The 55,236-nt window shown below is 58.9% G+C and carries 55 protein-coding genes (1 of these 55 only partly in view); 30 read left to right on the forward strand and 25 right to left on the reverse strand.

Annotated elements, in window-relative coordinates; genetic code table 11:
* Positions 1-97 precede the first annotated feature (97 nt).
* A complete protein-coding gene (locus tag ACQRBT_RS01340; protein WP_244384011.1) occupies positions 98-1,600 on the reverse strand; it encodes a nucleobase:cation symporter-2 family protein in 1,503 nt (500 codons plus the stop codon).
* A gap of 158 nt (positions 1,601-1,758) precedes the next feature.
* On the opposite strand from ACQRBT_RS01340, the gene ACQRBT_RS01345 reads away from it, so the two are divergent.
* Complete coding sequence (locus ACQRBT_RS01345; RefSeq protein WP_161548800.1) at positions 1,759-2,592, forward strand: nucleoside-binding protein; 834 nt, start codon at positions 1,759-1,761, stop codon at positions 2,590-2,592.
* A gap of 15 nt (positions 2,593-2,607) precedes the next feature.
* On the opposite strand, the gene punC is transcribed toward ACQRBT_RS01345, so the two are convergent.
* Positions 2,608-3,792 carry a purine nucleoside transporter PunC gene (gene punC / locus ACQRBT_RS01350; protein WP_090366113.1) on the reverse strand — a complete coding sequence of 395 codons (1,185 nt, stop codon included), beginning with the start codon at positions 3,790-3,792 and terminating at the stop codon, positions 2,608-2,610.
* A 122-nt stretch (positions 3,793-3,914) separates the two neighbouring features.
* Here punC and punR point away from each other — a divergent pair, with 122 nt between their 5' ends.
* A complete protein-coding gene (gene punR, locus ACQRBT_RS01355; protein ID WP_060753190.1) occupies positions 3,915-4,829 on the forward strand; it encodes a DNA-binding transcriptional activator PunR in 915 nt (304 codons plus the stop codon).
* Between the two features lie 120 nt (positions 4,830-4,949).
* Here the strand turns inward: punR and ACQRBT_RS01360 are convergent, their stop codons facing one another.
* The gene (locus ACQRBT_RS01360; protein WP_412047194.1) at positions 4,950-6,119 is read right to left on the reverse strand and encodes an aspartate aminotransferase family protein; all 1,170 of its coding nucleotides are present in this window, start codon (positions 6,117-6,119) and stop codon (positions 4,950-4,952) included.
* Between the two features lie 103 nt (positions 6,120-6,222).
* On the opposite strand from ACQRBT_RS01360, the gene ACQRBT_RS01365 reads away from it, so the two are divergent.
* Positions 6,223-7,128, forward strand: coding sequence for a LysR family transcriptional regulator (locus tag ACQRBT_RS01365; RefSeq protein ID WP_198761435.1), 906 nt, complete (start codon positions 6,223-6,225; stop codon positions 7,126-7,128).
* Here the strand turns inward: ACQRBT_RS01365 and ACQRBT_RS01370 are convergent.
* Both ACQRBT_RS01370 and fabV read right to left on the reverse strand, forming a co-directional pair.
* Positions 7,125-7,748, reverse strand: coding sequence for an HAD family hydrolase (locus ACQRBT_RS01370; protein ID WP_412047195.1), 624 nt, complete (start codon positions 7,746-7,748; stop codon positions 7,125-7,127). The two genes, ACQRBT_RS01365 and ACQRBT_RS01370, sit on opposite strands and share 4 nt — an antisense overlap.
* A 146-nt stretch (positions 7,749-7,894) precedes the next feature.
* Entirely contained in the window at positions 7,895-9,088 is a 1,194-nt protein-coding gene (gene fabV, locus ACQRBT_RS01375; RefSeq protein WP_060753186.1) for an enoyl-ACP reductase FabV, read from the reverse strand.
* Positions 9,089-9,351: 263 nt separating this feature from the next.
* Here fabV and ACQRBT_RS01380 point away from each other — a divergent pair, with 263 nt between their 5' ends.
* The 5 genes from ACQRBT_RS01380 to ACQRBT_RS01400 all read left to right on the forward strand — a co-directional run bounded on the left by ACQRBT_RS01380 (position 9,352) and on the right by ACQRBT_RS01400 (position 13,083).
* Entirely contained in the window at positions 9,352-10,176 is an 825-nt protein-coding gene (locus tag ACQRBT_RS01380) for an aspartyl/asparaginyl beta-hydroxylase domain-containing protein (protein ID WP_060753185.1), read from the forward strand.
* 151 nt (positions 10,177-10,327) lie between these two features.
* Complete coding sequence (gene ppnN, locus ACQRBT_RS01385; protein WP_060753184.1) at positions 10,328-11,701, forward strand: nucleotide 5'-monophosphate nucleosidase PpnN; 1,374 nt, start codon at positions 10,328-10,330, stop codon at positions 11,699-11,701.
* 287 nt (positions 11,702-11,988) lie between these two features.
* On the forward strand, positions 11,989-12,246 hold the full coding sequence (locus ACQRBT_RS01390) for an AbrB/MazE/SpoVT family DNA-binding domain-containing protein (RefSeq protein ID WP_060753183.1): 258 nt from the start codon (positions 11,989-11,991) through the stop codon (positions 12,244-12,246).
* The gene (locus ACQRBT_RS01395) at positions 12,243-12,638 is read left to right on the forward strand and encodes a PIN domain-containing protein (protein WP_161548793.1); all 396 of its coding nucleotides are present in this window, start codon (positions 12,243-12,245) and stop codon (positions 12,636-12,638) included. The genes ACQRBT_RS01390 and ACQRBT_RS01395 overlap by 4 nt, the downstream gene beginning before the upstream one ends.
* 100 nt (positions 12,639-12,738) lie before the next feature.
* The gene (locus ACQRBT_RS01400; protein ID WP_161548877.1) at positions 12,739-13,083 is read left to right on the forward strand and encodes a hypothetical protein; all 345 of its coding nucleotides are present in this window, start codon (positions 12,739-12,741) and stop codon (positions 13,081-13,083) included.
* 7 nt (positions 13,084-13,090) lie between these two features.
* On the opposite strand, the gene ACQRBT_RS01405 is transcribed toward ACQRBT_RS01400, so the two are convergent.
* Both ACQRBT_RS01405 and ACQRBT_RS01410 read right to left on the reverse strand, forming a co-directional pair.
* Positions 13,091-13,420 (reverse strand): YXWGXW repeat-containing protein, encoded by a 330-nt coding sequence (locus tag ACQRBT_RS01405; protein ID WP_090366119.1) that lies wholly within the window; start codon positions 13,418-13,420, stop codon positions 13,091-13,093.
* A 128-nt stretch (positions 13,421-13,548) separates the two neighbouring features.
* Positions 13,549-14,445, reverse strand: coding sequence for a LysR family transcriptional regulator (locus tag ACQRBT_RS01410; RefSeq protein WP_412047196.1), 897 nt, complete (start codon positions 14,443-14,445; stop codon positions 13,549-13,551).
* 50 nt (positions 14,446-14,495) lie between these two features.
* Between ACQRBT_RS01410 and ACQRBT_RS01415 the strand changes: the two genes are divergently transcribed.
* A complete protein-coding gene (locus ACQRBT_RS01415) occupies positions 14,496-15,209 on the forward strand; it encodes an NADPH-dependent F420 reductase (RefSeq protein WP_280518027.1) in 714 nt (237 codons plus the stop codon).
* A gap of 66 nt (positions 15,210-15,275) precedes the next feature.
* Here ACQRBT_RS01415 and mqo read toward each other — a convergent pair whose 3' ends face one another.
* Positions 15,276-16,922, reverse strand: coding sequence for a malate dehydrogenase (quinone) (mqo, locus tag ACQRBT_RS01420; protein ID WP_090366123.1), 1,647 nt, complete (start codon positions 16,920-16,922; stop codon positions 15,276-15,278).
* Positions 16,923-17,406: 484 nt separating this feature from the next.
* Here mqo and ACQRBT_RS01425 point away from each other — a divergent pair, with 484 nt between their 5' ends.
* Positions 17,407-18,594 (forward strand): MFS transporter, encoded by a 1,188-nt coding sequence (locus tag ACQRBT_RS01425; RefSeq protein WP_090366124.1) that lies wholly within the window; start codon positions 17,407-17,409, stop codon positions 18,592-18,594.
* 76 nt (positions 18,595-18,670) lie between these two features.
* On the opposite strand, the gene ACQRBT_RS01430 is transcribed toward ACQRBT_RS01425, so the two are convergent.
* Entirely contained in the window at positions 18,671-18,892 is a 222-nt protein-coding gene (locus tag ACQRBT_RS01430) for a hypothetical protein (RefSeq protein ID WP_060753176.1), read from the reverse strand.
* Between the two features lie 128 nt (positions 18,893-19,020).
* Positions 19,021-19,425: a MerR family transcriptional regulator gene (locus tag ACQRBT_RS01435; RefSeq protein ID WP_104995846.1), complete on the reverse strand. Its 405-nt coding sequence runs from the start codon at positions 19,423-19,425 to the stop codon at positions 19,021-19,023.
* A gap of 74 nt (positions 19,426-19,499) precedes the next feature.
* Here ACQRBT_RS01435 and ACQRBT_RS01440 point away from each other — a divergent pair, with 74 nt between their 5' ends.
* Entirely contained in the window at positions 19,500-20,579 is a 1,080-nt protein-coding gene (locus tag ACQRBT_RS01440) for an SDR family oxidoreductase (protein ID WP_412047197.1), read from the forward strand.
* A gap of 149 nt (positions 20,580-20,728) precedes the next feature.
* On the opposite strand, the gene ACQRBT_RS01445 is transcribed toward ACQRBT_RS01440, so the two are convergent.
* Positions 20,729-21,094 carry a DUF6124 family protein gene (locus ACQRBT_RS01445; protein WP_412047198.1) on the reverse strand — a complete coding sequence of 122 codons (366 nt, stop codon included), beginning with the start codon at positions 21,092-21,094 and terminating at the stop codon, positions 20,729-20,731.
* Between the two features lie 596 nt (positions 21,095-21,690).
* On the opposite strand from ACQRBT_RS01445, the gene ACQRBT_RS01450 reads away from it, so the two are divergent.
* The 3 genes from ACQRBT_RS01450 (at position 21,691) to ACQRBT_RS01460 (ending at position 24,443) form a co-directional block, all read left to right on the forward strand.
* On the forward strand, positions 21,691-22,638 hold the full coding sequence (locus tag ACQRBT_RS01450) for a hypothetical protein (protein WP_412047199.1): 948 nt from the start codon (positions 21,691-21,693) through the stop codon (positions 22,636-22,638).
* Positions 22,639-22,998: 360 nt separating this feature from the next.
* On the forward strand, positions 22,999-23,292 hold the full coding sequence (locus ACQRBT_RS01455) for a plasmid mobilization protein (RefSeq protein ID WP_412047200.1): 294 nt from the start codon (positions 22,999-23,001) through the stop codon (positions 23,290-23,292).
* Complete coding sequence (locus ACQRBT_RS01460) at positions 23,289-24,443, forward strand: relaxase/mobilization nuclease domain-containing protein (RefSeq protein WP_412047201.1); 1,155 nt, start codon at positions 23,289-23,291, stop codon at positions 24,441-24,443. Before ACQRBT_RS01455 ends, ACQRBT_RS01460 begins: the two co-directional genes overlap by 4 nt.
* Here ACQRBT_RS01460 and ACQRBT_RS01465 read toward each other — a convergent pair.
* Positions 24,433-24,900, reverse strand: coding sequence for a hypothetical protein (locus ACQRBT_RS01465; protein WP_412047202.1), 468 nt, complete (start codon positions 24,898-24,900; stop codon positions 24,433-24,435). The genes ACQRBT_RS01460 and ACQRBT_RS01465 overlap by 11 nt on opposite strands.
* Positions 24,901-25,758, reverse strand: coding sequence for a hypothetical protein (locus ACQRBT_RS01470; protein ID WP_412047203.1), 858 nt, complete (start codon positions 25,756-25,758; stop codon positions 24,901-24,903).
* A gap of 97 nt (positions 25,759-25,855) precedes the next feature.
* On the opposite strand from ACQRBT_RS01470, the gene ACQRBT_RS01475 reads away from it, so the two are divergent.
* From ACQRBT_RS01475 to dusA, 4 genes are all read left to right on the forward strand, one after another.
* Positions 25,856-26,146, forward strand: coding sequence for a hypothetical protein (locus tag ACQRBT_RS01475; RefSeq protein ID WP_412047204.1), 291 nt, complete (start codon positions 25,856-25,858; stop codon positions 26,144-26,146).
* Between the two features lie 408 nt (positions 26,147-26,554).
* Positions 26,555-26,797, forward strand: a complete 243-nt coding sequence (locus ACQRBT_RS01480; RefSeq protein WP_090372231.1) for a CopG family ribbon-helix-helix protein — start codon at positions 26,555-26,557, stop codon at positions 26,795-26,797.
* On the forward strand, positions 26,787-27,071 hold the full coding sequence (locus tag ACQRBT_RS01485) for a type II toxin-antitoxin system RelE/ParE family toxin (RefSeq protein WP_412047205.1): 285 nt from the start codon (positions 26,787-26,789) through the stop codon (positions 27,069-27,071). The genes ACQRBT_RS01480 and ACQRBT_RS01485 overlap by 11 nt, the downstream gene beginning before the upstream one ends.
* An 82-nt stretch (positions 27,072-27,153) precedes the next feature.
* On the forward strand, positions 27,154-28,140 hold the full coding sequence (gene dusA / locus ACQRBT_RS01490; RefSeq protein ID WP_412047206.1) for a tRNA dihydrouridine(20/20a) synthase DusA: 987 nt from the start codon (positions 27,154-27,156) through the stop codon (positions 28,138-28,140).
* A gap of 109 nt (positions 28,141-28,249) precedes the next feature.
* Here the strand turns inward: dusA and ACQRBT_RS01495 are convergent, their stop codons facing one another.
* A complete protein-coding gene (locus ACQRBT_RS01495; RefSeq protein WP_205344863.1) occupies positions 28,250-28,990 on the reverse strand; it encodes a hypothetical protein in 741 nt (246 codons plus the stop codon).
* A 410-nt stretch (positions 28,991-29,400) separates the two neighbouring features.
* Here ACQRBT_RS01495 and tal point away from each other — a divergent pair, with 410 nt between their 5' ends.
* The gene (gene tal / locus ACQRBT_RS01500) at positions 29,401-30,327 is read left to right on the forward strand and encodes a transaldolase (RefSeq protein ID WP_411984509.1); all 927 of its coding nucleotides are present in this window, start codon (positions 29,401-29,403) and stop codon (positions 30,325-30,327) included.
* A gap of 197 nt (positions 30,328-30,524) precedes the next feature.
* On the opposite strand, the gene rssC is transcribed toward tal, so the two are convergent.
* Positions 30,525-31,007 carry an anti-sigma factor antagonist RssC gene (gene rssC, locus ACQRBT_RS01505; protein WP_010212025.1) on the reverse strand — a complete coding sequence of 161 codons (483 nt, stop codon included), beginning with the start codon at positions 31,005-31,007 and terminating at the stop codon, positions 30,525-30,527.
* Positions 31,007-32,188: a two-component system response regulator RssB gene (rssB, locus tag ACQRBT_RS01510; RefSeq protein ID WP_060753168.1), complete on the reverse strand. Its 1,182-nt coding sequence runs from the start codon at positions 32,186-32,188 to the stop codon at positions 31,007-31,009. Before rssB ends, rssC begins: the two co-directional genes overlap by 1 nt.
* A 276-nt stretch (positions 32,189-32,464) precedes the next feature.
* Between rssB and ACQRBT_RS01515 the strand changes: the two genes are divergently transcribed.
* Positions 32,465-32,761, forward strand: coding sequence for a PilZ domain-containing protein (locus tag ACQRBT_RS01515; RefSeq protein WP_060753167.1), 297 nt, complete (start codon positions 32,465-32,467; stop codon positions 32,759-32,761).
* A gap of 62 nt (positions 32,762-32,823) precedes the next feature.
* Here the strand turns inward: ACQRBT_RS01515 and ACQRBT_RS01520 are convergent, their stop codons facing one another.
* Entirely contained in the window at positions 32,824-33,462 is a 639-nt protein-coding gene (locus ACQRBT_RS01520) for an MlaA family lipoprotein (RefSeq protein ID WP_372241670.1), read from the reverse strand.
* Between the two features lie 247 nt (positions 33,463-33,709).
* On the opposite strand from ACQRBT_RS01520, the gene ACQRBT_RS01525 reads away from it, so the two are divergent.
* Entirely contained in the window at positions 33,710-34,318 is a 609-nt protein-coding gene (locus tag ACQRBT_RS01525) for an HAD family phosphatase (protein ID WP_412047207.1), read from the forward strand.
* A 110-nt stretch (positions 34,319-34,428) separates the two neighbouring features.
* Positions 34,429-34,695 carry a DUF4404 family protein gene (locus tag ACQRBT_RS01530; RefSeq protein ID WP_060753164.1) on the forward strand — a complete coding sequence of 89 codons (267 nt, stop codon included), beginning with the start codon at positions 34,429-34,431 and terminating at the stop codon, positions 34,693-34,695.
* Between the two features lie 76 nt (positions 34,696-34,771).
* Here the strand turns inward: ACQRBT_RS01530 and queF are convergent, their stop codons facing one another.
* Positions 34,772-35,602 (reverse strand): NADPH-dependent 7-cyano-7-deazaguanine reductase QueF, encoded by an 831-nt coding sequence (gene queF, locus ACQRBT_RS01535; protein ID WP_412047208.1) that lies wholly within the window; start codon positions 35,600-35,602, stop codon positions 34,772-34,774.
* Positions 35,603-35,671: 69 nt separating this feature from the next.
* Positions 35,672-36,193: a cupredoxin domain-containing protein gene (locus tag ACQRBT_RS01540; protein ID WP_412047209.1), complete on the reverse strand. Its 522-nt coding sequence runs from the start codon at positions 36,191-36,193 to the stop codon at positions 35,672-35,674.
* 156 nt (positions 36,194-36,349) lie between these two features.
* Here ACQRBT_RS01540 and ACQRBT_RS01545 point away from each other — a divergent pair, with 156 nt between their 5' ends.
* Together ACQRBT_RS01545 and ACQRBT_RS01550 are read left to right on the forward strand one after the other, a co-directional pair.
* Complete coding sequence (locus tag ACQRBT_RS01545; protein ID WP_090366148.1) at positions 36,350-37,030, forward strand: heavy metal response regulator transcription factor; 681 nt, start codon at positions 36,350-36,352, stop codon at positions 37,028-37,030.
* Positions 37,027-38,373 (forward strand): heavy metal sensor histidine kinase, encoded by a 1,347-nt coding sequence (locus ACQRBT_RS01550; RefSeq protein ID WP_060753160.1) that lies wholly within the window; start codon positions 37,027-37,029, stop codon positions 38,371-38,373. The genes ACQRBT_RS01545 and ACQRBT_RS01550 overlap by 4 nt, the downstream gene beginning before the upstream one ends.
* Before the next feature lie 105 nt (positions 38,374-38,478).
* Here ACQRBT_RS01550 and ACQRBT_RS01555 read toward each other — a convergent pair whose 3' ends face one another.
* From ACQRBT_RS01555 to ACQRBT_RS01565, 3 genes are read right to left on the reverse strand one after another with little or no spacing between them, the layout of a single operon-like run.
* Complete coding sequence (locus ACQRBT_RS01555) at positions 38,479-39,723, reverse strand: lipoprotein-releasing ABC transporter permease subunit (protein ID WP_060753159.1); 1,245 nt, start codon at positions 39,721-39,723, stop codon at positions 38,479-38,481.
* A 58-nt stretch (positions 39,724-39,781) separates the two neighbouring features.
* Positions 39,782-40,465 carry a lipoprotein-releasing ABC transporter ATP-binding protein LolD gene (lolD, locus tag ACQRBT_RS01560; RefSeq protein WP_162843511.1) on the reverse strand — a complete coding sequence of 228 codons (684 nt, stop codon included), beginning with the start codon at positions 40,463-40,465 and terminating at the stop codon, positions 39,782-39,784.
* 7 nt (positions 40,466-40,472) lie between these two features.
* Positions 40,473-41,723: a lipoprotein-releasing ABC transporter permease subunit gene (locus ACQRBT_RS01565; RefSeq protein WP_060753157.1), complete on the reverse strand. Its 1,251-nt coding sequence runs from the start codon at positions 41,721-41,723 to the stop codon at positions 40,473-40,475.
* A 94-nt stretch (positions 41,724-41,817) separates the two neighbouring features.
* Between ACQRBT_RS01565 and ACQRBT_RS01570 the strand changes: the two genes are divergently transcribed.
* Together ACQRBT_RS01570 and ACQRBT_RS01575 are read left to right on the forward strand one after the other, a co-directional pair.
* Positions 41,818-42,402 (forward strand): PilZ domain-containing protein, encoded by a 585-nt coding sequence (locus tag ACQRBT_RS01570; protein ID WP_060753156.1) that lies wholly within the window; start codon positions 41,818-41,820, stop codon positions 42,400-42,402.
* A 43-nt stretch (positions 42,403-42,445) separates the two neighbouring features.
* A complete protein-coding gene (locus tag ACQRBT_RS01575; protein ID WP_060753155.1) occupies positions 42,446-43,168 on the forward strand; it encodes a glycerophosphodiester phosphodiesterase in 723 nt (240 codons plus the stop codon).
* A gap of 42 nt (positions 43,169-43,210) precedes the next feature.
* Here ACQRBT_RS01575 and sthA read toward each other — a convergent pair whose 3' ends face one another.
* A complete protein-coding gene (sthA, locus tag ACQRBT_RS01580) occupies positions 43,211-44,605 on the reverse strand; it encodes a Si-specific NAD(P)(+) transhydrogenase (protein ID WP_060753154.1) in 1,395 nt (464 codons plus the stop codon).
* Positions 44,606-44,964: 359 nt separating this feature from the next.
* On the opposite strand from sthA, the gene ACQRBT_RS01585 reads away from it, so the two are divergent.
* Positions 44,965-46,257, forward strand: a complete 1,293-nt coding sequence (locus tag ACQRBT_RS01585; RefSeq protein WP_060753153.1) for an MFS transporter — start codon at positions 44,965-44,967, stop codon at positions 46,255-46,257.
* A 62-nt stretch (positions 46,258-46,319) separates the two neighbouring features.
* Here the strand turns inward: ACQRBT_RS01585 and ACQRBT_RS01590 are convergent, their stop codons facing one another.
* Entirely contained in the window at positions 46,320-47,783 is a 1,464-nt protein-coding gene (locus tag ACQRBT_RS01590) for a glyceraldehyde-3-phosphate dehydrogenase (protein ID WP_060753152.1), read from the reverse strand.
* A 340-nt stretch (positions 47,784-48,123) separates the two neighbouring features.
* Here ACQRBT_RS01590 and mfd point away from each other — a divergent pair, with 340 nt between their 5' ends.
* From mfd to ACQRBT_RS01605, 3 genes are read left to right on the forward strand one after another with little or no spacing between them, the layout of a single operon-like run.
* Positions 48,124-51,573, forward strand: a complete 3,450-nt coding sequence (gene mfd, locus ACQRBT_RS01595; RefSeq protein ID WP_060753151.1) for a transcription-repair coupling factor — start codon at positions 48,124-48,126, stop codon at positions 51,571-51,573.
* Positions 51,574-51,584: 11 nt separating this feature from the next.
* The gene (locus ACQRBT_RS01600) at positions 51,585-52,154 is read left to right on the forward strand and encodes a CsiV family protein (protein ID WP_060753150.1); all 570 of its coding nucleotides are present in this window, start codon (positions 51,585-51,587) and stop codon (positions 52,152-52,154) included.
* 9 nt (positions 52,155-52,163) lie between these two features.
* Positions 52,164-54,854, forward strand: a complete 2,691-nt coding sequence (locus ACQRBT_RS01605; RefSeq protein WP_244697968.1) for a DEAD/DEAH box helicase — start codon at positions 52,164-52,166, stop codon at positions 54,852-54,854.
* A 111-nt stretch (positions 54,855-54,965) separates the two neighbouring features.
* Here the strand turns inward: ACQRBT_RS01605 and nagZ are convergent, their stop codons facing one another.
* A protein-coding gene (gene nagZ / locus ACQRBT_RS01610) for a beta-N-acetylhexosaminidase (protein ID WP_104995827.1) crosses the window boundary here: on the reverse strand, positions 54,966-55,236 show its 3' portion. The gene runs 740 nt beyond the window's last position; 271 of the gene's 1,011 nt are visible here — the last part of the coding sequence; its start codon lies beyond the right edge, outside the window; the stop codon is at positions 54,966-54,968.

Genomic DNA, 55,236 nt, shown 5'->3' on the forward strand with positions numbered 1-55,236 from the left:
CGCCCCAAAACCAAACACCGCTGTCTTCCTGAAACACCGCAGCGGCAAGGTTTAGGGCGGCTTCGCCCCCCAGCGCGGGGCAAGCCCGCTCACTACATCAGACGTTGGTGGCTTCAGGTCTTACGGCCTTCCTGGGGGCATCGGCCACCAACGGAATCTCCTTCCCTTCAGCGTCAAACAACTTGCCGCCACTGAAGTAATCCCCATCGCGCAACGCCGCCACATCGTGGAAACACAGACTGCGCTCCGTCCCCGCCACGAACACCGATTGCTGGTCCGAGTTACCGGCGGTGAAGTGGTTGAACGCCAGGTTCAACAAAATCGCCATGATCGCTGACGAACTGATCCCCGAATGGAAAATCGTCGCGAACCAGGCAGGAAAGTGATCGTAGAAACTCGGCGCGGCGATGGGGATCATGCCGAAGCCGATCGAAGTGGCGACGATGATCAGGTTCATGTTGTTGCGATAGTCGACCTTGGACAAGGTGCGAATACCACTGGCCGCCACGGTACCGAAAAGCACAATACCAGCGCCTCCCAGTACCGAGGTCGGCACGGCTGCGATCACCCGCCCCATGAAGGGCAGCAAGCCGAGTACCACCAGGAATACCCCGCCCGTGGCCACCACAAAACGACTTTTCACACCGGTCACCGCCACCAGCCCGACATTCTGTGCGAACGCGCTCTGCGTGAAAGAACCGAAAATCGGCGCGAACATGCTCGACAGCATGTCAGCCCGCAGGCCATTACCGAGACGCTTGGAGTCGACTTTGGTATCGATGATCTCGCCCACGGCGAGGATATCCGCCGAGGTCTCCACCAACGTCACCATGACCACAATGCACATGGAGATGATCGCGGCCACATGGAAAGTCGGTACGCCGAAATGGAAAGGTGCCGGGAAACCGAACATCGGCCCCTGGGTCACCCCGGAAAAATCCGCCATGCCAAGCAATACCGCGATGACGGTGCCGATGACCATCGCCAGCAGGATCGACAGGCGGGAAATGGTCGCACTGCCGATCTTGCTCAGCAGCAACACCAGAACCAGGGTCAGCGCGGCCAGGCCGATGTTCGCCATGCTGCCGAAATCGGCTGCACGGCTATTGCCGCCCATGGCCCACCGCGCCGCAACGGGCATCAGGGTCAGGCCGATGGTGGTAATGACGATGCCCGTCACCAGCGGCGGGAAGAACTTGGTGATCCTTGAGAACACCGGGGTGATCAACAACCCGATAAACGATGCGGCCATCACCGCCCCGAGAATCGCCGGCACGCCACCGGCGCCATCACTGCCAACAATCGCCACCATCGTCGCCACACCGGCGAACGACACACCCTGCACCAGCGGCAGCTGACAACCGAAAAACGGCAGGCCAAGGGTTTGCAACAAGGTCGCCAGACCACCGGCAAACAAGGATGCCGCGATCAGCAGACCGATATCAGCCGGGGATAACCCGGCCGCCTGGCCAACGATCAACGGTACCGCGACAATGCCGCCGTACATGGTGAGCACATGCTGCAGGCCGTAAGCCATATTGGCGGCGACGCCAAGATTTTCATCTTCCGGCCGCTGCGATGACGCCTTCGGGATAGTCATGGTGAGGGGTTCTCTGTTTTTGTTGTGCGAGCACTGTATGCAATGTTAGGACTGGATGTCCATAGAGTTGTATACAATCAATCGAACAAGATACCCTCCAACGGCGTTACAAAAATAATCCGGCCGTCACGAGCCTGAACGCCACAGGACCTATAACAATGAAAAAAACACTGCAAGGCGCCACCGTTGCCCTCACCCTCCTCGGCGGCGGGGAGGCCGTGGCGTTGGAATGGATGAACAACAGCGTGGGATTTCGCTACGGTGAACACTTCACCAACCCGAACAACCCCGATGATTTCAGCAAGCGCATCTACAGCTTCACCCACGCCAGCGGCTACCAGTACGGCAGCAACTACCTGAATCTCGATGTGTTCCTTTCCGACAGCCGCGACCCACGCAAGGGTACCGACCAGGGTGGCAGTGAGGTGTATGCCGTCTACCGCCACCAGTTGTACGCTTCGCGGGTATTCGACGTGCCGCTCGGCACCGGGTTGGTCAAGGACTACGCATTGACCCTGGGCTTCGATGCCAACCGCAACAACAACTTCGCCTCGGCCAGGAAGCGCGCGCTGGTGATCGGCCCGACCTTGAAATTCAACACCGTCGGCGTGCTGGACCTGAGCCTGATGTACTACAAGGAAAGGAACCACACCGGCATCCCCGGCGCGAAAGAATCCAATCACACCTTCGACGATACCTACATGCTCAACCTTGCGTGGATGCGCCCATTTGAAGTCGCCAGCCACGCGGCCAAATTCCAGGGTTTCATCAATTACGTCGGGGAAAAAGGCGAGGACTACCACGGCCGCGACACCGCCCCGGAAGCCTTGATGCGCACGGCACTGATGGTGGCGGTGCGGCCGGGCAAAAGCGTCAAGCCAAACCTGTATCTCGGGGTAGGCTACGAGTATTGGTACAACAAATTCGGCGTAGACGGCGGCCGGGGTAGCCGCACATCCACGCCGACGCTGAATATGGAAGTGACGTTCTAACGGAAGGAACCCAGCTCAAGCACTGGCCAATTCCGAATCATCCGTCTTGCGCCGCGCCAGCCAGTAACCCAACACCGCCAGCGGTGCGGTCGCCAGCATCACGATCACGGTAATCAGCAGCGGCTGTTCAAGCATCGACGAGACCAGCAGGCTGCTGAGAAAGCACAGCCCCAATTGCAGGGTGTTTTGCAGGGCTGCCGCCTTGCCGGAATTTTCCGCAAACGGCATCAGCGCATTCGCCACCACGATGGGGTAACTGGCACCGTTGACCAGCGCCATCAGGCAGAACGGAATCAACAGCGTGGTGAGGGTCGGCACCGTCAACGTAGCGACCAGGTACAACGCCGCCATGCTGATGCAATAGGCCAGCAGCAACCAGGGCAGCAGGGTTTTGCCCTGGTAACGCTGCAGTGCACTGCGGCAGCTGTAGCCACCGATCAGAAACGCCAAGGTCGGCAGCACATAGCTCAGGCCAATGTCATTCGGGCTATAGCCCATGCCGCCAAGGATGAAGGGGGAAGCGGTCAGCCAGGCGAAGAAACTGGCGGAACACGCGGCGAAGATCATCACGTTGCCGGTGAACACACGGGAGGTCAGCAGGTGGCCGTAGCCAAGGCGTGAAGGCTCACCCTGCCCTGTCTGACGTGTCGGCATCTTGCGCAGGAACAGCGTCGGCAGCAGCAACAACAGCGACACCCCCAGCAAGACCCCGAAGATCGCCTGCCAGCCAAAGTGATTCAGCACCACTGCCCCCAACAAGGGCGCCAGGGCCGGCGACAGCGACATCAGCGGCATGATGCTGGCGAACACACGGTGAGCCTGGTCAGCCGGATAGCGGTCGATCACCAGGGCCTGCCAACTCACGGCGGCGGAACACACGCCAATCGCCTGGATAAAGCGTAATGCCAGCAACTGCGGCGCGGTCTCGACCCAGAACATGCCCAGGCAGCCCAACACAAACAGGCCAAGGCCCGTGAGCAGGATGGGCTTGCGCCCCAGGCGGTCAGACAACGGTCCCCACAGCAATTGCCCCACGGCAAAACCGGCGAGGAAAATACTCAAGCTGGCGCCCACGGCCCCCGCACCAATCTGCAACTGCTCGCCCATTGCGCCGAATGCCGGCAAGTACATGTCCATGGCGAGATAACCGAGCATGCTCAGCCCCGCCAGATACCCAGTAAAACCCAACGAATTTTTCATCGAAACCTTTAAGAACTTGCCATCAAACAATTTGTTGACCAGCGCCCATTATGAAGCTGACAGTTTTGCTGTGAAGCGATAATAATTGGACACTCATATCAATATTTTTGAAGGCAATTTCCATGTGGTCCGAATACTCCCTGGATGTCGTCGATGCCGTGGCACGCCATGGCAGCTTCAGCGCCGCTGCCCAGGAATTGCACCGCGTACCGTCGGCCATCAGCTATACGGTGCGGCAGATTGAAGAGTGGCTGGCGGTGCCGCTGTTTGTGCGACGCCATCGCGATGTCGAACTGACCCCGGCCGGTCGGCTGTTCATCGACGAAGCCCGTGGTGTGATGAAAAAAATGCTCGGTACCCGGCGCCTGTGCCAGCAAGTGGCGAATGGCTGGAGCGGCCAGTTGAAAGTCGCCGTGGACTCCATCGTCAAACCCCAGCGCTGCCGTCAGTTGGTGCTGGACTTCTACCGGCAGTTTCCCGAAGTGGAATTGCTGTTGGAGTACGAAGTGTATAACGGCGTGTGGGACGCCCTGGCCGATGAACGCACCGACATTGTGATCGGCGCCACCAGTGCGGTGCCGGTGGCCAGCCACTTCACCTTTCGCGACATGGGCTTGTTGAACTGGTTGTGCGTGGCCAGCGCCAGGCACCCGTTGGCGGCGGTTGAGGGCTTGCTCAGTGACGATCAATTGCGCCCATTCGCCTCACTGTGCATGACCGACACCTCACGCAACCTGCCCAAGCGCGACACTTGGACCCTGGACAACCAACGGCGCCTGGTGGTCCCCAACTGGGCCTCGGCGCTCGATTGCCTGCGTGACGGCCTGTGCGTCGGCATGGCGCCGGCGCATCAGGTATTGCCGTGGATCGAACGCGGCGAGCTGGTCGCGCTGCAACTGCACCGACCGTTCCCGGCCAGCCCATCGTGCGTGGCCTGGGCCCAGAACAAACTGTCGCCGGCCATGGCGTGGCTGCTGGAGTACCTGGGCGATACCGAGACCCTGAACCAGGAGTGGCTCAACGGGCACGACCTTTGAAGAGGGCGACGGTCCCCTGTGGGAGGGGGCTTGCTCCCGATAGCAGTGCTTCAGTCGACACACAAGCTGAATGACCCACCGCTATCGGGAGCAAGCCCCCTCCCACAGGCCGATGGTATTTCAAGCCAACAGGCGGCTGATCGCCCGCACGATCATATCGACCTCCTTGCCCTCCAGCGTCAATGGCGGCAACAGACGGATAATCTTGCCCCGCGTCACGTTGATCAACAGCCCATGTTCCTGGGCGGCGCGCTGGGCCAGGTCGCGATAAGGGCGGGCCAGTTCGATACCGATCATCAAGCCCTGCCCGCGAATGGCCAGCACCTGCGGGTGTTCGCTCAACTCCACCCGCAGCCGCGCCAACAAGCGTTCGCCCTGTTGCGCGGCGTTCTGCAGCAAGCCTTGCTCTTCAATAATATCCAGCACGGTGCAGCCCACACGGCAGGCCAACGGGTTACCCCCAAAGGTACTGCCATGGCTGCCCGGGGTGAACAACTGAGCCACGGCGGCACGCGCCAGGCAAGCACCGATGGGCACGCCGTTGCCCAGGCCTTTGGCCAGGGTCATCACGTCCGGGGTAATGCCTTCATGCTGGAAGGCAAACCAGGTGCCAGTACGGCCGATGCCGGTCTGAATTTCATCGAGCATCATCAGCCAGCCGTGGCGCGTGCAGTGCTCACGCAGGGCTTTCAGGTAGCCGCGCGGGGCAGGCATTACACCGCTTTCGCCCTGGATCGGCTCCAGCAACACGGCCGAGATACGTGGGCCGAACTGTTGAGTAAGCGCTTCCAGGGCCGCCATGTCGCCAAAGCCCACTTTGAGAAAATCCCCCGGCAAGCGCTGGAAACCCAAGCGCACCGATGGCCCATCGCTGGCCGCCATGGTGCCGAGGGTACGCCCATGAAAGGCGTTTTCCATCACCACCACCAACGGCTGCTCTATGCCCTTTTTCCAGCCATGCAGCCGCGCCAGCTTCAGCGCCGTCTCGTTGGCTTCAGCGCCGGAGTTGTTGAAGAATGCACGGTCCAGGCCGGACAACTGGGCCAGGCGCCGAGCCAGCTGTTGTTGCCAGTCGATGCTGTAGAGGTTGGAGGTGTGCAGCAACAAACCGGCTTGTTCACGGATGGCCGTCACCAGTTTCGGGTGGGAATGCCCGACATTGGTCACCGCCACACCGGCCACCGCATCCAGGTATTCACGGCCCTGCTGGTCCCACAGGCGCGTGCCCAGGCCACGAGTGAAACTCAGGGCCAAGGGTTGGTAAGTGTCCATCAGGCAGGCGGCGGTCATGGTGGCAGGCTCCAGTGCATCGTTGTGATGGATGCAGTATCGTTAGCCACTCATGCTGGATAAACTGTGCAATCGTGCAAGGACTTTAAATCAGGGCTTGATAATGGATCTGTTCCAGGCAATGACGGTGTACGTGAAGGTGGTGGAGGCCGGCAGCATGACCGCCGCCGCCCACGCCTGCGGCATGTCGACCACCATGGTCGGCAACCACTTGCGTGCCCTGGAACAAAGGCTGGGGGTCAGCCTGCTCAAACGCACCACGCGCAAACAGAGCCTTACGGAGTTCGGCGGGCAGTACTACCAGCGTTGCCTGGAAGTGCTCGGGCTGGTGGCTGACTCGGAGCAGTGGGCGGAACAAGCCCATAGCGACGTCCCCAAAGGCACCTTGCGCATCACCGCCCCCCCGGTGTTCGGCACCGAACGACTGTCGCCGGCCTTGAGCGAGTTTTCCCAACGCTACCCGCTGATCAACCTGTACGTGGTCTTGAACAATCAACGGATGGACTTGGTCGACAGCGGCTTCGACGTGGCGATTCGCCTGGGCGAGCTGGAACCCTCAAGCCTGATCGCCAGGCCCATGCGCGACTACACCCTGACCCTCTGTGCCTCACCCATTTACCTGGCGCGACGCGGTACGCCGCAGGTGCCCGAGGACCTGCGACAGCACGATTGCCTGGCATTCGCCTACCCCTCGACCGACGACTGGCGCAATGCCGACAAGCTATGGCGCATGACCGGCCAGGAAGGCGAAGTGGAAGTTGCCGTGTCCGGCTCGCTGACGATCAACAGCTCCCAAGGCCTGCACCAGGCGGCGGTCCAGGGCATGGGCATCGTGATGCTGCCTGATGCCCTCGTACAACCCGACCTGCAGGCCGGAAAACTGGTGGCACTGTTGACCGACTATCAACTGCCCTGCCGCCCCATGCACCTGCTTTACCGCCAAGATCGCTATCGTTTGCCCAAACTGCGCGCGTTCGTCGACTTCGTCATGGAAAAGTGGGCGCGCTAGAACGCCACACCCAACTCACGCAGACGCGCAGCCGTGCGCTCGGCCGACACGTGGTGAATACCCTGCCAGCCGAGTGCAACAGCCGCTTGGGCATTGCCGGCGACATCATCGATAAACACCACTTCGCCTGGCTGGATATCCGGCAGATGCGCACGCACCTGGTCCAGGCTGGCGTGATAGATCGCCGCATCCGGCTTGATCTGCTTCAACTCGCCTGACACCACGATGTCGCGAAAACGTTGCAGGAACGGGTAGTTGGCGCGCGCATACGGGAAGGTTTCGGCGGACCAGTTGGTAAGCCCGAACAACGGCATGCCGGCTGCATGCAGCGCTTCGAGAATCGCCACGCCTTCCGGCAGCGGGCCGCGCAACATCTCGTGCCAGCGATCGTAGTAGGCCTGGATCAGGGGTTCATGTTGAGGGTATTGGCTGATCAGGCTGCGGGTGCCCTCCGCCAGGGTACGACCGGCGTCTTGCTCGGTGTTCCAGGCTTGGGTGCAGATGTTGTCGAGAAACCATTGCCGTTCGTGATCGTCGGCAATCAGCTTGCGGTACAGATGCAGCGGGCTCCAGTCGAACAGGACACCGCCAAAATCAAAAACGACTGCACGAATCGTCATCAGATCCTCCGTTTGCGTGGCTTGATAGCCGTAGGAGTCTGGCAGATTGTGAGCAAGGGGGGGAGCGCGAGCGAAGGTAGGAAACTTCCAATTTCAGACAAGGAAAAGCGGGAGGGGTACGCCCCCTCCCACTTTCAGGCTGCGTCTCAGGCTTGAATCAGGCCATTGATTTTCACAGTCGGGTTCACGTCGGCTTCGTAATCCACGCCGTCGATTTCAAAGCCGAACAAGCGCAGGAATTCCGCCTTGTAGCCGGCAAAATCGCTGATCTCGTTGACGTTTTCATCAGTGACCTGGTTCCACAGGGCCGCCACGGCGTCCTGGACTTTCGGTTCCAGCTCGGCCAGGTCGGCGCGCAGGCGGCCGTCGGCGTCCAGCTTAGGCTCTTTGCCGTACAGGCTGTCCTTGAACAGGCCATAGACCTGCTCGATGCACCCTTCGTGAGTGCCCTGCTCTTTCATCACTTTGAACAGCAGCGACAGGTACAGCGGCATGATCGGGATGGCCGAGCTGGCCTGGGTGACCACGGCCTTGAGTACCGACACACGGGCGTCGCCCTTCAGCGCAGCGAGGTTGTCACGCAGGGTCAGGACTTTCTTGTCCAGGTCTTTCTTGGCTTCGCCGATAGAGCCGTTCCAGTAGATGTCCTGGGTCAGCTTCTCACCGAGGTAAGTGAAGGCCGTGGTCTTGGCGCCTTCGGCCAGCACATCGGCGTCACGCAGGGCGTCGATCCACAGCTGCCAGTCTTCGCCGCCCATGACTTTCACGGTGCCGTCGATTTCTTCCTGGGTGGCAGGCTCAAGGGTGGTGTCGACGACAACGCCTTTGTCGGTGTTGATCCCGCGCAGGGTCACTGCCTTGCCGATGGGCTTGAGGGTGGAATTGTGCACCACGCCTTGCGGGTCGGTACGGCGTGGTGCGGCCAGACTATAGACCACCAGGTCGATCTTGCCCAGGTCTTTCTTGATGGTTTCGATGGTCAGGCGCTTGATCTCGTCGGAGAATGCGTCGCCGTTGATGCTCTTGGCGTACAGGCCTTTTTCGACGGCAAACTTCTCGAACGCGGCGCTGTTGTACCAGCCGGCGGAGCTCAACTTGCCGTCTTCGCCTTCTTTCTCAAAAAACACGCCCAGGGTGTCGGCGCCGCAACCAAACGCAGCACTGATACGCGCGGCCAGGCCATAACCGGTGGAGGAGCCGAGGACCAGCACCTTTTTTGGACCGCCTTCAATGGTGCCGTGCTGGGTTACGTAGTCGATCTGCTGTTTGACGTTCGCTTCACAGCCAACAGGATGAGCGGTCACACAGATAAAGCCACGAACCCGCGGTTTGATGATCATAAAAATTCTGCCTCTTCCAAGGTGCCGAAGGCCAATAGTGGCCATTCAACTTCAATCGTACCGGTCTATGACGTCCGAAAAACCGAAGCGTCACGATAGACGCAAATCTTCTGTTCTCAAAATTCAATGCATAAAGGCCAGCGCACTTGTAAAAAAATGTACCGGGGCTTCACAAATTCGCAATATTTAAACCGCCAGGCGCCGCTATAAAGTCCTATCATGACGGATTGTTTCGTTTTGTTTCGGGTCCGGAGCCATGTTTCATGAGTAAAAGTGCTGTTCGCAAAAAGCTGGTATCAGTTGCCTGGGTGCTTGGCGTTCTGCTGTTTATCTACTGTTTCCCGCGCACCAGCCTGGTGTTTCTGCTGCTGGTGGTGTTCTGCGGCCTGTACGATTTCCTGCGCAACGGCCTGTATGACCGCGACACCATCAAAAAGTATTTCATCGGCAACGGCCGCAATACGTGGATATTGGCCCCGTTCAACACCTTGTTCGACCTGTTGAGCAGCCGCAACCGCCACGTCTACACCATGCGCGACCTGCCGCCGGCCTGGCGTGAGGACCTGCAACAGGTGATCGATGACGCCATGGCCAACAAGGATGAAATCATCAGCTATCTGGATGAGCGCATGGCCGAGAAGAAACGCGGCATGTTGTTCTTCCAATGGTACGGCCGACCGATCGAAACCACCCTGGATATCCCGCAGTTGCGCAAGAAGCTGCCATTTGTGAAGACCATCGGCGTCTCGGTATTCAACGAGAACCGCTCGACCTCCTTCCACTTCGGCCCCCTGCGCATGATGTTCCGCGTGCTCTACAACATGGCACCGGCACCGCACCATGAAGGCGTCTACATCCAGGTGGGCAAGCACAAGCACTACTGGCACGACGACCCGCTGTTTATTTTCGATGACACGCTGATGCATGCGTCCTTCAACAAAAACGATGCAAAACGCTACTGCCTGTTCATCGACATCGTGCGGCCGACCCCGCTGCCGGGCGTGCTCAACGCCGTGATCTCGGGCTTTGCCGGCCTGGTCTTCACCCTGCGTCGGGTTTTCTACAAAAACTGGAAGCTGATTCAGTAAGTTCTGCGGCATGATGGTGCCGGACGGTGTTTGCGCCCAACCTGTGAGGCGGCCAGAATAACTGTCCAGTGCGACCGAATTCGGGCGCCCACCATTCTCAGGCCATCGCCGCTCCCGTGGCAGGCGATGGCTGTGCTTTCAAGGAATCAGAATGCCCCAACGTCAAGTCATCAATGCCTCCGTCAGCCCCAAGGGCAGCCTCGAAACCCTGTCCCAACGTGAAGTGCAACAACTGAGTGAAGCCGGCACCGGCAGCATCTACACCCTGTTCCGCCAATGCGCCCTGGCCATCCTCAACACCGGCGCGCATATCGACAACGCCAAGACCATCCTCGACGCCTACAAAGACTTTGAAGTGCGCATCCACCAGCAGGATCGCGGCGTGCGCCTGGAGCTGCTGAATGCACCGGCCGACGCATTCGTTGATGGCGAAATGATCGCCAGCACCCGTGAGATGCTGTTCAGCGCCCTGCGTGACATCATCTACACCGAGAACGAGCTGGACAGCCAGCGCATCGACCTGAGCAACTCCCAAGGCATCACCGATTACGTATTCCACCTGCTACGCAACGCCCGTACGCTGCGCGCCGGGGTCGAACCGAAGATCGTGGTGTGCTGGGGCGGCCACTCCATCAACACCGAAGAATACAAATACACCAAGAAAGTCGGACACGAACTGGGCCTGCGCAGCCTTGACGTGTGCACCGGCTGCGGCCCCGGCGTAATGAAAGGCCCGATGAAAGGCGCGACCATTTCCCACGCCAAGCAACGCATCATCAACGGCCGTTACCTGGGCCTGACCGAGCCCGGCATCATCGCCGCCGAAGCGCCGAACCCGATCGTCAACGAGCTGGTGATCCTGCCGGACATCGAAAAACGCCTGGAAGCCTTCGTGCGCGTCGGCCACGGCATCATCATCTTCCCGGGCGGCGCCGGTACGGCCGAAGAGTTCCTGTACCTGCTGGGCATCCTGATGCACCCGGACAACCAGGACCTGCCGTTCCCGGTGATCCTCACCGGGCCGAAACACGCCGCGCCCTACCTGGAACAATTGCACGCGTTCGTCGGTGCCACCCTCGGCGAGGCGGCGCAGAAGCACTACCAGATCATCATCGACAACCCAGCCGAAGTGGCACGGCAGATGACCGCCGGCCTCAAGGCCGTGAAGCAGTTCCGCCGCGAACGCAACGACGCGTTCCACTTCAACTGGCTGCTGAAGATCGACGAAGGCTTCCAGCGCCCGTTCGACCCGACCCACGCCAACATGGCCAGCCTGCAACTGAGCCACGCGCTGCCGCCGCATGAACTGGCCGCCAACCTGCGCCGCGCGTTTTCCGGGATCGTGGCCGGCAACGTCAAGGACAAAGGCATCCGCCTGATCGAACAGAACGGTCCTTACGAGATCCATGGTGACCCGGCCATCATGAAACCGCTGGATGAGCTGTTGAAGGCATTCGTAGCCCAACACCGCATGAAACTACCGGGTGGCGCGGCGTATGTGCCGTGTTATCGCGTGGTTCAATAAAAAGCTGGCTGAGTAATCCGCGCAGCATCGCCACACCCTTGATTTCCACCCGCGGGCCGGGGTGCGCCAGTTCGGCCACCCCGGCCGTGGTCCAGGGCGCAATGCCCGCGTGGGAAAAGGCGGTCGGTCATATGCTGTATCTCTTTGCAGGCGTTTTCGGGCGTGTCGACCGAATAAATCGGGCTATGGTTTTTTAACTGTCCAGATCAACTCACACCAGCAGAGCACCTATGGACCAACGGATCTTGTCCTCCATAATTCCTTACCCTAAGGTAAGGAGCATAACGATGGAGATATTCAATATGGCAACCGCCACACTGACCTCAAAAGGGCAAATCACCATTCCGGTCCAGGTCAGAACAGCCCTGGGGCTGGAAACCGGAGACCGCGTAGAGTTCGTCGAAATGGAAGACGGCCGGTTTTCCATTATTGCCGCCAGCAAAACCGTACACGACCTCAAGGGCCTGGTCCGCAAACCTGCCAAGGCGGTCTCGATCGAAGAAATGAACCGCGCCATCGCCACGCAAGGAGCAAAAGCCGGATGATCGGCCTGGATACCAATGTGCTGGTACGCTACGTCACCCAGGATGACCCCGCGCAATCCCCCAAGGCGTGCGAGTTGATCGAATCGCTCACCACGCTTTCGCCAGGCTTTGTCAGCCTGGTGTCAGTGGTGGAATTGGTGTGGGTTTTACAAAGCTGCTACCAATGCACCAAAAGTGAATTGGTGACGGTTCTGGAGACGCTGTTGCGCACCCGCGAATTGATCATCGAACAGGCGGAAATCGTTTGGCAGGCACTGCGGCGATTCACCGCGAGCAAGGCCGATTTTGCCGACTGCCTGATCGAGCGTTGCGCCCATTCGGCAGGGTGTGAATACACCGCTACATTTGATCTGGATGCAGCCAAGGCCACCGGGATGAAACGCCTGAATTGAGCCATCGCGTTGCGGTAGCGCCCAGGCTTTGGTAAAACCGCGTTCAGAACTGATCAAGAGAAACACTCACGTGCGCAAGCTGCTTTTCGCAATCTTGAGCATGGCCCCTGCACTGGCCATTGCCGACAGCATCACCTGGCCCGATCTGCCGCAAAGCTGTTTCGTCAGCGGCCGCTCTGCCACCAGCGTAGATGTCGATACGGGCTGTGCGGCCTTCCTGATCAACGTGAAAGGCAAGGCGGCAGGTACGCCGATCAAGCTGGATATTCCGCAGTACGCCTTGCACGTCGACGAGGCAACCGGCAAGGAAACGCCGGTGATCATCATCCAGGCCGAAGAAAACGGCGACATCAAGGCCGTGGGCTATAGGGAACTGGGCACCGACCAGCTCGGCGCCGCATTACTGCGCGAGGTTCGGCTTCTAGGCACCCAGAAGCCGAGCTAGCCAAGGCTTAGCGGACCCAGCCACCACCCTGCCAGTGGTAGCCGTCACTACGTTGCACCCAGTGCGGATGCACATAGCGGTAGCCTTCGCGAACCGGCTCCCAGTGGCCATGCACCGCCACGTAACGCCCGCCCTGCCAACGCCAGTAACCGCGCGACCAGACATAGCCGTAACGTGCCGGCGGCTCGACCTCGATCACTTGAACCGGCGGCGGTTGCGGCGCAACGACCTCGACATACTCACGTTGTACCGGCCCGCGCTCATGCACCACACGCTCTTGCACACACCCGGACGCCGCGACGACGACTGCCGCCAATGCCGCATAACGTAGCAACATAAAAAACCCTCGGGCGTTATCGCCCCACAAACACGCTGAAAATTCCCCCTTCCTGCAGCCTCGCTCCTGCTTGGCTCTGAGTTCTTTTTAACAGGTAGTGTCTGTCGGCGGGCTGAACGGCGGGCGCCTTAAGGCGCGCCAAAACGTTGCACCACGGCTTCGACAAAACGCCGTAGCTTGGCCGTGCGCTGCCGGTTTGCGGTGTAGACCAGGTGCATCGGGCGACTCGGTGCGTCGAAGGCCGGCAATACACGCACCAGCTCGCCGCTGGCCAGCGCCGTACGCAAGAAATCCTCGGGGCCCAGGACAATACCAAAACCATCCAGCGCAGCCGACATCAAGGCCCGGCTTTCATTGATCCGCAGACGGCTGGAAACCGCCACCTCGTGAGTGGCCGCACCTTGGTGAAACAGCCATTTGCGATCTGCCGGGCGGGACCAGTAGGCGTAGCCCAGGCATTCATGCTGCTCAAGGTCTGCCGGTATCAGCGGTGTACCGCGTGCCGCGAGGTAAGCCGGTGCCGCGCAGACCACCAGGCGATAAGGTGCCAGAGGCCTCGCCGTAAGGCTGGTGGTGGCCAGCGGACCGATGCGAAAGGCCACCTCATAACCTTCCTCCACCAGGTCGACGAAACGGTCTGTCAGGTGCAGGTCGATTTCCACCTCCGGGTGGTCACGCAGGAACGCCGTGATCAGTGGCATCAGGCTATAGGAGCCAAACGTTACCGGGGCGGTGATCCTCAGCTTGCCACGCGGCGTGTCGTTCATGATCTGCGCGAGCGAGTCGGCGGCGTCGGCTTCGGTGAGGATGTGCTTGCAACGCTCGTAGTACGCACTCCCCAGTTCCGTCAGGCTTTGCCGGCGTGTGGTGCGGTTAAGCAGGCGCGCACCCAGGCGCTGTTCCAGCGCGGTGACATGCTTGGCGACCATTTGCGGCGACATATTCAAACGTACGGCGGCACGCGCGTAGGAGCCCGACTCGGCGGCCATGACAAAGGCGTGCATGCTTGAAAGACGGTCCATCATTGCCTACTCCCAGTAACAACATCGACACCAAAACGCTCGTTTATCGACAGTTGGTTGCCAATCATCATAACCGCTCCCCCGTTCACAGGAGCAAGGACATGAAGATTGGCGTAATAGGCGCAGGCTTTATCGGACGGGCCGTGGCCGAATTGGCCCTGGCCGCCGGGCATGAGGTGATGTTGAGCAACTCTCGTGGCCCGCAGACCATGAGCAGCGTGCCCAGCGGTATTCCGGGCGTGCAGGTGGGCAGCGCGGAGGATGCCGCCCGATTTGGCGATGTGGTGCTGGTGGCCATCCCCCTGGAGCACTACCGCAGCGTCCCGGCGAAATGGCTGGAGGGCAAGGTGGTGATGGACGCCAATAACTACTACCCGAACCGTGACGGGCATATCCCGGCGCTAGACCGCTTTGAAACCACCACCAGCCGGCTGCTCGCCGAGCACCTGCCGCACGCGCAGGTGGTGAAGGTGTTCAACGCGATATTTGCCCCCGACCTGACCCAGGACGCTCGCCCCCACGGTGCGTCGGACCGGCGTGCCCTGCCGGTGGCTGCGGACGACACGGCCGCCAAGGCGCAGGTGATCAGGTTGCTCGACGAACTCGGCTTCGATGCTGTGGATGCCGGCGGGCTGGATGACAGTTGGCGCTTTGAACGGGGTAAACCCGCGTACTGCATCCCGCTTGATAAGGCGGGCCTGGAAGCCGCGCTGGCCAAGGCCGAACGTACCGTTGAACTGCCTGCCGTCGAACGCACCCGCCGGTAAACGCCCGTGCACAAAAAAGCCCGCTGACCGTCACCGGTTCAGCGGGCTGTTTACATCAGGCTTGGCTTACAGCGCCAGGTCGGATGCAGGCTTGCTCGGCTCAGCCGCAGGCTTGGCAGCCTCGGTGGCCTTTGGTGCGGCCAGTTGCGGGATGGCTGGCGGAGGGGTCAGTTGCAGGACGCCGGCCGTGTAGGCCCATTCCTTGGCAACCGCCTCAGGGCTGTCATTCAGCTTGGTACCGTAGCTCGGTACGATCTGATGCAGCTTGGCCTGCCACTCAGGGGTCGCCACCTTGTCCTTGAACACTTTCTGCAGCACGGTCAGCATGATCGGAGCCGCGGTGGACGCGCCTGGCGATGCACCCAACAGGCCGGCGATGGTGTTGTCTTCGGAACTGACCACTTCGGTACCGAGTTTCAGGACGCCGCCCTGCTCTTCGTCACGCTTGATGATCTGCACGCGCTGACCGGCTTGCCACAGGCGCCAGTCTTCTTTCTTGGCGTTCGGGAAGTACTCTTGCAGTGCCTTGAAGCGGTCGTCGTCCGACAGCATCAGCTGGCCGGCAAGGTACTCAACCAGTGGGTATTCACGAATACCGACTTTGGTCATTGGCCAGATGTTGTGGGTGGTGGTGCTGGTCAGCAGGTCCAGGTACGAGCCTTCCTTGAGGAACTTGGTCGAGAAGGTTGCAAATGGGCCAAACAGGATCACGCGCTTGCCATCCAGCACGCGGGTGTCCAGGTGCGGAACCGACATCGGCGGCGAACCTACCGAGGCTTTACCGTAAGCCTTGGCCAGGTGCTGCTCGGCTACGGCTGGGTTATCGGTCACCAGGAACGAGCCACCCACTGGGAAGCCTGCGTATTCCTTGGCTTCAGGAATGCCCGACTTCTGCAGCAGGTGCAGTGCACCGCCACCAGCGCCGATGAACACGAACTTGGCGTCGGTTTCAGTCTTGGTGCCGTCTTTCAGGTTTTTGTAGCTCACACGCCACGAACCGTCGGCGTTCTTGGTGATGTCCTGCACTTCGCTCGACAGTTTCAGGTCGAACTTCGGCGTGGTTTGCAGGTGGGCAACGAACTGGCGGGTGATCTCGCCGAAGTTCATGTCGGTACCGATCGGAGACCAGGTGGCCGCGATTTTCTGGTTCGGGTCACGCCCTTCCATCATCAGCGGAACCCATTTGGCGATCTGCGCCGGGTCTTCGGAGTACTGCATGCCGGCGAACAACGGGCTCGCCTTCAGGGCTTCGTAGCGCTTCTTGAGGAACTTGATGTTGTCATCGCCCCACACAAAGCTCATGTGTGGTGTGGAGTTGATGAACGAACGTGGGTTCTTCAGCACGCCCTGCTGGACCTGCCAGGACCAGAACTGACGGGAAATCTGGAACGCTTCGTTGATCTCGATCGCTTTCGGGATCTCAACAACGCCGTCCTTGTTTTCCGGGGTGTAGTTCAGCTCAGCCAGGGCCGAGTGACCGGTACCGGCGTTGTTCCAGCCGTTGGAGCTTTCTTCGGCCACGCCATCAAGACGCTCGACCATCTCCATCGACCAGCCCGGCTCCAGCTCGTTGAGCCAGACACCCAGGGTCGCACTCATGATGCCGCCGCCGATCAGCAGCACATCGACTTTCTTTGCCTCTTCCGCTTGAACGGACGTGATCCCCATCGACAAAGCCAGCCCCAGCAGGGCAGTGTTTACTTTCTTAAACATCTGTAGCACCTATGATAAAACGCCATCCGCCCCGCCGCCCCTGATCCTGGGCAACCCTCGATCACGCTACGTCAGGCAACGTAGCGCGGGGTTCGCACAATCACATGAGGACCGCAGGGTGGGCACACAAGGCCGATTGGATCGGCCTCACTGTTATGTCCCTTCTGCGCTGACTTCTTATCATTATTGGCTTCAGCTACCTGGGCGACAGCCAACCGCCGGGACGTATACGGGTGTACGCACCAGGGCAAGACTAGACCAAGACGGCGCGCAGAATATCACGCTGAACAGTGTTTATGCGTCGTTTGGCCAATTGACAGCTCTAAATCGCCGGTTTTGGCGCGCGCGTGTCAAGCCTGGCAGGCGCGACGTGGCGTCACAGGGTTGGAACGTTTACGCAAAAGGCTGTTCTAGACAGTTTCGCCGCCGCTTGCGTAGCATCGACGGCTCTCCTTCGTGCGTTCCATCCAAACTAGAGTTACCCATGACTATCCAGCAAACACCCGGGCATGTGCTGCCCGCGCGTAGCGCCGCCAAAATGGAAGCGGCCATGGCCGTGGGCGCTTTCGCGATCGGCACCGGCGAATTCGCCATCATGGGCTTGATGCCCGATATCGCCCACAATCTGAATTTGAGTGAACCGCAAGTCGGCCACGCCATCAGCGCCTACGCCCTGGGCGTCATGGTCGGCGCCCCATTGCTGGCGATTCTCGGCGCCAAGTTGCTGCGCAAACACATGTTGCTGTTACTGATGGGCCTGTATGCCCTGGGCAACCTCGCCACCGCCTTCACCCCGACCTTCGGCTCGCTGGTGGCCTTCCGCTTTATCAGCGGCCTGCCCCACGGTGCCTACTTCGGGATTGCCGCCGTGGTCGCCTCCAGCATGGTGCCCAACGACAAACGCGCCGGCGCGGTCGCCCGCGTGATGATGGGCCTGACCCTGGCCATGCTGCTGGGCAACCCCATCGCCACCTTCCTCGGCCAGCACCTGGGTTGGCGCTCGGCGTTCGGGCTGGTCAGCGTGATTGCCTTGTGCACCATCGCGCTGGTCTGGCAATTCGTGCCGCACCGCCACGATGAACAACGCAGCGACCCGCGCAAGGAGATGCGCGCGTTCACCAAACCGCAGGTGTGGATGGCGCTGTCGATTGGCGCCATCGGGTTTGCCGGGATGTTCTGCGTATTCAGCTACCTCGCCCCGACCATGCTCGAAGTGACCCGAGTGTCGCCACAGTGGATTCCGTTCGGGCTGGCAGCGTTTGGCGTGGGCGGGATCATCGGCAACATTGCCGGCGGCAAGCTGTTTGACCGCCTGCAGTTTCGTGCGGTGGGCTTGATATTGGTGTGGTCGATGGCCGTGTTGCTGTTCTTCCCCTTCGCGGCGGCGTCGCTGTGGAGCGTGCTGCTGAGCATGGGATTGGTCGGCACCATGGTGGCCTTGGCGGCGCCACTGCAGATCCGCCTGATGGACATCGCCCACGAAGCCCCGAGCCTGGCGGCGGCGTCGAATCATGCCGCGTTCAACCTGGCGAACGCACTGGGGCCGTGGTTCGGCGGCATGGCAATCACGGCGGGTTATGGCTGGACGAGCACCGGCTACATCGGCGCGGCGACCGCGCTGGTCGGCCTGGGCCTCTACCTCATCGCCCGCCGCATGAAAGGCGGCCACTGAAACGCCAACGGTGGGCGGGGGCTTGCTCCCGAGAGCAGTGGGTCAGTCAACGCACTAACGGCTGACCCAGCGCTCCTCAATCATCATGCAACAACCCCGACCCATACTCCCCATAACTGCTCCCCAGCCCACTGCCGCCAAAATTCATCTTGGCGGCTTTGCTCGGGCTATGGTCGCCAAACGCCTGGCATCCGCCCGAGAAACACGGGTCGCTGCTCACGCCGGACGACCCGGACGAACACGCGCTCAACAGCAACGTGCCTGCAACCATCACGATTTTGACGAGGTTCGAGATCATGTTTTCAGTTCCCTGTGAGCTGGAGGCGCGTGAGTCCTCTCTTGAAGAGAATCGTAGACTTCAAAGGCGCGGGGAATGATGAAATTTCACTGCACGACAGCAGGGGTTCAGGTTGCCGCCTTCGCTATCTAGACGCCAACCGTTGCAGGGGAAGTGTTGCTCAGTCGCTGAAGTTCAAGCTGCCTGGCCGCACTGGCCTCGAGGTTCGCGCGCTCTTGATCCAGATACTGATAAATGCTCTGGAGGTTGGCGATTTTCTGCTGGATCTGCGCCATCTTCTTTTCAATCAACTTGGCGCCGTCAGCACAATCGATCAACTGGTTGCGCTGCGCATCCAGAATCTCGCCTATTTCCCCGAGGGAAAACCCCATGCTTTGCGCACGCTGGATGAAGTCCAAGTCCTGCAGGGTTTGCTCGGTATAAATACGATAATTGTTGGTTCGTCGTTGCGCTGAGATCAAGCCGATCTGTTCGTAGTAACGCAGCGTATGGCGGCTGGCACCGCTGCGCGCCTCAAGTTCGCCTATTTTCATGAAAACAACACTTGACTGTAGAGTTGGGTCGACAGTTTACGCTTGATTTCTCACCTGACCCAAGGAACATAGAAATGAGCGTGGAGTGCTTCGTCACAGGGGGTACTGGCTTCATCGGCCAACATCTGGTGGCGCACCTGAGTGCAAAAGGTCACACCGTACAGGTGTTGATGCGCCGGCCAGAGCGTCTTGCCGCACTGCGCGAACAAGTCGACCAGCTGGGAGGGAACGCGTCCCGGGTATTTGCCGTGGCTGGCAACCTGGAGCAGGACAACCTCGGGCTGAGCCTTGCCGACCGCGAGAGGCTGAGGCAAGCCAGCGTGGTATTTCACCTGGGCGCCCACTTTGCCTGGGGGCTCTCGTTGGAGCATTCACGTGCCGTGAATGTGGAAGGCGCCAAGCGCGTAGCGCTATTGGCGGCTGAGCAAAAAAGCCGGTTAGTGATGATCGGCGGCTTCATGCTGAAAAACCATGAACACCTGCAACGCATAGGCATTGATCCTCATCATCCCGAGCTGACCCATTGGCCCGCCCTCTACCGGCGCGTCGGTGCCTACGAGGGGAGCAAGCTGGAGGCACACTTTGCGACCCTGGAGTTGATGTCAGCCAAGGGCGCAGACGTGACCGTCGTCCATCCCGCCACAGTGTGTGGCCACAGCCACACCGGCCATATCCTCGAAGGTCAGCCATTGATGGAGCTGATACGAAGCCTTATGCAAGGAAAGCTGACTGCCGTGCCCGGCACCGCCGAACACTGGCTGCCGCTGGTCACCGTGGATTATCTGGTCGAGTTGGTGGCGGCCAGCGCTTTTGACCCGGCCATGAAAGGCCAGGAGTTGCTGGCACTGGATGCCCAAACGCCCAACTTGCGCGAACTTTTGGCACAGGTGGCGCAAGCGATCAGCATGAAGCCTCCCAGGCATCACATTCCGCTGCGATTGCTGAAATGGCTACTGAGGGTTCCTCCCGTCGCGCGGTTTTTGAATACCAGTGTGGAGGCTTTGGACTTCATCCAGACCACGCGTTTTGATACGGAGGCGGTGGAGCAGTTTGCCAAAAGGCATGGGATAGCCAAACCGGATGTAGGTGAGGCTTTGCGGCGTACGGCGGTGTTCGTCAAGGCACAGGGCGTAGCCATGGGCAAGCTTGGCTGACTTGTTGCGGGCATCCGGAGATCGTGTTTTCAGTTGAGGCTCAAGAGTTCTTTCTTGAAGAGGATCGTAGACCTCAAGGACACAGGGAATGATGAAGGGGCAGACCGGATTCAGGCTGCCGCCTTGGGATAAGGCGGCGGGACGGGTTGTCAGGCGGTGGCCTTGCTGGCGGCAGGAGCAGCTTGCTCCTGGGCTCGGTCAACGAGTAATGCGCTCAGGTCGATAAGTTGCTGGATGCCCAGGACGATGGCGCGGTGGGGGTCCTCGAGATCGAAGGCCAGGGTGGCGGCCATTTGGTTGGCGGATTCGAGGTTTTCGGAGGCGTTGGCCAAGAGAGTTTCGGTGTCGATGTTGGGGCTAACGCGGAATAGGTTGCCGGGTGCTTGGTCGGCGGAAGCAGCGTTGTCAGATGGCGGCAGGTAATGATGAATGGCGCGCTGAGCAGCTGTGTGCAGCTTGGTATCGACGGGCGCAGTGTTTTGATCGATATAAGGATTGCGAGATTTGTTGAGCATGGGCGAAGCTCCAAATATTTTCGGGAGTTAAAACGCCTTAGCAATACGGACTTCCACCTCCGGCCGCTGGCTTTGCAGTGGCTTGAAGAGGTTAGCTAAGGGAGGTCTGAGGGGCGAGCTGAGAAAATCGTGGGAAATTTCCTAGATTATTTTGGGCTGACCACTAGATCATTCCGCCGCTCCGATGATGGATTGGATCACCAAAGCCTGAATTCATTGGCGCTTATTGTGATCGTGTGCACTCTGTGTGCAGACATCGATACCGCCCTCCTACCCTGACAGCGAAAATATTGGACAGACCGATTGGACTCCACTGTGATCTCTGACCTTCCGATCCTGGCATTACCGACTAGCATTACCTGCCTTTCCACTATCGCCGGGGTGAGCAGCGACGTAAATCTATGGTATGAATAATGGCACTCTGACCACTCTAGGCATCAGGAAGAAGCCATGCTATTAAACTTAGCGCCCTATTTAAGTAGCTTGTACATATCTATGACTTATTGGGAATGGTGCCTTCTATACGCCTCGAATTCAGGATCAGGGTGTGAACCAGCTCTCCAACCAATATTTATATACAGGGATGCAGATACAATATGACTTTAATTATCGCAGGATATGAACACACAAAATCATTTGACTTCACGCAATATTCGGATGACAAAAATTCAACATATATCCCTGAGATGGAAGCAGGTGGACTTTTTGTTATTGCTGATAGCGCCATCACGAACCCCTCGAATGGCCGGACGATTCTCAATGGCTTCAGAAAAACTCACATCGTTGAAGTGAAACTATGGAAGCCGTACTTTATGCCAGACGGATCGTTCAGAGACTACAAAGAGGTCTACGAAACAAACAACACGTTTGTAAGCTTTGCCGGTAGCACTCTGACAGCGCAACACATCATAAATAGCATAACGACTCACCTGCAAAGCCTTAGAATAAGTTTCAAGCGTCATGAGCAAGATCGTTCTATTATCTACACTGCAATCAGACACTGCCAACCTAACCCTCTAAACAGCCCAAATCAGGTGTCGTACTGGGACGATGATACATTTCTGAACAAAGATTTCGAGGGTCTGCTCACTGGCGAGTTAATTGCTGACACTATCGAATACTCAATGAATGACGCCTTGAAGTCTGCCTCCAAGTACAAGCTCGACATTGAAGAATTTCAGGCAATGCATACCGAAATCGTGGCGGGCGTATGGTGTCCTGTGCGGAAGCGTCATGAGCTATATGTTTACCGCATGAACAGCAAGCGCGATCAAAATGGTGTTCTAATACCCTATACCGAAAAATCATTAGTACCCACCAATGAAGTAGTCGTATTGGGAATGAGGAAAGAATTTGAGGCAGATGCAAAACTGAGGTTTTCAAACTCTATATCTTCATTCGTTTCGCCCTCAAACACCATGCTAGATTTTCTGCGAGAAGCAATCCGATCCGTCGAAGCTCAAGGTAAAAAAGGAATTGCGTTTCCGGTATCGATGACAACAATGGATCGCTACACAACGTCAAAAAGCGTTTATCCAGAATAACCAAAAGAGCCTGTCAACGTCCTCGCACACGCAACTAGCGAAATCGCAATAGCCCAATGTGATTTCGCTAGCCCCTTATGCAAGATAGCACTTGCCGAGTGCGAATTCGCTTTCCCTGTTTGCGTTTTAGCACTCCCATACTGCGATTTCGCATTCACACCTTGCGAAAGTTTAGCTATACAAATAAATAAAAATAAATAGCAAAATCACTGTACTCACCTAAAGCTCCATTTGCATAATAAGTCTAGAGCTTGTAGATAGCCAGTTGTGTCTGTGCCAGACAATTAAGATTAGATACTCACATCCCTTCGGGTGTTGCGTTGATAGGCTCGATAACTAGAATAATAAAGGTGGGTCAAGATGAAAACTATTGAGAGACAAAACAAAGAATCACGCATTACTCTGCGCCTGAATAAAATCGAGCTCGACACCCTGAATACCAAGATGGCTGAGGCAGGCTACAAGTCCGCAGGCGCATTTATCAGAGACTTCGTTGCTAACGGCCAAGTGAAGCCTAAAGTCGGTCAGGACGTTGTTCAGATCGCCCGCGAGCTGATGAACCTTGCATCGATGATCAACGCTGATCGACCTGGCTGCGAATTGCTTGAAAAGGTGAAATTCATCGCTCAGGTAAACCTTGGGGGTGTTCGATGATAGGCAAGATTTTCCCCAAGTCCTCAGGGTCTTTCAAAGGCCGCATTAGGTACATCTTCGGCTGCACAAAGCACGACCACGAGATCAGCGGCATCCGGACGATCAGCCACAACACAATGAGCAAAGACCCCCTGCCGGGCGTGCTACAGGGCAACGAAGCAGACCTGTCGGAGATGATTAAAGAGTTCGACCAAGTCGAGACACTCCGTCGCTTCTCTATCGACTCCGACAAGCCCATCAAGCCGGTCTTTCACGCCATGCTGTCCCTGAGTCCAGGAGAGTCCCTGACGACCCCTCAGTGGCGCACAGCAGTCCAGATCTACCTGTCAGACCTTGGCTTCGATGAAACCACTCAGTTCGTTGCGGTGATGCACCAGGATAAGGAACATCAGCACGTCCACATCGTTGCCAACCGCATCCGCCTCAAAGATGACTTTTCGATGGTCAAAGACAGCAACGAACGCTCGATCAGCCTGGAGTCTGTTTCTGGAATCGAAGACCGCTTCAATCTGAGCAAAGCTCCGAAGCCGAAAGACACCTGGGGCGTCTCGATCACCCACGCTGAGCTTCAGGCCTCGATCCGAGACAACGATTTACCGCTCAAGCACAAGATGATTGCAAAGATTGCCGGTGCTATCGAAGCCACAAACGCCCAGGACGGTGACATGTTCGACTTCGTCATGGCCCTGAGAAAGCAGAAGGTATACATCAACCTCACGCTCAACGACGACGGCCAGCCCAAGGGGATCAGCTTTGAATTTGACGGCAAACATATAAGCGGCAGGCAGCTCAAGCGCTCTAGGTTGACTTGGCACAAACTAACCACACAAGAGGGAATTCACTATGATCCAGAAACCATTCATCAACTTCAGGACGAAATTGCAAGAAGAGATAGCGAGGAACAGGAAAGAGCTAGAATCTACTACTACGAATTCATCGCAGTCAGTGGGCGCAGAAGAAAGCCCGTCTACGTTAGGTTCACAGCTAAAGACTACGAAGTTCAGAAACTGATTCAGGAGATTCTTGAGTTGCTTGATGCGATATTTGATGCTCTGTTCAAGCCGAAAGAATGCAGGCTGAAGCGCAACTACATTGAGTTTATTCCAGGCACCCCATTCAATGTCGCAGATGAGTATGAACTCACACCCTGAGATACTTCTTGTAGTAATGCATTAACAGCCTGGCGTCGAGCAACGCATGATGTGGAAGCTCTGGCGCATTGTCTACATGAACACCTTTCTCGTTGTACACGTCGATAAGGTTGACTGGCGTATTCGACACATTATTGGGCCATTTGCCTTGGTGGTAGGCCATAGAGCAGAAAAACTCCCAGTCCCAAACTGGTGCATCTGACATGATATCAACGCTATCGAACTTTTCCAGAAAGCCCAATAGCCTATTACGTGCATCGTCCGTAGACATTGAGTCTTGGTCGCCGGTCAATTTCGGTAGCACCCGCTCAATAACAAATTCACTGCAATCCGAAATTGTATAGTTATCATTTAATTCGAAATACAGCTCGCGCCTATCTTCGGCAACGAGCGCCATTGAGATTAATTTCGAATCAGGATTTAGCTGTGTGAACTCACAATCGACTACTACCCTCACTTACGCCTCCCTGGCTACCTGTATGCCCTCATAATCATCAATATAATGAGCTAGGCCATATGGAATATGCTTTTCCACTTCGGACTTTGCAAGATTATATTTCTTTGAGCTCTCTTCTATTTTGGCATCAAGGCTGCGAACCTTCGATATAATTTTCTTTAACCTCTTCAGTTTGGACTCCAGGTCTCTATAGAGCGCTCCCTTTTCAACAAGTAGATGTAGCTTCCCTGGCGCCACCTCAAATCTGACGTGAGTAGATAGCTTCTCCCGCTCTTCGTACGTCGCAAAAAGGCCATCGTAGCTAGTGAAGTAGTTATATACGTTAATTTGACGCTCGGCCTGCGAAACAAGCTCTTCGCTGCAGTATTTCCAGACCTTCCTACGCAACATGCAGGCCCGATCAGTATCAATGGAGCCCTGTAACTTCGAGGCCTCTTCATTCAGTTCATCGATTTTCTTAGAAACCAACTCTGCTGGCTGCGGAAAAACTGTAAATGGTCGGGTCGGCATCCCATCAATAAGCACTTGAGGATGCTTGTCAGTTAATAGATCCCAGAAAACTAAAGACTTGAAATCAATTGAAAGAACAAGGTTCGCCATGCTTTGGAAAGACTTGCTGTATTCATCGCTGTTTTTTTCATGGTCTCTAACTGTTTTTTCAAAAGCTTCAGACGCCGTCCTGGCTGGCAAGGTATCAATACCAGCGGCAAGGTATGCTAGTGCATGAGAGCGCTGTGTATCTTTAGAGTTTCTGGATGCATCTAGATACAAATCATAGACTGCTTGCCTTCCATGCTCGGCGATGAGAGCTGAGACATGAAACGGCAAATGTGAAAACTCTGTATTACCCCATTCCATAAGCTAACACTCTAAGGTTTTCAGCATTTTACCAGCGTAATCATTTGCTGGCAAACCAGGCAGGCGGTACAATTCAGGGTAATTAAAAGGAGTTTATATGTCTCGTTGTGCCCTTATATACGATGCGTATGTTTTGCACAAAGCCAATGCCATTGATGTGACTGGTCTAACTTACGGTATTGTTGATGATAAGGAATATGACGGTGAACTTTATCAGATCTTTCATTTACGGAAAGCCTGGATTGACGACATGGGTATCGGCGTAAAGGATATACAAGGGCACGAGTTCATGATCTTGAGTTTTGACGACAAACCTGGTGCCCTGTTTGACTCTATCCATGCGTTGCTTGCGCTGAGCTTCTTGCACGAGAGACCTACCCATGCATGAACAGTGGACTTTTCACGACGCTGTGTTCGCGTATTGGCGTGGTGGCATCACAGTGTTTGGCTTCGCTTACAAAACGGCTGACGGCATTGAGAGTGGTACTGGCTATCACACAAAGGTCGCCAGGGCGTGGCTGGATGATGCCACTCTGCATTTCGAGGGTACTGACGGTCGAGCGTATCAAGGGATATCGGGGTCAGACCACGATATCCAATACAGTGAAAACCTAGAGTTCCTCGTCTTTTTCAAAACGGTAAGAAAAGTGCCATGGTCCGACAACAATACTCAGCTTCAAGAATATAGAAGAAAAGCAACGAATCACTTCCAAATACACCTCGCGACGACCTGCCGACTCAAGCTCGCGCTCCAAGGTGTAAGATGCCCCAACAATCGTCCATCATCGAGACCGCCATGACTGGGATATCCCTAAATCTGCCGGAAGACCTGTCCAACTCTCTCGCCGACCTGGCCAAAACCAACGGCCAGACTGCGACCTACCTCGCGATGGACGTTCTTCGCGACTATATTGAGCACGAAAAAACGCTGACCGCTCAGATCGAGCTGGCGGTAAAAGACGCCGACGAAGGCAAATTCGCCACCGATGACCAAGTGGCGGCGATGCGCGCTAGGCGCTGGAGCCGGAATGCGGGTTGAGTGGCTTGAAAAAGCACTCAAAAATCTGGAAGACGAGGCAAACTACATTGCTCTCGAAAATCCAAAAGCCGCTGACGACTTCTCTGACGCTATTTTCGCCAGCGTCGACAAACTGGCTCAGTTTCCCTCCATGGGACGCGAAGGTCGGGTTAAATACACCCCTGAATGGGCAGTGCCCAACTGGTCTTATCTGACCCCGTATCGAGTGAGGGGTGATCGACTGCAGATCCTGGGCATATTCCACACACGACAACGTCAGCGTTCGAAATGGTAGTGCGCGCAAAACTCGCCTCCCCGGCACCCCAGCCCCATCCCTGATAAACTGCGCCCCATTCGCCTCGCTGACTCAGATTCCCATGCATCTACAAACCGCCCCCCTCTCCCGCCGCTTCTCCGTCGCCCCCATGATGGATTGGACCGACCGACACTGTCGTTACTTCCTGCGCCTGCTCTCCAAGCACGCCCTGCTCTACACCGAGATGGTCACCACCGGGGCGATCCTCCACGGCGATCATGAGCGCTTTTTGCGTCACGACGAAGCCGAGCACCCGCTTGCCCTCCAGTTGGGCGGCAGCGTCCCGGCCGATCTGGCGGCGTGCGCGCGCATGGCTGAGGCGGCCGGTTACGATGAGGTGAACTTGAACGTCGGTTGCCCTAGCGACCGCGTTCAGAACAACATGATTGGCGCGATCCTGATGGCGCATCCGGCGTTGGTGGCCGAGTGTGTCAAGGCGATGCGCGATGCGGTGTCGATTCCGGTGACGGTGAAACATCGTATCGGGATCAATGGGCGCGACAGTTATGCCCAGTTGTGTGATTTCGTCGGGACGGTGAGGGATGCGGGCTGCACCAGTTTTACGGTGCATGCGCGGATTGCGATTCTGGAGGGGTTGTCACCCAAGGAGAACCGCGACATTCCGCCGTTGCGCTATGACGTGGCGGCGCAGTTGAAGCGGGACTTCCCGGAGCTGGAGATCAATCTCAACGGCGGCATCAAGACACTGGAGCAGTGCCGGGAGCATTTGCAGACGTTTGATGGGGTGATGCTGGGGCGCGAGGCCTATCACAATCCGTATTTGCTGGCCGAGGTGGATCAGCAGTTGTTTGGCAGTGAGGCGCCGGTGATCAGCCGGGCCGAGGCGCTGGCGCAGTTGCGGCCTTATATTGCTGAGCATTTGGCCAGTGGCGGGACGATGCATCATATTACGCGGCATGTGCTGGGGTTGGGCACCGGGTTCCCGGGGGCGCGCAAGTTCAGGCAGTTATTGTCGGTGGATATTCATAAGGCGGCTGACCCGCTGGCTTTGTTGGATCAGGCTGGGGAGTTGCTGGAAGGGCGGTGAGTGTCAGTTGGGGATTGGGTGGTTGAGTTGCGCCATCGGGAGCAAGCCCCCTCCCACACTGTGCAAGGGCTCGGCTTCAGCTGCGGGCCCTTGCTATAGCGTTAAACTTTTACGGCACTGTTCCGTTGGGTACAGTTATCCATTTTCCGGTATTGCGGTCATATCGCTTCCAATCACTCTCCGTTCTAAGTTTTCGATATAGCGTATTGAATGTCGTACCGCCCAGAATTTGGACTTGAACTTCACCGCCTGCGGTTTTGCAGTTAACCAGCCCTAGAATGGGCGAGTCTGGATTCACTTGGAGTGCATACACCGCTTCTCCAAAGGTTCCGGTGGTGGCGTAGTCCAGTGCAAAACTTACAAACTGGCTTTGCGGGGTGTCGCTCGATTGCAGTGCGAGCAGTCGCATTGTCGTGTAGGTGGCACTGCTAAAACCCGGCTGGTGAAGGTCCGGTCCGTCAATTGCCCAATACTCCTTGGGCGTCCCCCCTCGCTTGACGAACTTCTCCAGGTCATTCTGGGCCTTGGCGTAGATCACGCCCTCCTTGAGCTTCTGGACATGCCAGTTGTTGGTGTCTGCGTTTTCATACGCGCGATACACCCAGGTGGCAGGCGCCGTCACTCTGGAATCGGTGATCTTGCCTCCGTAGGTCGAGGTCAGTTCATTTTCCTTTTCAAGGGTGCGGCTCCCTATCGGTTTACCGGCCTTGGCAGTGTCGATGATTGCGCGCATTTCCTGGGTATCGTAACAACCGGCACTGAGTGCCTGCTGCACCGTTACCTCGGCAAATGCTGCGGTGGAACATATAAAACCCATGGCAGCGAATAGCGTTGATATATTCCGTTTCATTACATCTCTCCTTTGTTTCGCAACTAACTAACAAACAGGTTTAATGAACAGGCACACGCACTTCGCCGCTAACGGTGATATCACAAGAATTTTTATCGGCTTACTTTGGCGTTTGCCAGTCAGGTATAGCACAGGTAGAAAAAGCAACAATCAACGTCAATAAAAATAAAGTTTTCACAACTTCAAAACATGCATATTCCCCATAGCAATAGCTTAATGACAAGGGAGCGACTCACATAAAATCCAGTTGAACCTCCCCTCGATTTTGGCCTCCTATTGAGCAGCAGAGCCGAGGATTCAAACGGCTGTTTTCAGGTTATCGCCCTCGCAAACGCTCGAACGCGTTTGCGCCCTTGAGCGCCTGCCGGTGCTCGGGTAATGTCATCAGACCCATAGGACAGAGCACGCCCATGACTTCCAAGCTGGAACAACTCAAGCAATTCACCACTGTCGTTGCCGATACCGGCGATTTTTCGACACTCGCCAAGCTCAAGCCACAGGACGCCACCACCAACCCTTCCCTGCTGCTCAAGGCCGCATCGATTTCAGGCTATGCCACGCTGCTGGACGAGTGCGTGAAGGACTGCAATGGCGATGTGGGCCTGGCCAGCGACCGTTTTGCGGTGGCAGTGGGTCAAGAGATCCTCAAAGTCGTGCCGGGCCGTATTTCCACCGAGGTGGATGCGCGCCTGTCGTTCGACGAAGACGCCATTCTCAAGCGTGCGCACCGTCTGATCGACCTGTATGAAAAAGCCGGGGTTGGTCGTGACCGTGTACTGATCAAGATCGCCTCTACTTGGGAAGGCATCCGCGCGGCAGAGAAGCTGGAAAAGGAAGGCATCCAGACCAACCTGACCCTGCTGTTCTCCTTCGCACAGGCCGTGGCCTGCGCCGAAGCCGGGGTATTCCTGATTTCACCGTTCGTGGGCCGTATCTACGACTGGTACAAGAAGGCCACCGGCAACGAATACACCGGCGCGGATGATCCGGGCGTACAGTCGGTGACGCGCATCTACAACTACTACAAGGCCAATGGCTATAAGACGGTAGTGATGGGTGCGAGCTTCCGTAACCTGAGCCAGATCGAGGAGTTGGCGGGGTGTGATCGCCTGACCATCAGCCCGGATCTGCTGGAGAAGCTGGCGGCCGATACCGGCAAGCTTGAGCGCAAGCTGTCGCCGGGGCATTCCGGTGAGGCACGTATCCATATGGACGAAAAGGCGTTCCGCTGGGCATCCAACGAAGACGCCATGGCGACTGAGAAGCTGGCGGAAGGTATTCGCCAGTTTGCTCGCGACCAGGAGAAGCTGGAAGCGTTGTTGTCGGCCAAGCTGTAAGACAGACGGCAGCAAAAAGGGCGGCACCTGTGAGGGTGCCGCCCTTTTTTGTGTTCGCCAATCTCAAACCGACCTCAGTCCAACGGTGGGAGGGGGCTTGCTCCCGATGGCGGTGGGTCAGTTATGAATTCAGTGGCTGACACACTGCAATCGGGAGCAAGCCCCCTCCCACAGTTGGATAGGGTTTCAACTGGCGATCAGTGACGTTCGAGGGCGTTGACGAGGTCGTGGAAGGCTTCGCGGTTGGACTCGTTCAAGCCCATCAGGATCTTGTGTGCTTCGAGCACCTTGACCCGTACGATTTCTTCGGACTGGTCTTGCGAAGGCAAGTCGGTCAGGCACTCAGGGCACGGGATCGGGCGGTCAACGATGTTGAACACCTGGTCGAAGCCCATGGACTGCAGCAGACGGGTGATGTCTTCGTGGGTGGTGACCACAGTCGGCAACAGGCCGACCTTCTGCCGAGACAGAATGGACAACTTGGCCAGCAGGCCCAGGGTGGTGCTATCGATGCTGCGGGTTTCGGTCAGATCGATCACGATCGCCGAGAAGTTCAGCGCTGTGAAGATCCGCTCAATCGTCGCATCCAGCGCCGAACACAAGGTCAGGCGCACTTCACCGACAAATTTCAGGACGAATGTCCCGTCTTGCTCGGCGAATTGGATTCTTCCGGTACTCATCAAAGATTCCTGCTCAACACCAATAGGGCGATATCATCCGGCATCTCCCCTAGCGTGGCCAATCCAAACACTTGCCGCAGGCCATCCAGGCTGCCGCCCGCCGACTTGACCTTTTGGGGCAAGGCGGCTTCTTTCTCCTTGAGTGTAGGCTCTGGAAGCAGGTCCAGGATACCGTCGGACATCAGCGTGAGGCTGAAGGTCGGCGGCAGTTCCAGGATGTGGTCTTCGTAGGTGGCTTCATTGAACAAGCCTACGGGCAGACCACGCCCTTCCAGGTAACGCACACTGTCGGGAGTGTATAAAACAGGCATCGGCAGGTGACCGCCAATACTGTAGGTCAGAAGACCGGTTTCTTCGTCAATCACGCCGCCGACCATCGTCACGTGCTTGCCCAGCTTGCAGCTGATCAGGCCTCGGTTGATGTGGCCCAGCACCTCGGAGGGGGTGAACTCCGGCAAGGTGCCATTGCGCTTGGATTCAAACAACAACCGCGTGGTCATGAACTTCAACAACACGGTGACAAAAGCCGATGAAGCGCCATGGCCGGAAACGTCGGCCAGGTAGAACGCCACACGTCGCTCATCCACACGGAAGTAGTCGACAAAATCACCCGACAGGTACAACGACGGGATGATCTGATGGGCGAACTTGAACTCGTCGATGGTCCACGGGCTGACCGGCAGCATGTTCATCTGCACCTGGCGACCGGCGTTCTGGTCTTCCTGAAGCAGGTTGAGGCTGGCCTCGAGCTCGCGGTTGGCGGTTTCGAGCTTTTCGCGGTAGCGCTGGTTCTCGACCAGCAGGCGGGCACGGTCCAGCGCGCGGCGCACCGAGTGCTCCAGCACGGCGAGGTCTTCCAGGGGCTTGATCAGGTAATCGGCGGCGCCCAGGCGCAGGGCCTCCACGGCATCGTTCATCACGCCGGCACCGGACACGACAATCACCGGCGTCTGCGGCGCAAGCTCGGTCACCTGGCGGATCAGCTCAAGGCCACCCATCTGGGGCATGCGCAGGTCGCAGATCACGAGGTCGGGCTTGTCGCGCTCGAACACCTGGAGACCCTGTTGGCCGTTACCGGCCTGCAGGACGCTGAAGCCACTGTCTTCCAAATAGGCCGCGAGGCTCGCGCGCACTACTTCGTCGTCATCGATTATCAGCAGCGTGGCACTGGTTTTTTGCATGTGGGCAAACGGCGCCAGAATTAGGTTGGCGTAGGTGGCTCGACAATGGCCGAGCTCACGTACTGGATTCGCTTTCTAGCCTCTCTGTCCTACAAAGCATAGGCAATTAGCCCACGCACAACTGTAATGCAGAGGTGCCCTTCTAAGGCGCAGACGGTACTCCCATCCGTCAGGGGTTTCAAGCTCATGCCGATGGTCGCCGGGCGTCTTTACACCGCAAATCACCGGGAGTTATAAGAACAGCCAACACCACAACACAAAGTAAGGATGGAACCCATGAGCGAACACGAGCGCGACTACGCCGAAAAACGCGATTTCATCCGCATGCGGGTGGATGCCGATGTGTCGTTGATACACGCCGGGCAGGAGATTGCCGGGGTATGCCTGGACCTTTCCAGCTCCGGCATGCAGGTGCAGGCCCCTCGCCAGTTCAACGTGGGTGACCAACTGACCGTGCGCATCGATTCAGAGCACGCGGCTCTCAAGGGGCTAGAGGCGGACACCGAGGTGGTATGGACCAAGGCCATGGGGGAGGAGCAGCATTTGGGCCTCAGAATCTTGAAAATGCGCTGAATACCGCTCATAAAAAAGGCGACCACTGAGGGTCGCCTTTTTCCATTTCAAAATGTCACGACTTAAAAGTCGTCGACGACCTTGCCGTCCTTGACCTTGAACTCGCGGTTCTGCAGGTAAGCGTTACGGATGAAGGTGTATTTGTCGCCGGTGATCAACTTCTCGCTGTCGAGCAAGCTTGCACGGGTATCAACCACGTTCAGGCCGAAGGTGCTGTTGCGCCAGCCGATATCGTTCATGTAGCGATACGGTTGAGTGTAGGTGTCCACGTACTTGGACGGCGCATCACGCAAGGTGCTCGGGCCCAGCAACGGCAGCATCACGTAAGGGCCGCTGCCCACGCCCCAGTAGCCGAGGGTCTGGCCGAAGTCTTCGTCGTTACGGTGCAGCCCCATTTTGGTGCCGACATCAATAAAGCCCAGCACGCCGAATGTGGTGTTCACCAGCAGGCGCGCGGTGTCGACGCCGGCCGCATGCGGTTTGAGCTGCAACACGTCGTTGGCAAAGTTGCCCACGTCGCCGATGTTGCGGAAGAAGTTATGGACGCCCGTCTGCACAAACTGCGGGGTGACAAACTGATAACCCTGGGCCAATGGCTTGAGCGCGTAGGTATCAACGGTGTCGTTGAAGGTGAAGATTGGGCGGTTGACGCTTTCCCATGGATCGTCTTCGGACGCAGCCTGGGCGGCGAACGGGGCCATTAAAATAGTGGCACACACAGATAGCTGAGCGAAATATTGGCTCCAGCGCATAGCTTTGGCTCCTTGAATAGTCTGTCATGGGCGCTATGCCCTGAAGAAGATCGTCAGTATATGACGGAAGTATCAATTTAGGCAGCTAGTAGGAAATGTCATATGGAAAACGAACAAAATTCCTACAATCTCCTGTCAGTGTCATCTGCTTGTCATCGCGCCTCGCTAGCGTCACAGCTATTTCAGGGATGTCGAAATGCCTCACGCCGAAATTGCCGTCGCCAGCGCCCCCGCCTTGACTGCTGTCCTATTCGGCCTGAGTGGCTGCCTGGTGGATTTCGGTTCCCAGGCACGCACCGATTCGTCCTCTCCCGACTCCCAGGCCACCCCGGGCGCCCTGAAGATCCTGCGCAGCCTCAAGGATCAGGGCGTGCCTTGCGCCTGGCTGGATGAGCTGCCCCCGGCAGTGACTCAGCCACTGGCTTCCGGATTGCCCAGTTGGTTGAAGGCAACACCTCCCTCCTCCATCCGCTGGCCTGCGCCGCATGCGTGCTGGCAAGCCTTGATGGAACTCAACATCGAACGCCTGGACGGCTGCGTGCTGGTCAGCGGTGAACCACGCCTGCTGCAGTCGGGGCTCAATGCCGGGCTGTGGACCATCGGCTTGGCCTCCTGTGGCTCACTCTGCGGCTTGGCGCCCGAGCAATGGCAGGCTCTTACCGAGCAACAGCGCGAGCACAAGCGCGCCAAAGCCACGGTAGCGCTGTATGGGCTCGGCGTGCACTCGGTGATCGATCACCTGGGCGAACTCGGCACTTGCCTGGCAGACATCAGCCGGCGCCGGCTCAAAGGCGAAAAGCCCTGATCGAGATCATGCACAGTCGGCGCCGGTGGATTAATCTACAGGTCAGCCCGTAGACCTTTCTCGGCGTGCCGCGGTCTATGCCAGTGCCTATCGATAAAAGGAAAAAAGTCATGCCTGATCGCAAAAAACTGGAAGAACAGGTCGAAATCCTGCGCGGGCAACTGGAACAGGAACCGCCGCTGTCGCTGGAAAAACGTGAAGCACTGGAAGAGCTGATTGCCCGATTCGAAGTGCAACTTGAATTGGAACCGGCGACGCAGACACCCAGCATTGCTGACGATGTAAACCGGGCGCTGGAAGGTTTTGAACTGGATCATCCAGGCATTGCCGGGACACTGCGCAATATCGTGATCACCTTGGGCAACATCGGGATCTGATATCCCCGTCAGCCAAGCGCAGATCCAATGTGAGAGGGGCAAACTCCCCTCTCACACTTGAGAACCTGGGTGCAGGCTACTGACGAGCCAGGCGCACGTTCTGGAACGTCACATTCTCGGTGCTGCGATACGGGTTGATATCCAACCCGCCACGGCGCACATACCGCGCATACACCGTCAACTTCTCCGGCTTGAGCAGGCGCTGCAGGTCCAGGAAGATGCGCTCCACACACTGCTCATGGAAGTCCGAGTGCTGGCGAAAGCTCACGATGTATTCCAGCAGGCTGGCGTGATCCAGCGCCGAACCCCGGTACTCCACCACTACGCTGCCCCAATCGGGCTGGCTGGTGACCGGGCAATTGGATTTGAGCAAGTGGCTGTGCACGCTCTCTTCGACGATGCGCGAATCGTCGCAGCGCAGCAATTCGGGGCGCGGATGCTCGTAGTTGCTGACACGGATATCCAAGCCGTCGATACACACGCCCGGCAAGGCCATCACGCCCTCGGCCTCAATCTCGGCCAGGCTGCGGATGCGTACCGTCACCGGCTTGCCGGCGGCGGCGCTGAGGTCATTGCGCAGCGTCGCTTCCAGGCCCTGGATGTCGGCAAAGGCGGTCTGGTTCAGCGAGTTGAGGTACAGCTTGAAGGACTTGGACTCGATGATGTTCGGCGAGTCGGCCGGGATGCTGAACTCACCGATGGCCACCACCGGCTTGCCCGACGGCAACAGCCAGGACAATTCGAAGCAGTTCCAGAAATCCACGCCCTTGTAAGGCAGGGTCTCGGCACTCAGGCCAAGCTCGGCCCATTTGGCGGCACGAGGGATCGGAAACAGCAACGACGGCGTGTAAGTGGAGATGTATTCACTGGACTTGCCCAGCGGCGAATGTTCGGCTGCGGGATGCATGGCGGAAACCTGGCTAAATAAACCGCGCCAGTCTATCAGCCTTTGCTCCCGCGCCTAAACGGCACCGGATCAATCGACGTTGAGCTTGCCGACCATACCCGCCTGGTAGTGCCCGGGAAGGTTGCACGCAAACTCCAGGCCGGTGGATTTACTGAACGTCCAAGTCAATTCGGCGGTTTTACCCGGCTCGACCAGCACGCTGTTGGGATCATCATGCTGCATGCCGGCCCCGTCACCATGCCCCATGGCACTGTGGTCCATCTTGCCCATGCCGGTAGCGGTGAGCATGCCGCTGGCCTGCATCTGTAACATTTCCTTCTGGTGCTCGGCATGCATTGCCGCATCGCCCAGGTTGAACTCGTGGAGCAACTGGCCTTTGTTGACGAGCACAAAACGCACCGTCTCACCGGCTTTTACGTCCAGTGACTTGGGCGCAAACGAAATGTCCTGCAGCACAACTTCCACGGTGCGCGTGGCTTTGCTCGCCGGTGCCGGCTGGCCAAATGCGAAGGTGTGGGCTGCATCGGCAGCCACATCGAAACTCAACGCCAACAAGCAACCCGCCAGGATCAGGGGTGTACGCAACGCCATGGTTCTTCTCCAAAAATGTGTGACTCGCTTGACCCGCACTCTAAGATTACGCCGCTGCCAGCTACCTGACTGCTAGATTACAACTTTGTCAGGTTGCGCCCTTCCCCCGGCGCCCACGGTATAAAGCCCGTCGAGCCCCGTTGCCAAGAGCTGCCCATGAAACTGCTGATCGTCGAAGACCAACCCAAGACCGGCCAATACCTGCGCCAGGGCTTGGCCGAAGCTGGCTTTACCACCGAGCTGGTGGCTGACGGCACCACGGGCCAGCACCTGGCACTGACCGGCGACTACGACTTGCTGATCCTCGATGTGATGCTGCCGGGCCGCGACGGCTGGCAGATCCTGCAAGCGGTGCGCAGCGCCGGCCTGGAGCTCCCGGTGTTGTTCCTGACCGCCCGCGATGCCGTGGAAGACCGCGTGCACGGCCTGGAACTGGGGGCCGACGACTATCTGGTCAAACCTTTCGCGTTTTCCGAACTGCTGGCCCGCGTACGCAGCCTGTTGCGCCGTGGCAGCAGCACCCCGCAGGAAACCGCACTGCAACTGGCTGACCTGCGCCTGGACTTGATTCGCCGCCGTGTCGAACGGGACGGCCAGCGTATCGACCTGACCGCCAAGGAATTCGCCCTGCTCGAACTGTTGCTGCGGCGCCAGGGCGAAGTGCTGCCCAAGACCTTGATCGCCTCCCAAGTGTGGGACATGAACTTCGACAGCGATACCAACATCATCGAAGTGGCCATCCGCCGGCTGCGCCTGAAAGTCGACGATCACTACGCCAACAAACTGATCCACACCGTGCGCGGCATGGGTTACGTGCTGGAGGAACGCGCCAATTGATCAAGCGTTTATCCCTGGCCAGCCGCCTGGCACTGTTGTTTGCCGCCTGCACGGCGGTGGTCTCGTTGCTGGCCGGCGTGCTGTTCAACCGTGCCAGCGAAGCGCACTTTCTTGAGCTGGACCAACAACAGCTCGACAACAAGCTGCTGGCCTTGCGTGCGACCTTGCAGGGTGTCGACTCGCCGCAGTCGTTCGCCCAACGCGAAGCACAACTGCGCGCCGAACTCCTTCACCAGCAGGACCTGACGCTGCGCATCAGCGCCGCCGGCCAGCGCTGGCTGGACAACGCGCCCAGCATTAGCCTGCCCGAGGCCCCCGGCTTGCACAGCCTGCAAAGTGCGGGCACCGAGTACCGGGTGTATAACGCGCCCCTGAGAGCAGGCCAGCCCGACTCGCCGCAACTGACCCTGATACTCGACATCACCCACCACCAGCACTTCCTGCAACGCATGCAACACCTGATCTGGCTCACCGTCGGGCTGTCGGCCCTGGCTACCGCCCTGCTCGGCGCATGGGCGGCACGCAGTGGGTTACGGCCATTGCGGCGCATGGGGGAAGTGGCCGCCGGCGTGTCCGCGCATTCGCTGACCCAGCGGCTGCCCCAGGAACAAATGCCGGTGGAACTGGCCGAACTGGCGCAGGCTTTCAACGCCATGCTTGGCCGCCTGGACGATGCCTTCCAACGCCTGTCAGCGTTCTCCGCCGACATCGCCCATGAACTGCGCACGCCCCTGTCCAACCTGTTGACCCAGACACAGGTGATCCTTACCCAACCGCGCCCGCTCGAGGACTATCGGGAGGCCCTGCACAGCAATCTGGAAGAGCTGCAATGGATGGCGCAGTTGGTGAATGACATGTTGTACCTGGCCAAGGCGGATCACGGTTTGCTGGTACCCAAGCGGGAAGCGTTGGCGTTGGCGGATGAAGTGGATGCGTTACTGGAGTTCTTCACCTTGCTGGCCGAAGACGCACAGATCAGCCTGGTTCGCGAGGGGACTGCCCAGACGACGGGTGATCGCGGGATGTTGCGCCGGGCACTGTCGAACCTGCTGGATAACGCGCTGCGCTTTACGCCTGCGGGGGGCGAAGTGCGTGTGCGTCTGCAGAACGGGGTGAGGCTTTGCGTGGAAAACACCGGTAAAGGTATTCCAGCGGCAGTGCTGCCGAGGTTGTTTGACCGGTTCTATCGCGCCGACCCGGCGCGCCGTGAAGGCAGTAGCGAGCATGCGGGGCTGGGACTGGCGATTACCCAGTCGATTGTGCGGGCGCATGGGGGGAGGATTTTCTGTGAATCCGAGGCGGGATGGACGCGGTTTGTGATTGAGTTGCCTGCCGGGATTTGATGCAAGATGGGCCGGCGCTATCGGGAGCAAGCCCCCTCCCACATTTGGATGTATTCACAAATCAAAATGTGGGAGGGGGCTTGCTCCCGATAGCGGTCTCGAACCCTACGAATATCTCAGCGCATGCGCCGGCTCGATCTTCGCCGCCCGATAAGCCGGGTACAACGTCGCCAAAAAGCTCAGCACAAACCCGGCCGTGCAAATCAGCAACACATCGCCGCCCTGCAGCTCCGAGGGCAGGTTGCTGACAAAATACACATCCGAGCTGAAGATATGCTGCCCGGTCACCCGCTCCAGCCAGCCCACCAGCTCACTCACGTTCAATGCCGCGATCACACCGAGCACGCCACCGATCAAGGTGCCGACGATGCCGATCACCGTGCCCTGCACCATGAAGATCGCCATGATCTGGCGTGGCGTGGCACCGATGGTGCGCAGGATCGCGATATCCGCGCCCTTGTCGTTCACGACCATGATCAGGGTGGCGATGATGTTGAACGCAGCGACGGCGACGATCATCAGCAACAGCAGGCCGATCATGGTCTTTTCCATCTTCATCGCGCTGAACAGGCTGCCCTGGGTGTGGGTCCAGTCATCGGCCTTGTAGGCGGCGCCCAGGCTGGCGGCGATATCCTCTGAGACCTTGGGCGCTGCGTACAGGTCTTTCACCGCCAGGCGCACGCTTTGCACCTGGTTCGGCTGCCAATGCTGTATCTCTGCCGCGTCAGCCATGTGGATCAAGGCCATGGAGCCATCCAGCTCGGCGCCGACCTTGAAGATACCGACCACGTTCAAACGCTGCATGCGCGGCGTGATGCCCCCCGGTGCAGTGCTGACTTCCGGCACGATCAGGGTCAGCTTGTCACCCACGTTCAGGCGAAAACGCCGTGCGGTGATTTCGCCTACCACCACACCGAACTCGCCTGGCTTGAGGTCATCCAGTTTGCCGCGCACGATGTGCTGGGCCACGATGGATACCTTGCCTTCCTGGGCCGGGTCGACGCCGCTGATCTCGATCGGCTGCATCGCACCTTTGTAGGAGAACATGCCGTCCATCTGCGTGAACGGCACGGCCGCCGTGACTTCAGGGTTCTTCATGGCGGCCGCAGCCACCGGCTGCCAGTCATTGATCGGGTTCACGCCGACGATGGTGGCGTGGGGCACCATGCCGAGGATGCGCGAACTCATTTCGCGCTGGAAGCCGTTCATCACCGACAGCACCACGATCATCGCCAATACGCCCAGGGCGAGACCGATCATCGAGGTCATCGAGATAAACGAAACAAAACGGTTGCGGCGCTTGGCGCGGGTATAGCGCGTGCCGATGAAAATCGATAACGGTCTGAACATTCGCGGGCACCGTTGAAAAAATGGAAAACCCGACGTCCGGCGCCGGGCTTGAAACGGGTCAGATGGCGACCAGATGACCTTCCTGCAAGTGCAACACGCGATCCATCTGGCGGGCCATGCTCATGTCATGGGTGACCACCAGGAACGCGGTGCGCATCTGGGTGCTCAGTTCCAGCATCAAGTCCTTGATGCCCTGGGCCGTGTGGGTATCGAGGTTGCCGGTGGGCTCATCCAGCATCACCAACCCGGGGTTGTTGACCAGGGCACGGGCAATCGCCACGCGCTGGCGTTCACCGCCGGACAGCTCGGCCGGTTTGTGCTCCAGGCGATGCCCCAGGCCGACACGCTCCAGCAGCGCCTTTGCGCGCTGGCGCGCTTCCGGGATGGCGGTCTTGCCGATCAGCAGCGGCATGCACACGTTTTCCAGGGCGGTGAATTCCGGCAACAGGTGGTGGAACTGGTACACAAAACCGAGCGAACGGTTGCGCAGTTGGCCACGGGCCTTCTCGCCCAGCGCCGACAATTCTTCACCGGCCAGCCAGACGCTGCCCGCCGACGGCGTATCCAGGCCGCCCAACAGGTTGAGCAAGGTACTCTTGCCGGAACCGGAACTGCCGACGATCGCCACGCGCTCGCCAGGATGAAGTTCCAGTTGCAGGTTGGACAGCACCACCACCGACTCCGGGCCTTCCTCGTAGGATTTGCCCAGGTTGCGGCAGCTCAGGATTGCTTTTTCACTCATGCCCGATTCACTCATAACGTAAGGCCTGTGCTGGCTGGGTACGTGCCGCGCGCCAGGCTGGATACAGGGTGGCAAGGAAACTCAAGACCAACGCGGCACCGCCGACCATCAACACGTCCTGGGCCTGAACCTGGGACGGCAGGTAGTCGATGAAGTAGACGTCGGCGTTGAGGAACTTGTGGCCGATGACTTTTTCCAGCGCAGCGATGGCGGCGCTGACATTCAGCGCGGCGAGAATGCCGACAGCGGTGCCGATCAACGTGCCGACCACGCCGATCACGGTGCCCTGCACCATGAAGATCGCCATGATCTGCCCCGGCGTGGCGCCGAGGGTACGCAGGATCGCGATGTCACCCTTCTTGTCATTCACCACCATCACCAGCGTGGAAATGATGTTGAAGGCCGCCACGGCGACGATCAGCAGCAACAGCAGGCCGATCATGGCTTTTTCCATGCGGATGGCCTGGTAGAGGTTGCCGTGGGTGCGGGTCCAGTCGCGTGCGTAGTACTGGCTGTCGCCCAAGTGCTGGGCGATTTCCCACGACGCGCGCGGTGCATCGAACAGGTCGTTGAACTTCAGCCGCAGCCCCTGCACCTGATCCGGCTGCCAACGGTGCAGGCGGGCCAGGTCGGTGAGGTTGGTCAGGCCGAGGTAGCCGTCGATTTCGCCGGCACCCACGTGGAAGGTGCCGACCACGGTGAAGCGCTTCATGCGCGGGAACATGCCGGCCGGGGTCACGGTGACTTCCGGCGCGACGAAGGTCAGCTTGTCGCCCACCCCCACACCGAGCTTGGCCGCGGCCTTGTCGCCGATCACGATGCCGAAGCTGCCGGGCGCCAGGTCGTCGAGTTTGCCTTGCAGCATGAACTTATCGATGATCGAGACCTTGCGCTCCTCGGCCGGGTCGATGGCATTGAGCAGGATCTTCTGCACCTTGCCGTCGTTGGTCAGCAACCCCTGCATCTGGGTAAAGGGCGCCACGGCCACTACCTTGGGGTTCTGCTTGACCTTGTCGGCCAGGCTTTGCCAGTCGCTGATGGGCGAATCGGCCTCGATGGTCGCGTGGGGCACCATGCCCAGCACGCGGGTGCGCATCTCATGGTCGAAGCCGTTCATGACCGACAGCACCACGATCATCACGACAACGCCCAAGGCGAGCCCGATCATCGAGGTCAAGGAAATGAACGACACAAAATGATTGCGGCGCTTTGCACGGGTATAACGCGTGCCAATGAATACGAAGAGAGGTCTGAACATGTCGGGGCTTGTTCGGAGGAAAAGAAGACGTCCCGGTGGCGGGGTCTGGTAAGCAGCTTTACACTCTGACCATTACCGTTACCTGGGGTTCGCCATGTCGACATTAGATGAAGAAGAGCGCCGCGAATACTACCGTATCGACGACATGATCGCACTCCAAATCAAATGCCTGTCCGCCCCCGAAGCCGCGAGCAAGGAAGTGTTGCAGGATGATTCGCCGCTGTTCAATCTGCTCAGCGAGCTGCACCTCAGTGAATTCGAAGCCCAACACCTGTTACGCCAGCTCAGCGAGAAGGATCGTACCCTCGCCGCGTTCCTGCGCGTGCAGAACAAACGCCTGGACCTGCTCAGCCAGATCATGGCCCGTGGCCTGCTCGATGAGGTCGGCGCACCGCAGCCGGTGATCATTTCCGAAGGGGGCATCGATTTCCAACACCCCACCCCGCTGGCCACCGGCGCTCACCTCGCCGTCAAGCTGGTGCTCATGCCCCAGGCCCTTGGCCTGCTGCTGCGTGCGCGGGTAACCCATTGCGACCCCAAAGGCAGTGGTTTTGACGTAGGCACCGAATTCGAAGCCATGACCGATGCCCAACGCCAATTGCTGGCGCGCTACATCCTGCAGAAACAAGCACAGGAACGCCGCTTGGCGCGGGAAAAGAGCGACGCCCCAGACACCTGATTCATCTTTACCCGGCCAGCAGACCTGGCATTAAGGAGCAATTGTGACCCTGATCTACGGCCATCGCGGTGCCAAAGGCGAAGCACCGGAAAACACCCTGACCAGCTTTCAGGAGTGCCTCAAGCACGGTGTACGCCGTTGCGAACTGGATCTGCACCTGTCCATGGACGGCGAGTTGATGGTCATCCACGACCCGACCCTCAAGCGCACCACCGACCGGCGCGGCAAAGTCGTCGAGTATTCGGCGGCCGACCTTGTGAAGATGGACGCACGCAAAGGCGGCCCGGGCTGGGTCAAGCCGTGCCCGATTCCACGCCTGGAAGAACTGTTCGAACAGTGCGACTTCGATCACTGGCAACTGGAAGTCAAAAGCGCTTCACGCACCCGCGCCGCCACCACCGTGCTGGCGATTCGGGAAATGGCCGTACGCTTCGGCCTGATGGACAAGGTCACCGTGACCTCGAGCTCGCGGGAAGTGTTGAAGGCGGCGCTGGAACTGACCCCGGACCTGTCACGCGGCCTGGTCGCCGAATATGCCTGGCTCGACCCGCTGAAGATCGCGCAGAACTATGGCTGTGAGATCCTGGCGTTGAACTGGACGTTGTGCACCCCTGAGCGTCTGGAAAAAGCCCAGCGTCAGGGCCTGCACGTGTCCGTGTGGACAGTCAACGAACCTGCGCTGATGCGCAGGCTCGCCGACTTCGGCGTAGATAGCCTGATTACAGACTTTCCCGGTTTGGCCACTGCCACTCTCGAGAATTACTGAAATCGGTCTCCCCGGCCGGCTCAGGCCACCGGCCGGAGCCGCTCAAAAAAGCCGGTTGAGGCCGTCGTAGGCCGCTACCCGATAGGCTTCGGCCATGGTCGGGTAGTTGAAGGTGGTGTTGACGAAATACTTGAGGGTATTTTGCTCACCCGGCTGGTTCATGATGGCTTGGCCGATGTGTACGATCTCCGACGCCTGGTAGCCGAAGCAATGCACGCCGAGGACTTCCAGGGTTTCGCGATGGAACAGGATCTTCAGCATGCCTTGCGGCTCGCCGGCGATCTGCGCACGCGCCATGCTCTTGAAGAACGCCTTGCCCACTTCATAAGGCACCTTGGCCTTGGTCAGTTCGTGCTCGTTCTTGCCGATCGAGCTGATCTCCGGAATGGTGTAGATCCCGGTCGGCACGTCGTTCACATAGCGCCAGCTGCCATTGTCGACGATGCTGCCCGCCGCCGAACGGCCTTGGTCGTGCGCCGCACTGGCCAGGCTTGGCCAACCGATCACGTCACCCGCGCCGTAGATGTTCGGCACGCAGGTGCGGTAATTCTCGTCCACCTCGATCTGGCCACGGCTGTTGACCTTGACCCCGATGTTTTCCATGCCCAGCTTGTCGGTGTTGCCGGTACGGCCGTTGCACCACAACAAGGCGTCGGCCTTGATCTTCTTGCCGGACTTGAGGTGCAGGATCACACCATTGTCCAGACCTTCGACCCGCTCATACTCTTCGTTATGGCGCACGGTGATGTTGTTGTTGCTGAAGTGGTAGCTCAACGCCTGGGAAATTTCCGAGTCGAGGAAGCTCAGCAACTGGTCGCGGTTGTCCACCAATTCCACCAGCACGCCCAGGCCGCTGAAGATCGAGGCGTATTCACAGCCGATCACGCCGGCGCCGTAGATGATCAGTTTGCGCGGGGTGTGGCCCAGGCTGAGGATGGTGTCGCTATCGTAGATACGCGCGTGGTTGAAATCGATATCGGCCGGGCGATACGGGCGCGAACCGGTGGCGATGATGATGTGCTTGGCCACCAGCTTCTCGACCACACCATTGGAGCACACCACTTCAACGGTTTGCTCGTCGGCGAAACTGCCGGTGCCGAAGAACAGGTCGACACGGTTACGGGCGTAGTAACCGGTGCGCGACGCCACCTGCTTGGCGATGACTTTCTCGGCACTTTTCAACACGTCCGGGAACGAGAACCAGCGCGGCTCACCAATGGCCCGGAACATCGGGTTGGTGTTGAACTGCATGATCTGGCGCACCGAGTGACGCAAAGCCTTGGACGGGATGGTGCCCAGGTGGGTGCAGTTACCGCCGACCTGGCGACGGCTATCGACCATCGCCACCTTGCGCCCTGCCTTCGCAGCGTTCATCGCCGCACCTTCTCCAGCCGGGCCGGAACCCAGTACCACCACGTCGTAGTTGTAGACAGCCATGCGTACTCCTCAGAACAGGCCAGGCGCACGGTTGGACGCCTGGCTAAATCATGCCGCGGCCAGCGGTCATGAAGGACAATTCGGCTCAAGTGTGTGAACCGGGGCACAGTCTATATAAGGCTCAACGCCGCGCACATTAACCCTTGGTCGCGTCATAGGCCAGTATTGACTTAACGACAGATCCAGGAAATTGCAATAACTGCGACAACCAGTCACTTGACTATCGGTTTTTATTGCCTGGCATGGCTAATACACATATGGTTACAAAACTGTTCAGTGAAGCCTCGCGTAGCGACTTTGCAGCAAGGATGACCAGCGACCAGGGATCACCAATAAGATAGCCAAAATGAGTGCATGACATGTCCACGTCAACGGGCAAAGGCAAAGCGATCTTTCGCGTTGTCAGCGGTAACTTCCTCGAAATGTTCGACTTCATGGTCTACGGCTTCTACGCCACGGCCATTGCCAAGACCTTCTTCCCCACCGACAGCGCCTTCGCGTCCCTGATGCTGTCCCTGGCGACGTTCGGTGCCGGCTTCCTCATGCGCCCGCTGGGTGCGATCTTCCTCGGCGCCTACATTGACCGTCACGGCCGCAAAAAAGGCCTGGTGATCACCCTGGCGCTGATGGCCGCCGGCACCATCCTGATTGCCTGCGTGCCGGGGTATGCCACCCTGGGTGTCGCGGCGCCACTGATCGTACTGCTTGGCCGCCTGCTGCAAGGCTTCTCCGCCGGCGTGGAGCTGGGCGGCGTTTCGGTGTACCTGGCGGAAATCGCCACACCGGGCCGCAAAGGCTTTTTCGTCAGTTGGCAGTCCGCCAGCCAACAGGCCGCAGTGGTATTCGCCGGCCTGCTTGGCGTGGGCCTGAACCACTGGCTCAGCCCCGAAGAAATGGGTGACTGGGGCTGGCGCGTGCCGTTCCTGATCGGTTGCCTGATCGTGCCGGTGATCTTTGTGATTCGCCGCTCCCTGGAGGAAACCCCTGAATTCCAGGCACGTAAACACCGCCCTACCCTGCAGGAAATCGTCCGCTCGATCGGCCAGAACTTCGGCATCGTCATCGCCGGCATGGCATTGGTGGTGATGACCACCGTGTCGTTCTACCTGATCACGGCCTACACACCGACCTTCGGCAAGGCGGAGTTGCACTTGTCGGACTTCGATGCCCTGCTGGTGACCGTGTGCGTGGGGATTTCCAACTTCATCTGGCTGCCGGTAATGGGCGCTGTGTCCGACAAGATCGGGCGTAAACCCCTGCTGATGGGGGCGACGATTCTGGCGATCCTCACGGCGTATCCGGCGCTGTCTTGGCTGGTGGCCAATCCAAGCTTCAGCCATCTGCTGATCGTGCTGTTGTGGCTGTCGTTCCTGTACGGTTCGTACAACGGTGCGATGGTAGTCGCGCTCACCGAGATCATGCCGGTCGAGGTGCGTACCACCGGTTTCTCCCTGGCCTACAGCCTGGCGACCGCAACGTTCGGCGGGTTTACCCCTGCGGCCTGTACCTACCTGATCCACGTACTGGACAACAAGGCGGCACCCGGGATCTGGCTCAGTGGCGCGGCAGTGCTGGGGTTGATTGCGACCCTGGTCCTGTTCAAGGGCAACCGGCATGCGCTGCGCACTGCCGAGGCCGCCATCGTTCGCTGAACACTGAACCGCAGACAAAAAAACGCCCCGACATGTCGGGGCGTTTTCATTACGGCTGATGCTTAGCGCGGGAACGCAGGCGGGTTGACCCCAGCCATGTCTTCCATCACGCGAACCACCTGGCAGCTGTAGCCGAACTCGTTGTCGTACCACACGTACAGGACAACGCGGTTGTCCTGGGTGATGGTCGCCTCGGCATCCACCACACCGGCGTGGCGCGAGCCAACGAAGTCGGTGGATACCACTTCCTGCGAATTGACGAAGTCGATCTGCTTATGCAGATCGGAGTGCAGCGCCATATAACGCAGGTACTCGTTCATTTCTTCACGGGTGGCGGCTTTCTCGAGGTTCAGGTTGAGAATGGCCATCGACACGTTTGGCGTTGGAACGCGGATCGCGTTACCGGTCAGCTTGCCGGCCAGCTCAGGCAATGCCTTGGCAGCAGCGGTGGCGGCACCGGTCTCGGTGATCACCATGTTCAACGCGGCGCTACGACCACGGCGATCGCCTTTGTGGAAGTTGTCGATCAGGTTCTGGTCGTTGGTGTACGAGTGAACGGTTTCGACGTGGCCATTGACGATGCCGAACTTGTCATTCACAGCCTTCAGCACCGGCACGATGGCGTTGGTGGTGCAGGAAGCGGCGGACACGATCTTGTCGTCAGCGGTGATTTCGCCGTGGTTGATGCCGTGAACGATGTTCTTCAGCTTGCCCTTGCCAGGCGCGGTCAACACAACGCGGTCGATACCCGGGCAGGCCAGGTGCTGGCCCAGGCCGTCGGCATCACGCCATACGCCGGTGTTGTCCACCAGCAGGGCGTCCTTGATACCGTACTGGGTGTAATCCACCTCGGACGGGTTCTTCGCGTAGATCACCTGGATCAGGTTACCGTTGGCGGTGATGGTGTTGTTTTCTTCGTCGATGACGATGGTGCCATTGAACGGGCCGTGTACCGAGTCGCGACGCAGCAGGCTTGCGCGCTTGGTCAGATCGTTCTCTGCGCCTTTGCGCACAACGATGGCACGCAGGCGCAGGCCATCGCCACCACCGGTTTTCTCGATCAGGATACGCGCCAGCAGGCGGCCGATACGACCGAAGCCGTACAGGACAACGTCGGTGCCTTTACGGGCAGCGGCGTTTTGCTGGCCAATCACCTCGGCCATTTCTTCACGCACGAACTGCTCGGCGCTGCGGCCATTGCCTTCGTTGCGGAATTTATAGGCCAACTTGCCCAGGTCTACCGAGGCCGCGCCGAGCTTGAGCTCGCTCATGGCCTTGAGCAGCGGGAATGTTTCGTGGACGGAGAGTTCGCTGTCGTCGGCGGAGCGATGGCGTGCAAAGCGGTGGGCTTTGAGAATCGCAATGACAGACTGGTTGATCAGGCTGCGGCCATAGATCGAGCTCACCACATTGTTATTGCGGTACAGCTGGCCGATAAGCGGAATCATCGCTTCTGCGAGTGCTTCACGGTCGATCCATTCACCAAGACACTGGTCGGGCTTCTGAGTCACGGGAACCTTCCACATGTAGGGGCAGAAAAAAGGGGCTACATTATGACGCCCGACCGCCCTCGGAGCAATGCGCCAAAGCCAACAAAAAGTGCTTGCCAAAAACCGACACCCCGCTGCAGCCCAGTAAATACGCGGCTTCCAGAAGGCCGCCGGATAGGCGACCCAGGCGACTTGTCCGTAACCCTCCGAAAACCATGCACCGTTTGGCACTACATATTGAGTCAAAACGCAGCTTTGTTTGTCTTAGCCACTACATTTCCTACAAACCGCATTAGGCACAGTCAGCAACTGACAGGCGGCACCTTGGGCCGTTACAATTACCGACTTTGTCGCAACGCTTGGAGCTCAACCTTCCGTGCCCGTTCTGCGTCTACCGCTTCTCCCTGCCGCGGCAGGTAAACAGCACTGGGGCAACCTGCCCGGTGCCGCCCTGAGCCTGGCCATTGCCGAGGCTGCCAGCGCAGCCAAGCGCTTTACCCTGCTGCTCACCGCCGACAGCCAAAGTGCCGAACGGCTGGAGCAGGAGCTGAGCTTCTTCGCCCCCGATTTGCCGGTGCTGCATTTCCCCGACTGGGAAACCCTGCCCTACGACCTGTTCTCGCCGCACCAGGACATCATCTCCCAGCGCATCGCCAGCCTGTATCGCTTGCCGGAGCTGGCCCACGGTGTACTGGTGGTGCCGATCACCACGGCGCTGCACCGCCTGGCGCCGACCAAGTTCCTGCTCGGTAGCAGCCTGGTGCTGGATGTCGGCCAGAAACTCGACGTGGACCAGATGCGCACGCGCCTGGAAGCCAGCGGCTACCGCTGCGTCGACACGGTGTACGAACACGGCGAGTTCGCCGTGCGCGGGGCACTGATCGACCTGTTCCCCATGGGCAGCAAACTGCCGTATCGCATCGACCTGTTCGATGACGAAATCGAGACCCTGCGCACCTTCGACCCGGAAAACCAACGCTCCATCGACAAGGTCGATTCGGTCAAGCTGCTGCCGGCGCGGGAATTCCCCCTGCAAAAGGATGCAGTGACCCGCTTCAAGGCGCGCTTTCGCGAGCGCTTCGACGTGGACTTCCGCCGCTGCCCGATCTTTCAGGACTTGAGCAGTGGGATTACGCCGGCCGGGATCGAGTACTACCTGCCACTGTTCTTCGACGAAACCTCCACCCTGTTCGATTACCTGCCCCAGGACACCCAGGTGTTCTCGCTACCGGGTATCGAACAAGCGGCGGAAAATTTCTGGAACGATGTGCGTAACCGCTATGAAGAGCGTCGCGTCGATCCGTCCCGTCCTTTATTGCCGCCCGCCGAATTGTTCCTGCCGGTGGAAGACTGCTTCGCGCGCCTGAAAAGCTGGCCGCGCGTGGTTGCCAGCCAGCAAGACGTGGAAGCCGGCAGCGGCCGCGAGCGCTTCCCCGCGCAAACGCTGCCGGACCTGGCGATTGAAGCCAAGGCCAATCAGCCGTTGGAAGCGCTGTCGAATTTCCTCGGCGATTTCCCCGGCCGCGTGTTGTTTACCGCCGAATCCGCCGGTCGCCGCGAAGTGCTGCTGGAGCTGCTGGAACGCTTGAAGCTGCGCCCGAAAACCGTCGACAACTGGCCGGACTTCGTTGCGGGCAAAGATCGCTTGGCGATCACCATCGCGCCGTTGGACGAGGGCCTGTTGTTGAATGACCCGGCCCTGGCGCTGATCGCCGAGAGCCCGCTGTTCGGCCAACGCGTGATGCAGCGCCGCCGCCGAGAAAAACGTGCCGACGCCAACAACGATGCCGTCATCAAGAACCTCACCGAGCTGCGCGAAGGCGCACCGGTGGTGCATATCGACCATGGCGTAGGGCGCTATCTGGGCCTGCAGACCCTGGAGATTGATAACCAGGCCGCCGAATTCCTCACCATGGAATACGCCGAGGGCGCCAAGCTCTACGTGCCCGTGGCCAACCTGCACCTGATCGCCCGCTACACCGGCAGCGACGACGCCTTGGCGCCGCTGCACCGCCTGGGTTCCGAGACCTGGCAGAAAGCCAAGCGCAAAGCCGCCGAACAGGTGCGCGATGTGGCCGCCGAGCTGCTCGACATCTACGCCCGCCGCGCCGCCCGCGAAGGTTATGCGTTCGCCGACCCGAAGGCCGACTACGCCACCTTCAGCGCCGGCTTCGCCTTCGAAGAAACCCCGGACCAGCAAACCACCATCGAAGCCGTGCGCGCCGACATGCTCGCACCCAAGCCGATGGACCGCCTGGTGTGCGGCGACGTGGGCTTCGGCAAGACCGAAGTGGCCATGCGTGCAGCGTTCATTGCCGTACACGCGGGCAAGCAAGTGGCGATTCTGGTGCCGACCACCCTGCTCGCCCAGCAGCACTACAACAGCTTTCGCGACCGCTTCGCCGACTGGCCGGTGACCGTGGAAGTGATGAGCCGCTTCAAGTCGGCCAAGGAAGTGAGTGCCGCCGTCGCCGATCTGGCCGAAGGCAAGATCGACATCGTGATCGGCACCCACAAGCTGCTGTCGGACGATGTGAAGATCAAGAACCTGGGCCTGGTGATCATCGACGAAGAACACCGCTTTGGGGTGCGCCAGAAAGAACAGCTCAAGGCCCTGCGCAGCGAAGTCGACATCCTGACCCTTACCGCCACGCCGATTCCGCGCACGCTGAACATGGCGGTGTCGGGCATGCGCGACCTGTCGATCATCGCCACGCCGCCGGCGCGCCGCTTGTCGGTGCGCACCTTCGTCATGGAGCAGAACAAAAGCACGGTCAAGGAAGCGCTACTGCGCGAATTGCTGCGCGGCGGGCAGGTTTATTATCTGCACAACGATGTGAAAACCATCGAGAAATGCGCCGCCGACCTCGCCGAACTGGTGCCGGAAGCCCGTATCGCCATCGGCCACGGCCAGATGCGCGAACGCGAACTCGAACAGGTGATGAGCGACTTCTATCACAAGCGCTTCAACGTGCTGATCGCCTCGACCATTATCGAGACCGGCATCGACGTGCCGAGCGCCAACACCATCATCATCGAGCGCGCCGACAAGTTCGGCCTGGCCCAATTGCACCAGTTGCGTGGCCGCGTCGGGCGCAGCCACCACCAGGCCTACGCCTACCTGCTCACACCCCCACGCCAGCAGATTACCGGAGATGCCGAAAAGCGCCTGGAAGCGATCGCCAACACCCAGGACCTGGGGGCCGGTTTTGTACTGGCCACCAACGACCTGGAAATCCGCGGTGCCGGCGAATTGCTGGGCGACGGCCAAAGCGGACAGATCCAGGCGGTGGGCTTCACCCTGTATATGGAAATGCTGGAACGCGCCGTGAAGGCCATTCGCAAGGGCGAGCAACCGAACCTCGACCAACCCTTGGGTGGCGGTCCGGAAATCAACCTGCGCTTGCCGGCGCTGATCCCCGAGGATTATCTGCCGGATGTGCATGCACGATTGATCCTGTACAAGCGCATTGCCTCGGCCACCGATGAAGAAGGTCTCAAGGACCTGCAGGTGGAAATGATCGACCGCTTCGGCCTGTTGCCTGAACCGACCAAGAACCTGGTGCGCCTGACCTTGCTCAAATTGCAGGCCGAGCAGTTGGGGATCAAGAAGGTCGACGCCGGGCCTCAAGGTGGGCGCATCGAATTTGCAGCGCAAACGCCGGTTGACCCCTTGGTGCTGATCAAGTTGATCCAGGGGCAGCCCAACCGTTACAAGTTCGAAGGGGCTACGCTGTTCAAATTCATGGTCCCGATGGAACGCGCCGAAGAACGCTTTAATACCCTGGAGGCGCTGTTTGAGCGCCTCATCCCGAAATCCGCTTGAAGGACGCCCCCATGCGCCTGCTCCGCACCCTAAGCCTGCTGTTGGTGGTACTCGCACCGGCGGCCTTTGCCGACAGCCCGTATCAGGTGGAAATGATCCTGGTACGCCAGAACGCGGAGCCGGTGATCAACAGCCGCGCCGCACCGGAAAACTGGGATGCCGGTGCCGTTCACCTGGGCAGTGATAAAATCAGCCCGCCGCGCCTGAACAACATCGTCGACAAACTCAATGCGGACAACAGCTACACCGTGCTGGCGCACAAAGCCTGGGAGCAGAACCTTGGCGACCAGCCGGTGAAAGTCGCGATCACCGACGGCCAGGAGCAATTCGGCCAGTTCCCTATCGAAGGCGTGCTGAACCTGCAATTGGGCCGTTTCACCGATATCGACGCCGACTTCTGGATCAACCAGTTCGACAGCAATGGCAGCGTGATCGCCAGCGAGCACCTGGCCCAGAAAGACGTGCGCACCAAGAACAACCAGCTCAACTACCTGGATGGCGGCCATCTGGCGCTGCTGATCAAGATCACTTCGCTGACCGCCAAGCCCCCCAGCGCACCACCGCCCGACATTCAGGACTGATCCAGCGCCATGCCCCTGACGTCGTCATTGACCAAACCGCTGGCCCCTTCGTGGGCCAACCGCTTTAAAGAGCAGAGCTTGGAGCGCGGGCGGCGTTATGCACTGGAAAATCGCGTGCGCATCGTCGAGTCCGGCGACAGCACCATCATCGCCAGTTGTGAAGGCTCCGGCAGCAACGTTTACCGGCAGACCATCTCACTGCGCGAATCGGCCAAGGGCACACTGATTCTGGTGGACAGCCGCTGTACCTGCCCGGTGCACACCAACTGCAAACACATCGCGGCGGTATTGCTCAAGGTTCAGGAAACCCTGGCTTACCCGGCCGCCGCCCAGGACGCCGAGCTGCTGGAAAAGCTCCAGGCCGTACTGGATAACCGCGTGGTGTTGCCGCAAGTGGTGATGGAAGATGTGCCGCCCGTGCCGCGCTTATGGCTGGCCAGTGCCGAATTCAGTGCGTTCGAGCCGCGCAACGGCAAGATGCAGCGCTATATCCAGCACCGTGCGGCGTTGTCGTTCAATTATTTGGGCAACTACGTCAGCGGGCAGAAAAACGCCGACATCATCGTGCGCCAGGAAACCCAGAGCCTACGTATCAAGCGGCATCCCGAGCTGGAACAGCGCTATCGCGAGCAACTGCGCCTGCTGGGCTTCAAGATCGCCACGCGGCAGAGCAAAGCCCTGCCGGAAAGCGCCGGCGAACTGTTCGAAATGGTCAATGACAGCGCCTGGCTGAACTTCACCCTCAATGCATCGCCCACCTTGCGCAGCGACGGCTGGGAGCTGCAGATCGATGAAGATTTCGGCTTCGATCTAAGCGCCGTCGATGATTGGTACGCCACGGTCGATGAAGGGCCGGAGCGCGACTGGTTCGACCTGGAGTTGGGGATTATCGTCAACGGTGAGCGCCTGAGCCTGCTGCCGATCCTGTTGAACCTGATGCGCTCCCACACCGAAATTCTCAACCCGGAAAAACTCGCACGGCGCCGCGATGACGAGCTGATCCTGGTGAATATCCCGGGGCTGCCCAATGGTCATGGGCCGCTGCAAGTAGCGCTGCCCTATGGCCGGTTGAAACCGGTATTGGCCACCCTTGGCGAGTTTTATCTGCAAGATCCCGGCACCACCACACTGCGCCTGGCCAAGGCCGACGCGATTCGCTTGAACCCACTGGAAGACCTGCCACTGCAATGGGAAGGTGGCGAGAAAATCCGCAACTTTGCCCAACGCCTGCGCGACATCAAGGATTTCACCTGCGTAGCGCCCGAAGGGCTGAACGCAACCTTGCGCCCGTATCAGCTGGAAGGCTTGAGCTGGATGCAGTCGCTGCGCCAACTGGACGTCGGTGGGATTCTTGCGGATGACATGGGCTTGGGTAAAACCCTGCAAACCCTGGCGCATATTCTCAGTGAAAAAACCGCCGGACGCCTGGACCGACCGTGCATGGTGGTGATGCCCACCAGCCTGATTCCCAACTGGCTGGATGAGGCGGCGCACTTCACACCGCAGCTCAGGGTATTGGCGCTGTACGGTGCGGGACGCAAGAAACATTTCCCGAACCTGCAGGACTATGACCTGCTGCTGACCACGTATGCGTTGTTGCCCAAGGATATCGAACGGCTCGCCGCCCTGCCCTTGCATGTGCTGATCCTCGACGAAGCTCAATACATCAAGAACCCCAACAGCAAGGCGGCCCAGGCGGCGCGCGAACTGAATGCACGGCAGCGCCTGTGCCTGAGTGGTACGCCACTGGAAAACCACCTGGGCGAGCTGTGGTCGTTGTTCCACTTCCTGCTGCCGGGCTGGCTGGGCGATGTCAAAAGCTTCAACCGCGACTACCGCGTGCCCATCGAAAAGCGCGCCAGTGATGTGCGATTGCAGCATCTCAATGGTCGGATCAAACCGTTCCTGCTGCGCCGCACCAAGGAGCAGGTGGCAACCGAGTTGCCACCCAAGACCGAGATCATCCACTGGGTCGATCTCAATGAGGCCCAGCGCGATGTGTACGAGACCATGCGCCTGGCCATGGACAAGAAGGTGCGCGACGAGATCACCCGCAAGGGGGTGGCCCGCAGCCAAATCATCATTCTTGAAGCACTGCTCAAGCTGCGCCAGGTGTGCTGCGACCTGCGCCTGGTCAACGACGCGACCTTGCCCGTACGGGGCAGCAGCTCCGGCAAGCTCGACAGCCTGATGGAGATGCTCGAGGAGCTGTTTGAAGAGGGACGGCGAATCCTGCTGTTTTCCCAGTTCACCTCGATGCTCAGCTTGATCGAGACCGAGCTGAAAAACCGTGGCATCGCCTATGCCTTGTTGACCGGCCAGACCCGGGATCGGCGTACACCGGTGAAGGATTTCCAGAGCGGCAAACTGCAGATTTTCCTGATCAGCCTGAAGGCCGGTGGCGTAGGCTTGAACCTGACCGAAGCCGACACCGTGATCCATTACGACCCATGGTGGAACCCGGCCACGGAAAACCAGGCCACCGACCGCGCCTATCGCATCGGGCAAGAGAAGCCGGTGTTCGTGTACAAGATGATTGCCCGAGGCACGGTGGAGGAGAAAATCCAGCACCTGCAGAAGGAGAAGTCCGACTTGGCGGCAGGCGTGCTGGATGGTCGCACGACCGGGGACTGGCAATTGGGCAACGAGGATATCGAGGCGTTGTTTGCACCGTTGCCCAACAAACAGGAAAAGCGCTGACGGTCAGACCGTCATCGGGAGCAAGCCCCCTCCCACACTGATCGCGTTTCTTCAGATGAAACGCGGTCAAGTGTGGGAGGGGGCTTGCTCCCGATAGCCGCGACGCGGTGTTCAGTCGATCAACTGAGCGTCGCGCAACGCAGTGAGCGCCACCAACCAACGCGGGTCCTGCTTGTAGTCCGTCGATGCAATCGCCTGGCCACGCATGCGTGCAATGCGGGCCGATGGCTTGACCTTCATACGCTGTGCCGCGCTGAGTGCAAGCTCGGCGGCGGCACGATCGTTACACACCAACCCCATGTCGCAACCCGCTGTCAGCGCCGCTTCAATACGGCTCGCAGCGTCGCCCACCACGTGCGCCCCGGCCATGGACAGGTCATCG

The organism is Pseudomonas sp. R19M (assembly GCF_050312585.1).
GTDB lineage: Bacteria > Pseudomonadota > Gammaproteobacteria > Pseudomonadales > Pseudomonadaceae > Aquipseudomonas > Aquipseudomonas palleroniana.

What these genes read in the sequence shown, in the direction of transcription:
- dusA (WP_412047206.1), top strand. Translation starts at nt 27,154, where the DNA reads ATGCATCTACAAACCGCCCCCCTCTCCCGCCGCTTCTCCGTCGCCCCC.
- ACQRBT_RS01370 (WP_412047195.1), bottom strand. Translation starts at nt 7,748, where the DNA reads ATGACGATTCGTGCAGTCGTTTTTGATTTTGGCGGTGTCCTGTTCGAC.
- ACQRBT_RS01525 (WP_412047207.1), top strand. Translation starts at nt 33,710, where the DNA reads ATGCCTCACGCCGAAATTGCCGTCGCCAGCGCCCCCGCCTTGACTGCT.
- ACQRBT_RS01450 (WP_412047199.1), top strand. Translation starts at nt 21,691, where the DNA reads ATGACTTTAATTATCGCAGGATATGAACACACAAAATCATTTGACTTC.
- ACQRBT_RS01565 (WP_060753157.1), bottom strand. Translation starts at nt 41,723, where the DNA reads ATGTTCAGACCTCTCTTCGTATTCATTGGCACGCGTTATACCCGTGCA.
- tal (WP_411984509.1), top strand. Translation starts at nt 29,401, where the DNA reads ATGACTTCCAAGCTGGAACAACTCAAGCAATTCACCACTGTCGTTGCC.
- ACQRBT_RS01540 (WP_412047209.1), bottom strand. Translation starts at nt 36,193, where the DNA reads ATGGCGTTGCGTACACCCCTGATCCTGGCGGGTTGCTTGTTGGCGTTG.
- ACQRBT_RS01455 (WP_412047200.1), top strand. Translation starts at nt 22,999, where the DNA reads ATGAAAACTATTGAGAGACAAAACAAAGAATCACGCATTACTCTGCGC.
- ACQRBT_RS01605 (WP_244697968.1), top strand. Translation starts at nt 52,164, where the DNA reads ATGCCCCTGACGTCGTCATTGACCAAACCGCTGGCCCCTTCGTGGGCC.
- ACQRBT_RS01425 (WP_090366124.1), top strand. Translation starts at nt 17,407, where the DNA reads ATGACTATCCAGCAAACACCCGGGCATGTGCTGCCCGCGCGTAGCGCC.
- ACQRBT_RS01590 (WP_060753152.1), bottom strand. Translation starts at nt 47,783, where the DNA reads ATGTGGAAGGTTCCCGTGACTCAGAAGCCCGACCAGTGTCTTGGTGAA.
- queF (WP_412047208.1), bottom strand. Translation starts at nt 35,602, where the DNA reads ATGCATCCCGCAGCCGAACATTCGCCGCTGGGCAAGTCCAGTGAATAC.
- ACQRBT_RS01445 (WP_412047198.1), bottom strand. Translation starts at nt 21,094, where the DNA reads ATGCTCAACAAATCTCGCAATCCTTATATCGATCAAAACACTGCGCCC.
- ACQRBT_RS01515 (WP_060753167.1), top strand. Translation starts at nt 32,465, where the DNA reads ATGAGCGAACACGAGCGCGACTACGCCGAAAAACGCGATTTCATCCGC.
- ACQRBT_RS01435 (WP_104995846.1), bottom strand. Translation starts at nt 19,425, where the DNA reads ATGAAAATAGGCGAACTTGAGGCGCGCAGCGGTGCCAGCCGCCATACG.
- ACQRBT_RS01410 (WP_412047196.1), bottom strand. Translation starts at nt 14,445, where the DNA reads ATGATGGACCGTCTTTCAAGCATGCACGCCTTTGTCATGGCCGCCGAG.
- punR (WP_060753190.1), top strand. Translation starts at nt 3,915, where the DNA reads ATGTGGTCCGAATACTCCCTGGATGTCGTCGATGCCGTGGCACGCCAT.
- ACQRBT_RS01570 (WP_060753156.1), top strand. Translation starts at nt 41,818, where the DNA reads ATGTCGACATTAGATGAAGAAGAGCGCCGCGAATACTACCGTATCGAC.
- ACQRBT_RS01405 (WP_090366119.1), bottom strand. Translation starts at nt 13,420, where the DNA reads ATGTTGCTACGTTATGCGGCATTGGCGGCAGTCGTCGTCGCGGCGTCC.
- punC (WP_090366113.1), bottom strand. Translation starts at nt 3,792, where the DNA reads ATGAAAAATTCGTTGGGTTTTACTGGGTATCTGGCGGGGCTGAGCATG.
- ACQRBT_RS01380 (WP_060753185.1), top strand. Translation starts at nt 9,352, where the DNA reads ATGAGTAAAAGTGCTGTTCGCAAAAAGCTGGTATCAGTTGCCTGGGTG.
- ACQRBT_RS01460 (WP_412047201.1), top strand. Translation starts at nt 23,289, where the DNA reads ATGATAGGCAAGATTTTCCCCAAGTCCTCAGGGTCTTTCAAAGGCCGC.
- ACQRBT_RS01555 (WP_060753159.1), bottom strand. Translation starts at nt 39,723, where the DNA reads ATGTTCAGACCGTTATCGATTTTCATCGGCACGCGCTATACCCGCGCC.
- ACQRBT_RS01345 (WP_161548800.1), top strand. Translation starts at nt 1,759, where the DNA reads ATGAAAAAAACACTGCAAGGCGCCACCGTTGCCCTCACCCTCCTCGGC.
- ACQRBT_RS01430 (WP_060753176.1), bottom strand. Translation starts at nt 18,892, where the DNA reads ATGATCTCGAACCTCGTCAAAATCGTGATGGTTGCAGGCACGTTGCTG.
- ACQRBT_RS01600 (WP_060753150.1), top strand. Translation starts at nt 51,585, where the DNA reads ATGCGCCTGCTCCGCACCCTAAGCCTGCTGTTGGTGGTACTCGCACCG.
- lolD (WP_162843511.1), bottom strand. Translation starts at nt 40,465, where the DNA reads ATGAGTGAAAAAGCAATCCTGAGCTGCCGCAACCTGGGCAAATCCTAC.
- ACQRBT_RS01395 (WP_161548793.1), top strand. Translation starts at nt 12,243, where the DNA reads ATGATCGGCCTGGATACCAATGTGCTGGTACGCTACGTCACCCAGGAT.
- ACQRBT_RS01440 (WP_412047197.1), top strand. Translation starts at nt 19,500, where the DNA reads ATGAGCGTGGAGTGCTTCGTCACAGGGGGTACTGGCTTCATCGGCCAA.
- rssB (WP_060753168.1), bottom strand. Translation starts at nt 32,188, where the DNA reads ATGCAAAAAACCAGTGCCACGCTGCTGATAATCGATGACGACGAAGTA.
- mqo (WP_090366123.1), bottom strand. Translation starts at nt 16,922, where the DNA reads ATGTTTAAGAAAGTAAACACTGCCCTGCTGGGGCTGGCTTTGTCGATG.
- ACQRBT_RS01520 (WP_372241670.1), bottom strand. Translation starts at nt 33,462, where the DNA reads ATGGCCCCGTTCGCCGCCCAGGCTGCGTCCGAAGACGATCCATGGGAA.
- ACQRBT_RS01480 (WP_090372231.1), top strand. Translation starts at nt 26,555, where the DNA reads ATGACTGGGATATCCCTAAATCTGCCGGAAGACCTGTCCAACTCTCTC.
- ACQRBT_RS01400 (WP_161548877.1), top strand. Translation starts at nt 12,739, where the DNA reads ATGGCCCCTGCACTGGCCATTGCCGACAGCATCACCTGGCCCGATCTG.
- ACQRBT_RS01390 (WP_060753183.1), top strand. Translation starts at nt 11,989, where the DNA reads ATGGAGATATTCAATATGGCAACCGCCACACTGACCTCAAAAGGGCAA.
- ACQRBT_RS01495 (WP_205344863.1), bottom strand. Translation starts at nt 28,990, where the DNA reads ATGAAACGGAATATATCAACGCTATTCGCTGCCATGGGTTTTATATGT.
- sthA (WP_060753154.1), bottom strand. Translation starts at nt 44,605, where the DNA reads ATGGCTGTCTACAACTACGACGTGGTGGTACTGGGTTCCGGCCCGGCT.
- ppnN (WP_060753184.1), top strand. Translation starts at nt 10,328, where the DNA reads ATGCCCCAACGTCAAGTCATCAATGCCTCCGTCAGCCCCAAGGGCAGC.
- ACQRBT_RS01530 (WP_060753164.1), top strand. Translation starts at nt 34,429, where the DNA reads ATGCCTGATCGCAAAAAACTGGAAGAACAGGTCGAAATCCTGCGCGGG.
- ACQRBT_RS01475 (WP_412047204.1), top strand. Translation starts at nt 25,856, where the DNA reads ATGTCTCGTTGTGCCCTTATATACGATGCGTATGTTTTGCACAAAGCC.
- ACQRBT_RS01585 (WP_060753153.1), top strand. Translation starts at nt 44,965, where the DNA reads ATGTCCACGTCAACGGGCAAAGGCAAAGCGATCTTTCGCGTTGTCAGC.
- ACQRBT_RS01360 (WP_412047194.1), bottom strand. Translation starts at nt 6,119, where the DNA reads ATGACCGCCGCCTGCCTGATGGACACTTACCAACCCTTGGCCCTGAGT.
- ACQRBT_RS01365 (WP_198761435.1), top strand. Translation starts at nt 6,223, where the DNA reads ATGGATCTGTTCCAGGCAATGACGGTGTACGTGAAGGTGGTGGAGGCC.
- ACQRBT_RS01470 (WP_412047203.1), bottom strand. Translation starts at nt 25,758, where the DNA reads ATGGAATGGGGTAATACAGAGTTTTCACATTTGCCGTTTCATGTCTCA.
- fabV (WP_060753186.1), bottom strand. Translation starts at nt 9,088, where the DNA reads ATGATCATCAAACCGCGGGTTCGTGGCTTTATCTGTGTGACCGCTCAT.
- rssC (WP_010212025.1), bottom strand. Translation starts at nt 31,007, where the DNA reads ATGAGTACCGGAAGAATCCAATTCGCCGAGCAAGACGGGACATTCGTC.
- ACQRBT_RS01545 (WP_090366148.1), top strand. Translation starts at nt 36,350, where the DNA reads ATGAAACTGCTGATCGTCGAAGACCAACCCAAGACCGGCCAATACCTG.
- ACQRBT_RS01485 (WP_412047205.1), top strand. Translation starts at nt 26,787, where the DNA reads ATGCGGGTTGAGTGGCTTGAAAAAGCACTCAAAAATCTGGAAGACGAG.
- ACQRBT_RS01340 (WP_244384011.1), bottom strand. Translation starts at nt 1,600, where the DNA reads ATGACTATCCCGAAGGCGTCATCGCAGCGGCCGGAAGATGAAAATCTT.